The 57,671-nt window shown below is 44.8% G+C and carries 49 protein-coding genes and 2 pseudogenes (1 of these 51 running past the window's edge); 40 read left to right on the forward strand and 11 right to left on the reverse strand.

The genetic code is table 11. The features are described from left to right. Positions 1-256: 256 nt before the first annotated feature. From ACTNBR_RS09190 to ACTNBR_RS09230, 9 genes and pseudogenes are all read left to right on the forward strand, one after another. Positions 257-1,057 (forward strand): annotated as a pseudogene (locus tag ACTNBR_RS09190) (IS110 family transposase); the annotation flags it as partial. Positions 1,058-1,421: 364 nt separating this feature from the next. Continuing rightward, positions 1,422-2,027 (forward strand): annotated as a pseudogene (locus ACTNBR_RS09195) (sugar O-acetyltransferase). 59 nt (positions 2,028-2,086) lie between these two features. After that, positions 2,087-3,151 carry an MATE family efflux transporter gene (locus ACTNBR_RS09200; RefSeq protein WP_441017831.1) on the forward strand — a complete coding sequence of 355 codons (1,065 nt, stop codon included), beginning with the start codon at positions 2,087-2,089 and terminating at the stop codon, positions 3,149-3,151. Between the two features lie 261 nt (positions 3,152-3,412). Next, positions 3,413-3,838 carry a MarR family winged helix-turn-helix transcriptional regulator gene (locus ACTNBR_RS09205; RefSeq protein ID WP_427806752.1) on the forward strand — a complete coding sequence of 142 codons (426 nt, stop codon included), beginning with the start codon at positions 3,413-3,415 and terminating at the stop codon, positions 3,836-3,838. A gap of 85 nt (positions 3,839-3,923) precedes the next feature. Continuing rightward, positions 3,924-4,295: an MATE family efflux transporter gene (locus tag ACTNBR_RS09210; RefSeq protein WP_427818980.1), complete on the forward strand. Its 372-nt coding sequence runs from the start codon at positions 3,924-3,926 to the stop codon at positions 4,293-4,295. Positions 4,296-4,897: 602 nt separating this feature from the next. Next, positions 4,898-6,316: a magnesium transporter gene (mgtE, locus tag ACTNBR_RS09215; protein ID WP_441017833.1), complete on the forward strand. Its 1,419-nt coding sequence runs from the start codon at positions 4,898-4,900 to the stop codon at positions 6,314-6,316. Positions 6,317-6,443: 127 nt separating this feature from the next. Then, positions 6,444-7,055 (forward strand): nicotinate-nucleotide adenylyltransferase, encoded by a 612-nt coding sequence (locus ACTNBR_RS09220; RefSeq protein ID WP_441017835.1) that lies wholly within the window; start codon positions 6,444-6,446, stop codon positions 7,053-7,055. Positions 7,056-7,072: 17 nt separating this feature from the next. Further along, positions 7,073-8,422: a 5-bromo-4-chloroindolyl phosphate hydrolysis family protein gene (locus ACTNBR_RS09225; RefSeq protein WP_441017837.1), complete on the forward strand. Its 1,350-nt coding sequence runs from the start codon at positions 7,073-7,075 to the stop codon at positions 8,420-8,422. Between the two features lie 45 nt (positions 8,423-8,467). After that, positions 8,468-9,601 carry a toxic anion resistance protein gene (locus tag ACTNBR_RS09230; protein WP_427818984.1) on the forward strand — a complete coding sequence of 378 codons (1,134 nt, stop codon included), beginning with the start codon at positions 8,468-8,470 and terminating at the stop codon, positions 9,599-9,601. A gap of 97 nt (positions 9,602-9,698) precedes the next feature. On the opposite strand, the gene arcC is transcribed toward ACTNBR_RS09230, so the two are convergent. Beyond that, positions 9,699-10,628: a carbamate kinase gene (arcC, locus tag ACTNBR_RS09235; protein ID WP_441017838.1), complete on the reverse strand. Its 930-nt coding sequence runs from the start codon at positions 10,626-10,628 to the stop codon at positions 9,699-9,701. Positions 10,629-10,698: 70 nt separating this feature from the next. Beyond that, positions 10,699-11,250, reverse strand: a complete 552-nt coding sequence (locus ACTNBR_RS09240; protein ID WP_427818986.1) for a prolyl-tRNA synthetase associated domain-containing protein — start codon at positions 11,248-11,250, stop codon at positions 10,699-10,701. Between the two features lie 218 nt (positions 11,251-11,468). On the opposite strand from ACTNBR_RS09240, the gene ACTNBR_RS09245 reads away from it, so the two are divergent. From ACTNBR_RS09245 to xth, 7 genes are all read left to right on the forward strand, one after another. Further along, the gene (locus ACTNBR_RS09245; protein WP_427806819.1) at positions 11,469-11,726 is read left to right on the forward strand and encodes a PRC-barrel domain-containing protein; all 258 of its coding nucleotides are present in this window, start codon (positions 11,469-11,471) and stop codon (positions 11,724-11,726) included. Between the two features lie 30 nt (positions 11,727-11,756). Beyond that, positions 11,757-12,473: an NUDIX domain-containing protein gene (locus ACTNBR_RS09250; protein WP_441017839.1), complete on the forward strand. Its 717-nt coding sequence runs from the start codon at positions 11,757-11,759 to the stop codon at positions 12,471-12,473. A gap of 132 nt (positions 12,474-12,605) precedes the next feature. After that, on the forward strand, positions 12,606-13,055 hold the full coding sequence (gene nrdR / locus ACTNBR_RS09255; protein ID WP_427806761.1) for a transcriptional regulator NrdR: 450 nt from the start codon (positions 12,606-12,608) through the stop codon (positions 13,053-13,055). A 48-nt stretch (positions 13,056-13,103) separates the two neighbouring features. Continuing rightward, positions 13,104-14,303, forward strand: coding sequence for a bifunctional phosphopantothenoylcysteine decarboxylase/phosphopantothenate--cysteine ligase CoaBC (gene coaBC, locus ACTNBR_RS09260; protein WP_441017841.1), 1,200 nt, complete (start codon positions 13,104-13,106; stop codon positions 14,301-14,303). Positions 14,304-14,506: 203 nt separating this feature from the next. Beyond that, complete coding sequence (locus ACTNBR_RS09265; protein ID WP_441017843.1) at positions 14,507-15,151, forward strand: ECF transporter S component; 645 nt, start codon at positions 14,507-14,509, stop codon at positions 15,149-15,151. 18 nt (positions 15,152-15,169) lie between these two features. Beyond that, positions 15,170-15,982, forward strand: coding sequence for a type III pantothenate kinase (locus tag ACTNBR_RS09270; RefSeq protein ID WP_427820286.1), 813 nt, complete (start codon positions 15,170-15,172; stop codon positions 15,980-15,982). Then, positions 15,982-16,734 carry an exodeoxyribonuclease III gene (gene xth, locus ACTNBR_RS09275; RefSeq protein ID WP_427806764.1) on the forward strand — a complete coding sequence of 251 codons (753 nt, stop codon included), beginning with the start codon at positions 15,982-15,984 and terminating at the stop codon, positions 16,732-16,734. Before ACTNBR_RS09270 ends, xth begins: the two co-directional genes overlap by 1 nt. Before the next feature lie 68 nt (positions 16,735-16,802). Here the strand turns inward: xth and ymfI are convergent, their stop codons facing one another. Next, the gene (ymfI, locus tag ACTNBR_RS09280; RefSeq protein ID WP_441017845.1) at positions 16,803-17,537 is read right to left on the reverse strand and encodes an elongation factor P 5-aminopentanone reductase; all 735 of its coding nucleotides are present in this window, start codon (positions 17,535-17,537) and stop codon (positions 16,803-16,805) included. Positions 17,538-17,667: 130 nt separating this feature from the next. Here ymfI and ACTNBR_RS09285 point away from each other — a divergent pair, with 130 nt between their 5' ends. Further along, positions 17,668-18,207, forward strand: a complete 540-nt coding sequence (locus ACTNBR_RS09285; RefSeq protein WP_441017847.1) for an HD domain-containing protein — start codon at positions 17,668-17,670, stop codon at positions 18,205-18,207. Between the two features lie 60 nt (positions 18,208-18,267). Here the strand turns inward: ACTNBR_RS09285 and ACTNBR_RS09290 are convergent, their stop codons facing one another. After that, complete coding sequence (locus tag ACTNBR_RS09290; RefSeq protein WP_427806768.1) at positions 18,268-18,981, reverse strand: GTP pyrophosphokinase; 714 nt, start codon at positions 18,979-18,981, stop codon at positions 18,268-18,270. Between the two features lie 80 nt (positions 18,982-19,061). After that, positions 19,062-19,904 carry a YitT family protein gene (locus tag ACTNBR_RS09295; RefSeq protein WP_441017849.1) on the reverse strand — a complete coding sequence of 281 codons (843 nt, stop codon included), beginning with the start codon at positions 19,902-19,904 and terminating at the stop codon, positions 19,062-19,064. 235 nt (positions 19,905-20,139) lie between these two features. Between ACTNBR_RS09295 and eno the strand changes: the two genes are divergently transcribed. Then, positions 20,140-21,447, forward strand: coding sequence for a phosphopyruvate hydratase (gene eno, locus ACTNBR_RS09300; RefSeq protein ID WP_441017851.1), 1,308 nt, complete (start codon positions 20,140-20,142; stop codon positions 21,445-21,447). Between the two features lie 106 nt (positions 21,448-21,553). Here eno and hydF read toward each other — a convergent pair whose 3' ends face one another. The 4 genes from hydF to ACTNBR_RS09320 are packed head-to-tail and all read right to left on the reverse strand — an operon-like array spanning position 21,554 to position 25,609. Continuing rightward, positions 21,554-22,795: a [FeFe] hydrogenase H-cluster maturation GTPase HydF gene (gene hydF / locus ACTNBR_RS09305; protein WP_441017853.1), complete on the reverse strand. Its 1,242-nt coding sequence runs from the start codon at positions 22,793-22,795 to the stop codon at positions 21,554-21,556. Between the two features lie 27 nt (positions 22,796-22,822). After that, positions 22,823-24,244, reverse strand: a complete 1,422-nt coding sequence (hydG, locus tag ACTNBR_RS09310) for a [FeFe] hydrogenase H-cluster radical SAM maturase HydG (protein WP_427806772.1) — start codon at positions 24,242-24,244, stop codon at positions 22,823-22,825. Continuing rightward, positions 24,237-25,337: a [FeFe] hydrogenase H-cluster radical SAM maturase HydE gene (gene hydE / locus ACTNBR_RS09315; RefSeq protein WP_427806773.1), complete on the reverse strand. Its 1,101-nt coding sequence runs from the start codon at positions 25,335-25,337 to the stop codon at positions 24,237-24,239. Before hydE ends, hydG begins: the two co-directional genes overlap by 8 nt. A 14-nt stretch (positions 25,338-25,351) precedes the next feature. Continuing rightward, positions 25,352-25,609 carry a TM1266 family iron-only hydrogenase system putative regulator gene (locus ACTNBR_RS09320; protein WP_427806774.1) on the reverse strand — a complete coding sequence of 86 codons (258 nt, stop codon included), beginning with the start codon at positions 25,607-25,609 and terminating at the stop codon, positions 25,352-25,354. Between the two features lie 252 nt (positions 25,610-25,861). On the opposite strand from ACTNBR_RS09320, the gene ACTNBR_RS09325 reads away from it, so the two are divergent. The 14 genes from ACTNBR_RS09325 (at position 25,862) to htpG (ending at position 46,546) form a co-directional block, all read left to right on the forward strand. Continuing rightward, positions 25,862-27,136 carry a glycosyl hydrolase family 18 protein gene (locus tag ACTNBR_RS09325; RefSeq protein ID WP_427806775.1) on the forward strand — a complete coding sequence of 425 codons (1,275 nt, stop codon included), beginning with the start codon at positions 25,862-25,864 and terminating at the stop codon, positions 27,134-27,136. A gap of 115 nt (positions 27,137-27,251) precedes the next feature. After that, positions 27,252-28,520 (forward strand): chloride channel protein, encoded by a 1,269-nt coding sequence (locus ACTNBR_RS09330; protein ID WP_427806776.1) that lies wholly within the window; start codon positions 27,252-27,254, stop codon positions 28,518-28,520. A 451-nt stretch (positions 28,521-28,971) separates the two neighbouring features. Further along, entirely contained in the window at positions 28,972-30,303 is a 1,332-nt protein-coding gene (gene aspS, locus ACTNBR_RS09335) for an aspartate--tRNA(Asn) ligase (protein ID WP_427806777.1), read from the forward strand. A gap of 78 nt (positions 30,304-30,381) precedes the next feature. Then, entirely contained in the window at positions 30,382-30,675 is a 294-nt protein-coding gene (gene gatC / locus ACTNBR_RS09340; protein ID WP_427806778.1) for an Asp-tRNA(Asn)/Glu-tRNA(Gln) amidotransferase subunit GatC, read from the forward strand. A gap of 13 nt (positions 30,676-30,688) precedes the next feature. Next, positions 30,689-32,179 carry an Asp-tRNA(Asn)/Glu-tRNA(Gln) amidotransferase subunit GatA gene (gatA, locus tag ACTNBR_RS09345; protein ID WP_441017855.1) on the forward strand — a complete coding sequence of 497 codons (1,491 nt, stop codon included), beginning with the start codon at positions 30,689-30,691 and terminating at the stop codon, positions 32,177-32,179. Continuing rightward, complete coding sequence (gene gatB / locus ACTNBR_RS09350) at positions 32,180-33,613, forward strand: Asp-tRNA(Asn)/Glu-tRNA(Gln) amidotransferase subunit GatB (protein WP_441017857.1); 1,434 nt, start codon at positions 32,180-32,182, stop codon at positions 33,611-33,613. A 223-nt stretch (positions 33,614-33,836) separates the two neighbouring features. Beyond that, the gene (locus ACTNBR_RS09355) at positions 33,837-36,047 is read left to right on the forward strand and encodes a DUF7604 domain-containing protein (protein ID WP_441017859.1); all 2,211 of its coding nucleotides are present in this window, start codon (positions 33,837-33,839) and stop codon (positions 36,045-36,047) included. After that, positions 36,047-36,559: a signal peptidase I gene (lepB, locus tag ACTNBR_RS09360; RefSeq protein WP_427820295.1), complete on the forward strand. Its 513-nt coding sequence runs from the start codon at positions 36,047-36,049 to the stop codon at positions 36,557-36,559. The genes ACTNBR_RS09355 and lepB overlap by 1 nt, the downstream gene beginning before the upstream one ends. Positions 36,560-36,767: 208 nt before the next feature. After that, on the forward strand, positions 36,768-37,841 hold the full coding sequence (locus ACTNBR_RS09365) for a DUF7601 domain-containing protein (protein ID WP_427820296.1): 1,074 nt from the start codon (positions 36,768-36,770) through the stop codon (positions 37,839-37,841). 22 nt (positions 37,842-37,863) lie between these two features. After that, complete coding sequence (gene srtB / locus ACTNBR_RS09370) at positions 37,864-38,691, forward strand: class B sortase (RefSeq protein ID WP_441017863.1); 828 nt, start codon at positions 37,864-37,866, stop codon at positions 38,689-38,691. Beyond that, a complete protein-coding gene (locus ACTNBR_RS09375) occupies positions 38,675-39,337 on the forward strand; it encodes a Spy0128 family protein (protein ID WP_441017865.1) in 663 nt (220 codons plus the stop codon). The genes srtB and ACTNBR_RS09375 overlap by 17 nt, the downstream gene beginning before the upstream one ends. 651 nt (positions 39,338-39,988) lie before the next feature. Then, the gene (locus ACTNBR_RS09380; protein ID WP_441017867.1) at positions 39,989-40,693 is read left to right on the forward strand and encodes an ABC transporter ATP-binding protein; all 705 of its coding nucleotides are present in this window, start codon (positions 39,989-39,991) and stop codon (positions 40,691-40,693) included. Between the two features lie 6 nt (positions 40,694-40,699). Continuing rightward, positions 40,700-44,332 (forward strand): FtsX-like permease family protein, encoded by a 3,633-nt coding sequence (locus tag ACTNBR_RS09385; RefSeq protein ID WP_441017869.1) that lies wholly within the window; start codon positions 40,700-40,702, stop codon positions 44,330-44,332. Positions 44,333-44,482: 150 nt separating this feature from the next. Next, the gene (gene htpG, locus ACTNBR_RS09390) at positions 44,483-46,546 is read left to right on the forward strand and encodes a molecular chaperone HtpG (RefSeq protein WP_427806793.1); all 2,064 of its coding nucleotides are present in this window, start codon (positions 44,483-44,485) and stop codon (positions 46,544-46,546) included. A gap of 69 nt (positions 46,547-46,615) precedes the next feature. Here the strand turns inward: htpG and ACTNBR_RS09395 are convergent, their stop codons facing one another. Beyond that, complete coding sequence (locus tag ACTNBR_RS09395) at positions 46,616-47,119, reverse strand: DUF5721 family protein (RefSeq protein ID WP_441017871.1); 504 nt, start codon at positions 47,117-47,119, stop codon at positions 46,616-46,618. Positions 47,120-47,310: 191 nt separating this feature from the next. Between ACTNBR_RS09395 and rluF the strand changes: the two genes are divergently transcribed. The 7 genes from rluF to ACTNBR_RS09430 all read left to right on the forward strand — a co-directional run bounded on the left by rluF (position 47,311) and on the right by ACTNBR_RS09430 (position 55,744). Then, entirely contained in the window at positions 47,311-48,096 is a 786-nt protein-coding gene (gene rluF / locus ACTNBR_RS09400; protein WP_441017873.1) for a 23S rRNA pseudouridine(2604) synthase RluF, read from the forward strand. Continuing rightward, positions 48,089-50,041, forward strand: a complete 1,953-nt coding sequence (ligA, locus tag ACTNBR_RS09405; RefSeq protein WP_427820302.1) for an NAD-dependent DNA ligase LigA — start codon at positions 48,089-48,091, stop codon at positions 50,039-50,041. Before rluF ends, ligA begins: the two co-directional genes overlap by 8 nt. A 31-nt stretch (positions 50,042-50,072) precedes the next feature. Beyond that, complete coding sequence (clpX, locus tag ACTNBR_RS09410; RefSeq protein WP_427806799.1) at positions 50,073-51,497, forward strand: ATP-dependent Clp protease ATP-binding subunit ClpX; 1,425 nt, start codon at positions 50,073-50,075, stop codon at positions 51,495-51,497. A gap of 88 nt (positions 51,498-51,585) precedes the next feature. Then, positions 51,586-53,277 (forward strand): S8 family peptidase, encoded by a 1,692-nt coding sequence (locus ACTNBR_RS09415; RefSeq protein ID WP_441017875.1) that lies wholly within the window; start codon positions 51,586-51,588, stop codon positions 53,275-53,277. Between the two features lie 32 nt (positions 53,278-53,309). After that, positions 53,310-53,597 (forward strand): hypothetical protein, encoded by a 288-nt coding sequence (locus ACTNBR_RS09420; protein ID WP_427820303.1) that lies wholly within the window; start codon positions 53,310-53,312, stop codon positions 53,595-53,597. A gap of 3 nt (positions 53,598-53,600) precedes the next feature. Further along, entirely contained in the window at positions 53,601-54,077 is a 477-nt protein-coding gene (locus ACTNBR_RS09425; protein ID WP_441017877.1) for a signal peptidase II, read from the forward strand. A gap of 116 nt (positions 54,078-54,193) precedes the next feature. Beyond that, positions 54,194-55,744: an L-glutamate gamma-semialdehyde dehydrogenase gene (locus ACTNBR_RS09430; RefSeq protein WP_427806803.1), complete on the forward strand. Its 1,551-nt coding sequence runs from the start codon at positions 54,194-54,196 to the stop codon at positions 55,742-55,744. A gap of 654 nt (positions 55,745-56,398) precedes the next feature. On the opposite strand, the gene ACTNBR_RS09435 is transcribed toward ACTNBR_RS09430, so the two are convergent. Then, a complete protein-coding gene (locus ACTNBR_RS09435; protein WP_427806804.1) occupies positions 56,399-57,256 on the reverse strand; it encodes a YitT family protein in 858 nt (285 codons plus the stop codon). Between the two features lie 245 nt (positions 57,257-57,501). Between ACTNBR_RS09435 and ACTNBR_RS09440 the strand changes: the two genes are divergently transcribed. Further along, a protein-coding gene (locus ACTNBR_RS09440; RefSeq protein ID WP_427806805.1) for a D-2-hydroxyacid dehydrogenase crosses the window boundary here: on the forward strand, positions 57,502-57,671 show its 5' end (the start). 778 nt of this gene lie beyond the right edge of the window; 170 of the gene's 948 nt are visible here — the first part of the coding sequence; it begins with the start codon at positions 57,502-57,504; the stop codon falls past the right edge of the window.

A 57,671-nucleotide genomic window follows, 5' to 3' on the forward strand; every position in this document is an offset into this window, starting at 1 on the left:
GCAATTTCACTTCCTGACATGGAAAGCGCATAACGTTTGATAATGATGTTTTTGTAGTCCAGCATACATCATCCTCCTAAGAAATATATTTTCATCTGATAGATGAATGAAGATATTATCCTAGAGATTTCTGTATCAATCAAAGCCTAACGGCTGTTCAGCTTCGCATTTCGGCCGTTTTGCTCCGCAAAACCGGCCGTTGGGACGCGCCATATGCATTTAGTGAAAAATCTTATTGAACAGAGAGGTATCTGAAATGAAATATAATACACAGAACGCAAAAATTGCATTTATTACGGAAAAAACTTTAATCGTTGGAATCGATATTGGAAGTGAAACTCATTATGCAAGGTCCTTTGACTGGCGGAATTATGAGTACTCAAAAAAGCCTTTTGCTTTCAGCAACGATGAAGCCGGGTTTGCTTCATTTAAGGCATGGATGGACGACATTGCAGACAAACATGGGAAAGAGACAGTGATTCCAGGTATGGAACCTACCGGTCATTACTGGCTGAACCTTGGAGCGTACCTGCAGGAACAGGGCATGAAGCCGGTGCATGTGAATCCGCATCATGTAAAGAAGTCCAAAGAACTGGATGATAATAACCCGAATAAGAATGACCGTAAGGATCCAAAAACGATTGCGGGACTGGTGAATGAAGGAAGATTTTTGTATCCATATATTCCAACAGGGATATACGCAGAACTCCGGAATCTGTCAAACCTTCGTATTCAGACACAGGAAGAAATCACAAGGATTAAAAACTGGATTGCGTGATGGTCCAGCATTTATTGTACGAAAATGAAAGACGTTTATAAAAATCCGGATGCTGCAAGCGGGATGATGGTGATCAAAAAGGCACCGTTGCCATGTGACATAAAAGAACTTGGCGTAGATGGTGTAAATCAGGTATGGAGGGATGCAAAGCTGAAAGGCGCTGGTTTAAAGAGGGCAAGGACCCTGGTATCAGGTGCGGAGTACAGCATCGGAAGTACAGAAGCACCTGGAAGTGCCAGAATAGAGATCCAGAATCTGCTGAACGATTACGAAGTATATAAATAGATAATATCGGTTGCAATTTATGGAAGTTAATGGAAGAGTTGAAGAAATATGGGAAAAATGCGGTTTTAAGCCATTTTCGTGGTAAAAAAGCCTCATATTTTTCGCTATGTGTGCAAAAATCCGTCCAGTGGACGAATTTTTGTTGTAGCAATGACTTGACATCATCAGGGGCATTGTGTTTGTTTCCCAGAATAAAGGAGAGAAGCATTTACGGAAATGCTGAGATAGTATCCATTTGGATGCATTTCTTAACGACAAGATAGAAATTTATCTAGGGAGATAATTGACAAAATAAATTTTCAGGAATATAATAGCAAGCTAACGATAATGAAAAATATGAATTTGAGGAGTGTCGAAAATGGATCAAAAAGAAAGAATGCTTGCAGAACTTCTCTACATTGCATCTGATGAAGTATTGAGCAGGGAACGCCTGGAATGTAAAAGAAGGATTTATGAACTGAACCAAGTCCATCCGGATTAGTATAACAGGATCCCGGGGTTGCTAAAGGAATTGTTTGGAAAAACCGGCGAAGCTGTTTTTGTAGAGCCTCCATTTCATTGCGATTATGGTTATAACATAGAGGTCGGAGATGATTTCTTTGCAAACTATAACTGTACAGTTTTGGATGTTGCAAAGGTGACAATAGGGAAAAATGTCATGCTGGGACCAAATGTGTCTTTTTATACTGCCGGACATCCGTTACATCAAGAATCCAGAAACTCCGGCTATGAATACGGTATTTCAATTACTGTCGGAGATAATGTGTGGATAGGCGGGAGCGTCGTGATTATCGCGGGAGTGTCGATTGGGAATAATGTTGTGATTGGCGGCGGTAGTGTTGTGACCAGAGACATTCCGGACGGGGTGGTTGCTGCGGGTAATCCCTGCAGGGTGATCCGCGAGATCACGGAAGAAGACCGGAAATACTATTTTAAGAAGAGAGTTTTTGATGTGGAAATCTAACAGGTATTTGGGAAGCGGTTGTAAAAATAGAACCGGCTTGTCATATTATCGGGCTGGAAATGGGTGGAAATGCAGTCATCCTTACCATCGGGGTGGCAGTTGTGCTGACTGCGGCGGGGGAACTTGTGGCGTCGCCGATGCTGGCGCTTTTGAAAACACCGGAAAATATTGTTGTAGGTTCTCTGACATATCTGCGGGTTATGATAGGCGGGCTTACGGTCATCATGTTTTATAATCTTGAAGCCTCTCTTTTAAGGGCATTAGGGGATGGACGGTCTCCTTTGACAGCCATGGTGATTGCTTTCTGCACGAATATAGGTTTGGATCTGCTGTTTGTGATGGGATTCCGTTTGGGTATTGCCGGTGCTGCTGTGGCAACGCTGATGGCACAGGGGATTTCATGTATCTATTGTTTTGTTGTCCTGCGCAGAGTTCCTTTTTTGAAGTTGAAGCATCAGGATTTTGCGATAGATATCAGTCTGGCAAAAAGGCTATTAAGGCTGGGGATGCCTGTCATGTTCCAGGATGCAATCATCAGCATTGGAGGGATGGTGCTTCAGTCAGTCATCAATGGGTTTGGCGTATTGTTTGTAGCGGGGTTTACGGCAACAAATAAATTGTATGGTATTTTAGAGACGGCGGCTATTTCATACGGATATGCAATTTCTACTTTTGTTGCTCAGAATAAAGGGGCGGGAAAAGATAAGCGTATTAAAGCAGGCATGAGGAAAGGGATTGCTATGGCGTTTGCCACCTCAGTGCTGATCTCTCTCATTATGTTCTTATGGGGAAAAGATATTCTTTCTTTGTTCATTTCAGCAGAAGAAGTACAGGCGCAACAGGTATTGCAGGTTGCCCATCATTACTTGATGATTATGAGCACTTTCCTGATTATATTATATGCTCTGCATACTTATCGCAGCGCCCTGCAGGGGATGGGAGATACTGTCATACCCATGGTATCCAGAATGGTGGAGTTTGGCATGAGGGTATCTGCTGCCATATTTCTGCCGCGGTTTATAGGGCAGGAAGGAATTTTTTATGCAGAGATTCTGGCATGGTCGGGGGCCTGTGTGCTGCTGGTAACTGTGTATTACAAAAGGATTGCATTTTTCAAAACATAAAATGTGGTAACAGTTCAGCTATGCACAGATATTTAAAAGCAGAATGCGCAAGTTTACTTGCAGCAGACTGCTTTTAAATATCTGTATATGGCGCTCTGCCATGAGCGAGAGCCTTAGCTGCATATGCAGCGGGAAAGACTGCGAAGCAGTCAGCTCGAGCTTTATGGCTGAACTGTTACAAAATGTGCATAAAATCAAACGCATGCTATTGACATAGGGATAGTAGTGTGCTATATTTATCGGCAGAAAGGGGGCATAGATATGGCAGACCATGTGTCCTGCGGGATACTGATGAAGCAGATTGGCGACGAGATGCAGAAAAGGGCAGACAATAAGATGCGTTCATGGGATATGACAATGGCACAGGCAGGAGCCCTGCTGGCACTGAACGATGCCCCGGAAAAACAGCTTTCCATGAAGCAGTTGGAGAAGGTTCTATGTATTGCGCAGTCCACGACTGCCGGTATCATTTCCCGGCTGGAGCAGAAAGGGTTGGTGGAAGGATATGCTGATGCAGAGGATAAACGGATTAAGCTGGTGCGCATCACGCAGGCGGGAATAGACAGGGTTCTGGAAACGAAGCGGGACATGATCCACTCGGAAGAGATGCTTCTATCGGGGCTGACCGAGACAGAGCGTGATATCCTTTATTCACTCCTTAAGAAAATTAAGGATAGTTTAAAATAAGTGCTCACAAAAAGTGAGTATTTATTTTGGGTAATTCAATAGCTAGAGATTGAAAGCATACGATTGTTTAAGAAAGGTGATTTCAATGGAAAAGAAAAAGGAAAACAAAAATCTGGAAGTGTTCAGCAATGCGCCTGTTCCTCAGGCAGTGCTAAAAAATGTGTTGCCTGCAATGGCTGCGATGATTATGGTGCTAATCTATAATCTGGCGGATACCTTCTTTATCGGTCAGACCCATGACGATATTCTGATTGCCGCCGTGTCTCTGGCTATGCCGGTATTCCTCCTCTTTACGGCGGTAGGAACGATTTTCGGTGTGGGTGGTGTCTCGGTGATTTCCCGGGCTTTGGGAGAGGGGCGGGCAAGGCCATGCAGCATCAGGTTATCGAACGGATCGACAAGGGAGAAACATATGAATCAGAGAGAAAGAAGAGACAATAAACTGCCTTATAGCTAAAAAATTAATACTGGCTAAACTCTTTAAGGTGTGGTATAATACTTCCGTTAATGGGGGAATATTTCCATCTGTTAAAATATTCCTTATAAAATATCATATCTGAGAATAAATGAACAAGTGAGGTGAGAATATGGACGGTAGTAGTGCACGAAGTAGGGACAGGGCAGTCATAACCTGTCAGAATTGTTGCGGTTTTATGCCGTCTGTATTCTGACCTGGTTTTTGAATCTATAAGGCGAAGAGGGAGACCACTTTGCCGTTTCTTTATGAGCATATGAATTTTGCTCCGTTTCAGAGAATGGCTGCCGTTGTCCGTTTCAAAGAACACACTACATCAATGTAAGGCGGGTGTAGAAAAAGTGTTTTGCAGGTGACAATGGTATTTTTTTGCCCATTTATCCTGAAGCGTTTTTCTATGTCCATCTTTACCATGCATGCCTGAATGGCTTGAATTTTATCTTGAAAGAAGATAAGACTCTCACTTTTATAGGTGCGAGTTGCGACAAGTTAGTCTTGGTGGAGATCCAATCTCATTCCAAGATAAAGCCACCGGCGGATAACAGAGGTGTACTTGATTTTGATGCGTAAAGGAGGAACAGACAATGAGTGCAAAGAAGAATTTCCCAAATGAAAATGCGGCTGTTGTACAGCACCCGGACTACAGCAATGAAATAGCGGCAATTGCACGCAGCAATCTGACACCAAGGCTGATGCGGGAGAAGATTGGAGATTATCATGAGAATGATATTGCAGATGCCTTGGAGCTGCTCAAAAAGGATGAGCGTATGAGGCTTTACAGTATACTTGATACCGATATGCTTTCTGATATTCTGGAGTATTCGGACAGGAGAGACGAGTGGCTGAGTGAGCTTGGGATCCGAAAAAGGGTTGAGGTGCTGAACCGGTTCGAAGTGACTACGGCTGTGGAGTATCTCCGCCAGCTTGATAAGAAGCAGAGAAGTGTATTGATTGATCTGATGGAAGACGGTGTGAAAAAGGAGATTGCATTTTCCAGTGCTTTCGATGAGGATGAAATCGGAAGTAAGATGACGACGAATTATATTGCAATCGGTGCGGGACTGAATGTGCGTCAGGCGATGAAGGAATTGGTGGATCAGGCGGCGGATAATGACAATATTTCCACGATTTATGTGCTGGATGAAGGCAAGGTGCTGGTCGGGGCAATCGATCTGAAGGACCTGATCGTTGCCAGAGAGAATACGGAATTGGATAGTATTATCATGACATCCTATCCGTACGTGTATGCGGAAGAGCAGATTGAAGATTGCATTGAGCGTCTTCAGGATTATTCCGAAGATTCGATTCCCGTTCTGGATGAAAATAATAAGCTCAAAGGCATATTGACAGCGCAGGATGTAGGTCAGATGATCCATGATGTATTGGGAGATGACTATGCAAAGCTGGCAGGTCTTTCTGCGGAAGAGGATCTGGAAGAGCCGCTTCGCAAAAGTATCGGGAAACGGCTTCCATGGCTGTTGGTACTTCTGGGACTAGGACTGGTCGTTTCCTCTGTGGTGGGAATTTTTGAAAAAGTAGTCGCACATCTGGCGCTGATCGTATGTTTCCAGTCTCTCGTACTCGATATGGCGGGAAATGTCGGTACACAGTCACTTGCTGTTACCATTCGTGTTCTGATGGACGAGCAGGTCAGCAAAAAACAGAAATTATACCTGATTTCCAAGGAGGCGAGAGTCGGGCTGTGCAACGGTTTGATTCTTGGAGTATTGTCTTTTCTGTTTATCGGACTATACCTGTATCTTCTGAAAGGGCAGGTGCTGATTATGGCTTTTTCGATTTCGGCTTGTACCGGAATCGCGCTTCTGGTCGCAATGCTTCTTTCCAGTATTGTAGGTACTACCGTGCCAATGCTGTTCAAACAGTTAGGTGTGGACCCGGCGGTCGCTTCCGGGCCGCTGATTACTACGATCAACGACCTGGTTGCTGTAGTTACTTACTATGGACTGGCCTGGGTGTTGATCATCAATGTGCTGCAAATGTAGACCCAGGCGAGTAATGTCGAATAAAAGAAAGTATTTTGGTAAGAGGAATAACCGTCCCACTGACGGTTATTTTTCTGTTCAAAGGTATTTTCAATTATTTGAGAATGAAGTATAATGAGTTATATGTATGAATAATCTGGAAGATGCAGATACAAAAGAAAGAACTGCATGGAGGGAGAGCAGAACAATGATCGATATTGGGGTAGTTTACGGTAGATTTCAGATTTTACATCTGAAGCATCTGGAATATATATTGGCGGCTAAAATGCGATGCAGAAAGCTTTATGTGGGAATATCGTTTCCTGACGAGTCTTATATTCAGGAAGACTCTGAGATGGATGAAGAAAGAAAGAAGTCGTCCAACCCTTTGACATATTTTGAAAGATTTGAAATGATACGGGATTGCCTTCTTGATTTCAAAGTGCCGAGAGAAGCATTTGACATCATTCCTTTTCCGATTGAACGTCCGGAGTATCTTAGGCAGTATGTACCGACAGATGCGGTGTGTTTTCTGAGTATCTGCGATGAAAAGACGGAGAGAAACTCAGAACTTCTGAGAAATATGGGCTATACGACAGAAGTGCTTTGGCGCAGGGATGAGAGTGAGAAAGGAATAACCGGTACTCAGGTGAGACAGAGAATTCTGGCGGATGAGAAATGGAATGATCTGGTGCCGAAAAGTGTATATGAATACATTATTTCACATGGAATTGACAACCGTATAAAATATACGAAATAGAATGGCAGGAGAAGAAGATGAACAATCAGGATTGGGAACGCTTTGGAGAGGATATCCGCAGAACGGTGCAGGACGCAGTAGATTCCAGGGATTATCGCAGACTGAATCAGACGATCACGAATACGATTAATCAGGCGCTGAATGAGGCAGCCCGGAGCATGCGGAATATGGGAAATGGACGAAACTGGAACCGAGAGCCTTACGGACCGGGATGGCAGAATCCGGATGGAATGAATGGGGATTTTGGAAATAACTGGCATGGAGGCGGCCCTTACGGCAATGACTGGCAGGGCCAGCCGTTTGAGACTCAGAACAGCAATGCAATGAAATATGATAGCCGTTTCAAAAATCAGCCGGCTCTTTATGCATCGATGACCGGTGCGCAGGCAGGCGGAATTCTTCTATGTGCATTTGGATATCCGGTTGCGGTTATTTCCGGGATTCTGCTCCTTCTGGCAATTGCGGGATTGTTTCTTATAAAACCGGGTGAGGCGCTTGCGGTGCTTATCGTTTCACTTGTTTTTACAGGGGTATTTGGCGGGATGGCAGGTGCCGGAACTTCGATTTTGAAACGAATCGGAAGATTTAAGAAATATATGAGTTTCCTTCAGGACAGGGAATACTGTGACATCAAAGAACTTGCAGAAAAGACAGGGAAAACGGCAAAGTATGTGACAAAGGATCTCCGGAAGATGATCGAAAGCGGATGGTTCCGTCAGGGACATCTGGATGGCCAGAAGACATGTCTGATGGTGACCGATCAGGCATATGACCAGTATCTGCAGTTGGAAGAACAGATGCGGGAGAAGGAGCGGGATGAGATTTATCGTGAACAGCAGAAAGAGAAAGAAGCCCGGATGCAAAAGGAAAAGAAGGAGCAGGTAGAGCGCGAGACAGAAAAGGCAAGAGAAGGCCTGGCTCCGGAGGTACGGGAGATCATTGAGCAGGGTGACGCATATATCCGGAAGATCCATGCATGCAATGACGCAATCCCTGGTGAGGAGATTTCAGCTAAAATTTCCAGAATGGAAATGATCGTGGATCGGATTTTCGATCGTGTAGAACAAAATCCTGAGACGGTAGGAGATATCCGGAAGCTGATGGAATATTATCTTCCAACGACTGTTAAGCTGCTGGAGGCATATGAAGAGATGGACCGTCAGCCGGTAGGAGGAGAGAACATACAGACAGCAAAAGCGGAGATCGAAGCGACCCTTGATACGTTGAATCTTGCATTTGAGAAGCTGTTGGACAGCCTGTTTCAGGATACGGCATGGGATGTGTCTTCGGACATTTCTGTTTTGCATACCATGCTTGCGCAGGAAGGGCTGACAGAAGAAGAATGGAAACGGAAATCCGGGAAATAGCAAATAGACAAGGCAGAATGCAGAGGAAAATGGAGGTTTAGGAACATGAATGATGAATTCAAAACATTTGCACCGGCACCGGAATTAACGCTGGAGCCGTTTAAAGAAGAAATGCAGACACCGGTACCGGCACCTGAAAAACAAGAAATTATGGATGAATCAATTTTAACGGACGACGAGAGACGTACAGTCGATCAATTCGCAAGCCAGATTGATCTGACGAATTCTACGATGATTCTTCAGTATGGCGCCGGAACCCAGAAAAAGATGGCGGATTTTTCTGAGACTGCAATGGAGAATGTGAAGACGAAAGATCTGGGAGAGGTGGGGGACCTTCTTTCCGGTGTAGTAAAGGAACTTCGAAACTTTGACGAGGAGGAAGAAAAGGGATTTCTCGGAATTTTCAAGAAAACGTCCAATAAGATACAGTCCATGAAAGCGAAATACGCGAAAGCAGAGACGAATATCAATGAGATCTGTAAAGTTTTGGAGAATCATCAGGTCTTACTTCTAAAGGACATTGCGATTCTGGATAAAATGTATGAACTGAATCTTACGTATTTTAAAGAGCTTACCATGTACATCCTTGCGGGAAAGAAAAAGCTGCAGGAGGTTCGCACGACGAAACTGCAGGAGCTTGTTCAGAAAGCACAGATGTCAGGACTTGCGGAAGATGCGCAGGAGGCAAGAGATCTTGAGGCTATGTGCGGACGGTTTGAGAAGAAGATCCATGATCTGGAACTCACACGGACGATTTCCCTTCAGACTGCTCCGCAGATCCGCCTTGTGCAGGGCAATGACACGTTAATGGTAGAGAAGATTCAGTCAACGATCGTGAATACGATTCCGCTTTGGAAGAGTCAGATGGTGCTTGCGCTTGGTGTAGAACATTCCGCCCAGGCGGCAGCGGCGCAGCGGGAAGTGACGGATATGACAAATGAGCTTCTCAGAAAGAACGCTGAGAAATTGAAGATGGCGACGATTGATACGGCAAAAGAATCCGAACGTGGAATTGTTGATATGGAAACCCTGAAAGCGACAAATGAATCTCTGATTTCAACGCTGGATGAAGTGATGAAGATTCAGCAGGAGGGACGCCAGAAACGTCATGAAGCGGAGCAGGAGATGCAGAGGCTTGAAAATGAGCTGAAAGGGAAGCTGCTTCAGCTGCAGGGATAGGTTGAAAAGATAACGATGAAAAGAGCAGGAGCGCGAAAACGGAAATGAATAATCCGTTTTCGCGCTCCTGTTATAATGTCATGCATACGTGAGTGTTTTATTTGATCACAGTACCGGTACGTTCTTTTAATGCGTCGTTTAATGCTTCCATAGAAGTGATGATCGCACGTCGTCCCTCTCTTTTTTCGATGAAAGAAACAGAGGCCTGGAATTTCGGAAGCATATTGTAGACACCGAAATGTCCCTCGTCCATGTATTTCTTTGCGTCATCCAGAGAAATCACGCCAAGTTCCGTTTCCTTATCGGTACCACGATTGATGCATACTTTCTCTACGCTTGTCAGAATGATCAGCTCATCTGCGTCGATCTGTTCTGCAAGAAGTCCGGCAGTCAGGTCTTTTTCAATGACAGCACTGGCACCTTTTAAATGGTGTCCCTGTTTCAGTACCGGAATGCCACCGCCGCCGCCGGCAACTACGATCTGGCCTGCATCCAGGAGCGCATTTACGGCATCTGCTTCAACTACTTCTACCGGATTTGGAGAAGCAACGACACGCCGAAAGCCTTGTCCCGGAACCTCAACAACATAATTTCCTTTCTTTCGCTCGATTGCAGCATCTTCTGCATCCATGATACGTCCGAGTACCTTGGTTGGAGTGTAGAAAGCTTCATCATAAGGATCAACAATGACCTGAGTCAGAACTGTACTGACGGTGCGGTAAATGCCCCGGTTCATCAGTTCTTCGCGGATGCCGTTCTGCAGGTCATATCCGATATATCCCTGAGACATAGCGGAGCAGACTGACATCGGAGAAGGGGTAAAATCTTCGTGGGATTTGCCGAATTCATTCATGGCGGTATGAATCATACCTACCTGTGGTGCATTGCTGTGTGTGATTGCAACATCGTATCCTGTTTCAACAAGAGCAGCAATCGATGCGGCAGCTTTTTTTACTGCAGCCTTCTGTTCCGGAAGTGTATTTCCGAGAGCACGATGACCCAGTGCAACGACAACTTTTTTCTTCATATAATATACCTCGTTTTTCTGAATTAGAGTATGTGAAAATTATAGTATCTTTTTTATTAAATTGCAATCCTTATAATGCGACTATATGATAAGAATGTCCCGTAGCTTTCACGAATTTCTGAAGAATATCGGAGGTTCGGAGCTTCAGACTGGAAGTGTTGATGCAGGGATGGCATCCGAGATATTCTTCTTTCAGTAAATCTTCATCAATCAGAAGATCGACCTGCTCTTCGACATCGTTCATCAGTCCGAGAACGCTGACGCTGCCCGGAGTAATGTCCAGAAATTCTTCCATGTATCGTGATTCCGCGAAGGAAAGGCGGGATACACCGAGCTGATGTGAGAGTACTTTTGTCTCAAAATGCTTGTCACCCGGCATCATCAAAAGAAAGAAAGTTGTTTTCTGGCGGTTGCATAGAAATAAATTCTTGCATACCCCGATCTGCAGTTCCTTCTCGATTTCCCGGCAGTCTTCAATGGTGTTGGCAATATCATGATCGACACCTTCATAGGGAATCTGCAGTTTGTCAAGAAAATCATAGACCCTTTCTTCTTTCGCCAGGCGTTTGGAACAATCCGGTTTGGAGGTGAAATGTATCTTACTGACATGAATGGTTTCCATAGTAAAGTCCTCCTGATGTAAAAATGATGAAATAATTGTATATGTGTAGTAAAATACTAGTGTACTGATAATTAATACTTATATCATAGCATGAAATCTGCAGTTTTCAAGAAAAAGCATGGAAGAATCAGGTCCGGAAGCCGGGAAACATCATATACTGGCAATAAGAAGAGTTCGGAGTGTGTGCCGTGAAAGAAAAATGTGACAAAGAAAACCGGATCCGTTTTTGCGAACTGAGAGAGAAGGAAGTAATCAACACCTGTAATGGGAGACGGCTGGGGTGTGTGACGGATATTATACTGGATAAGTGCTCCGGGACAGTGGAGGCTATCATAGTGCCGGGACCGGGGAAGGTGTGCGGGCTGTTTGGATATGATGCGGAATATATTATTCCGTTTGAATGTATCTGCAGAATCGGGCCCGATATCATTCTGGTAGAAATCTGCGAAGAGAAATTTTTAAAAACGTGTAAATAAGAAATAAAAAAAGAAGGAGAGGAATTGAAAATGGCAGCATTTTTGGAGAACATTGCCCCATTCACGGGAAACGGAAAGAAGAATGATAAGGGGCAGGATCTGGAAGAATTTCTGGAAGAATATGATCCATATAAATATAAGAACCCCTGTGTGACAACGGATGCGGTTGTATTTTCCTGGTCGGATAAGGGAGAGGAATCGAAAGGGCCGAACCTGGATTCTGTATGGAAGGTTCTGATGATCAGGAGAGGGAATCATCCGTGCATCGGATGGTGGGCTCTCCCGGGAGGGTTTATTAATCTGAGGGAGAATCTGAGAGATACGGCGAAGCGGGAATTGATGGAAGAGACCGGTGTGGACGACCTGCCCATGGAACAGATCGCGGTGTATGGAAATGCGAACCGGGATCCGAGAGCGCGTGTGATCACCTCTGCATATATGTCTGTTGTGGAGGAAACCAAAGTGACGGTGCATGCAGGAGATGACGCGGATGCGGCTCTGTGGTGCGAGATTTTCTGTGAAAGCGGCGCCTGGGAAACTGCAGAAGACGGAGGCAGGAAAAGAAGCCATTTTCTTAGATTGGAGAATAAGGCATATGAACTGGAACTTACGGCTGTGGTGGAAGAGGATTTGAAAGGGGACATTGTGCAGGAAAGAGATTTCCGTGTCAGGGAGACGAATCAGATTGCTTGTGACCATGCTGCAATCATTGTACAGGCATGGCTGATCCTGAAAAGCAGACTGTAAGTATTTCGGGGAATTTTGTTTGACAAGAAAATAGTCTACATTTATACTATTAATATTGAGGAAAAGGTCGCCACGCGGAACCATGGCGTTTTCCACGGCGTGTGGGGAGAAAAAGAGACAGGAGGCAAGAAGATGAAGTGTCCATATTGTGGTAACATTGATACCAGAGTCATTGATTCAAGACCGGCTGATGACGGAACATCGATCAGGAGAAGACGTTCCTGCGATGCCTGCAGCAAGCGTTTTACAACGTATGAGAAAGTGGAGACGATTCCACTGATCATTATTAAGAAAGACAATACCAGGGAACAATATGACCGTGCTAAGATTGAAGGCGGTGTTCTCAGGGCATGCTATAAGAGACCGGTGCCTACTTCTGAAATTCAGAAGACGATCGATACGATCGAGACCGATATTTTCAGCCGGGAAGAAAAGGAAATTCCGAGCAGTGTGATCGGAGAAATCGTGATGGGACACTTGAAAGAGCTGGATGCGGTTGCTTACGTTAGATTTGCATCGGTTTACAGAGAGTTTAAAGATGTAAATACATTTATGGCGGAACTGAAGAAAATTCTGGAATAATGTGTTCTGGAAGCGGACAAGTAAACAGACGAAGGAGTGTACACTTTGATGGAGCAAAAGAAGACAGTTGTACTTGGAGTGACGGGCGGAATCGCCGCGTATAAGACAGCGTCGCTGGCAAGTATGCTGGTTAAGAACGGGTATGATGTGCAGGTACTCATGACGAGGAATGCAACGAATTTCATCAATCCGATTGTATTTGAGACTTTGACGAAGCATAAGTGTCTGATCGATACATTTGACCGGAACTTCGAGTACAGCGTGGAGCATGTCGCACTCGCCAGTGTGGCAGATTTGGTAATGATTGCCCCGGCGACTGCGAATGTGATCGGGAAACTGGCTCACGGAATTGCAGATGATATGTTGACCACGACTGTGATGGCTTGCCGACGATGCCCGAAATTCATTGCGCCTGCGATGAATTCGGAGATGTATCTGAATCCGGTAGTGCAGGATAATCTCGCGATCCTGAAAAAATACGGATATGAAGTGATCGAGCCTGCCGAGGGACATCTTGCATGCGGAACGAGTGGAATCGGGAAAATGCCAGAACCGGAAGAACTTTATGAATATATTTATCATGAGCTGGCATGGGAAAAGGATATGATTGGGAAGAAGGTTCTTGTTACGGCAGGGCCGACGCAGGAGGCCATTGACCCGGTACGGTATATCACCAACCATTCTTCAGGAAAGATGGGATATGCGGTGGCGAAAGTCTGTGCCGCAAGAGGAGCTGATGTCACACTGGTGAGCGGACCGACTTCTATTCCAAAGCCGATGTTTGTGAACGTGCTTCCGGTCACGACGGCAAAAGAGATGTTTGAAGCAGTCAGGAGAGAATCTGAAGATGCCGATATTGTCTGCAAGGCGGCCGCGGTTGCGGATTATCGCCCGAAGTATGTGAATGATCAAAAAATGAAGAAATCCGGTGAGCAGATGGTTCTGGAACTGGAGAAAACGGATGATATTCTGAAATACCTTGGAGAACATAAAAAACCGGGACAGTTTCTGTGTGGATTTTCTATGGAAACAGAGAACATGGTTGAGAATTCCAGAGCAAAACTGGAAAAGAAAAATCTGGATATGATAGCGGCAAACAATCTCAGGGATGCCGGAGCCGGTTTTCAAGGTGACACGAACAGGATGACTCTGATTACCAGAGAAAACGAGACTGTACTGCCTCTTTTGAGTAAGGAAGAGACGGCGGCGCGGATTCTGGATATGATTCTGGATCAGATGAATTCATAAATAAAAATCATGGTAACTGTTCAGAGCCAACCTCGAAAACACTTCGTGTTTCCTCAGTGTGGCGTATCCGCCAAATAGATTTGTACAAAAAAGTGCTCACGAATGCAAGCATTCATTGCCCTTTTTTGACAAATCTGCTTGGCTCTGAACAGTTACAAATCATGTATTGTATCTCGAAATGAGAATAATAACAGGAGAAAAATATGAAGAAGAACAAAGAAAAAAAGGGTACTCGTTGGATGGTGAGCGTTGCACTGATGGCTGCAATCATAATTGTGTTGGCAAATACGCCGCTTGGCATGATTCAGCTTCCTATTATAAAGGCAACAACCGTACATATACCGGTGATTATCGGGGCGATTCTTTTCGGACCGCTTGCAGGAGCGATTCTGGGAGGTGTTTTCGGAATTTGTTCGCTGATCAGCAACACAATGGCACCGACACTGCTGTCGTTTGCGTTTTCACCGTTTCTTGCCTCGAATCTGGCAGGAGTGCTTAAAGCACTCTGGATTTCTGTCGGATGCCGTATTTTGATCGGTGTTGCGGCAGGATGGATTTGGATTCTTTTCAGAAAAATCAAATTAAACACATATGTGGCTCTTGCCATTGCGGGATTTGCTGGATCTATGGTAAATACGATCATGGTGATGGGGAGTATCTACTTCCTGTTGGCGCAGCAGTATGCTGAAGCGAAAGAAGTAGCGGTTACGGCGGTATTTGGGCTGATTATGGGAACGGTGACTGCATCGGGAATTCCGGAGGCACTTGCTGCTGCTGTCCTTGTCGCTGTCATCGGAAAGGTATTGATGCGCTTGACGGCATCTTCTCAGACACAGAGTGGAAGATAGTAAAGGGGATACACAAAAATGATTCTTGCAATAGATATTGGAAATACAAATATTGTTCTGGGATGTATTGACAACAATAAGACATATTTTATTGAGAGACTTTCTACAATCAAGACGAAGATGGAGCTGGAATATGCGATTGATATCAAGATGGTTCTGGATCTTCATGGAATTGATGCAGGGAAGCTGGAAGGCGCTATTGTCAGTTCCGTTGTGCCCCAGATAACAAATGTAGTTAAAGAAGCAACAGAAAAGATTCTCAAGAAAAAAACATTGGTCGTTGGTCCTGGAGTAAAAACAGGACTCAATATTATGATGGACAATCCGGCTCAGCTTGGAAGTGACCTCGTCGCGGATGCCGTTGCCGGAATAGACGGGTATGAGCCGCCGCTGATTATTTTCGATCTTGGAACGGCGAACACGGTCTGTGTTGTGGATTCGAATAAGAATTATATCGGGGGTATGATCTACCCCGGAATTTATACATCATTAAATGCGTTGACTGCAAATGCGTCACAGCTCAGTGGAATCAGTCTGGAAGCTCCGAAACGGATCATTGGAAAAAATACAGTGGAGTGTATGAAAAGTGGTGTGATCTATTCCAATGCCGCATGTATGGACGGTATCATTGAACGACTGGAAGAGGAACTCGGGCAGCCTGCAACGGTCATTGCAACGGGAGGACTTGCAAAGAAGATCGTTCCGCATTGCAGAAAAAAGATTATACTGGATGATGAGCTCCTTCTGAAAGGATTACTCGTTATTTATAATAAAAATTCTCAGGGAGAATTTGCGTGGAAAACTGAGGAAAAAGGGAAGAGGAGACAGTAATGAAATTTATCTCTTGGAATGTGAATGGAATCCGTGCATGCGTACAGAAGGGGTTCATGGATTTTTTTAAGGAGGCAGATGCGGATATCTTCTGCCTTCAGGAAACGAAGATGCAGGAAGGACAGCTGGAGTTGGAACTGCCAGGATATCATCAGTATTGGAATTATGCTATGCGCAAAGGGTATTCGGGGACAGCTGTTTTTACGAAAAAAGAGCCGATCAGCGTCTCTTACGGAATCGGAATTGAGAAACACGATCAGGAAGGACGTGTTATTACACTGGAATTTGAGGATTTTTATTTTATAACTGTGTACACGCCGAATTCTCAGAATGAGCTGGCGAGACTCCCCTATCGAATGGAGTGGGAGGACGCTTTTCTAACATATCTGAAGAAACTGGAAGAGAAGAAGCCGGTTGTGTTTTGCGGAGACTTGAACGTGGCGCATCAGGAGATTGATTTGAAAAATCCGAAGACAAACCGGAAAAATGCCGGCTTTACGGATGAGGAAAGAGCAAAATTTTCAGCACTTCTTGAGAATGGTTTTGTAGATACATTCCGTTATTTTTATCCGGAGGTGGAGGGAATTTATTCCTGGTGGTCCTACCGGTTTAAAGCAAGAGAGAAGAATGCAGGATGGCGTATTGATTATTTTTGTGTATCGGATTGCCTGAAAGAGCGGCTTAGGGATGCAAAGATATTGACTGATGTTTTTGGATCAGATCATTGTCCGATTGAACTGGATATGGAATAAATGATGATAAGATAAAACGGGTTGTGAACACGATTGGTGTTTCAACCCGTTTTACATATGCAGATCTTTTAGATATATCCGCCGTCCAGACCGATGATCTGGCCGGTCATGTATTCCGGTGCGTGGGCAATATCCCATGCGAGCTGAGCCACTTCTTCCGGAGAGCCAAAACGTCCGGCGGGAATTTCCTCAGCAAATGCAAGCTTTTCTTCTTCGCTTAAAAGATCATTCATGGAAGTGTCAATTGCACCGCAGGCAATGGCATTGACCTGAATGTTGCTCGGTGCGAGTTCCTTTGCAAGTGCTCGGGTCAGACCGTTTACACCTGATTTCGCGGCAGAATAGGCGGCTTCGCATGATGCACCAACGGTTCCCCACATGGAGGAAATATTGATGATACGTCCATGCTTCACTGAGATCATATGCGGAAGTGCGCCACGGCAGCAATAGAATACAGAAGAAAGGTCTGTCTGAATCATGTGATTCCATTCTTCGTTTGTCATATCAGAAAGCAATCCCATGTAAGCAATTCCGGCATTGTTGATCAGAACATCAAGACCGTCGCAGGACAGGGAGACGGCATCAAAGATTCCCTTTACATCATCGGGATTTCCGACATCTCCGGTCACGATTTCGCAGGAACCATAAGGCATCTCTTCGATTTGGGCACGTACCTGATGAAGAGCTTTCCATGATTTTCGGCAATTTAAGAAAACATGATATCCACCGGCGGCAAATCGGAGTGCACATGCTCTGCCGATTCCACGTGAAGCACCGGTTACAAGAACAGTTTTTTTGGTCATAAATTAGCGCTCCTTTGTAACATTTATAAAAAAGGTTATTATAATTATACACGTTATTTCTTGTTATTTAAAGTGCAAGATGATATGATAAAGAAAAGATCGTAATATTGTGATATGCGAGGAGGAGAATATGGTAGACAGAGCCATTGAATTCGCAACGAAAGTACATGACGGGCAGTTTCGAAAGGGGACGAAACGCCCGTATATCGTGCATCCGATCGAAGTGGGGGATATCGTTTCGTCTATGACGCACGATGAAGAGGTTATCAGTGCAGCAATTTTGCATGATACGGTTGAAGACTGCAAGGATGTAACGGTGGAGAAGATTGCGGAGATGTTTTCGGCCCGAGTTGCATTTTTTGTAGCACAGGAGAGTGAGGACAAATCCCGTTCCTGGGAAGAAAGAAAGGGAGCAACGATTGAGCGTATCCGAACAGCTCCGAGAGAAGTTCAGATGATCGGACTTGCGGACAAGCTCTCCAATATGCGTGATATTGACAGGGATTATCCGCTCTGTGGTGAGGAACTATGGAACAGGTTTCGTATGAAAGACAAGCAGATGATCGGATGGTATTATAAGGGGATTCGAGATGCGCTGAAAGAACAGTTTGAGGGGGAACCGGTTTATATGGAGTATTGTAGGTTGATCGATAAGAATTTTGGATCATAATAGTAATCTGAGAAAAAGGCATTCCGTAGAGGAGTGCCTTTTTCCATGGAAAATGTGTGCTTAAATGTCTTTGACATCGCCAATTAAATCCTTGATCTCTTCCATATGCCGGTCTGTCAGATTGACAGTCTCTGCACATCTGCGCAGTTCGTCCTCAATGGAGGCGATATCTACCAAAGAACTGATATCCTTTTTGTAGTGAAGCTGGTGATCGAGACTTGCCCAGAAATCCATTCCAATGGTACGGATCTGAATCTCAGCACGCATTGCAGCCTTTCCTTCTGAGAAGAACACCGGGATCTCCACGATCATGTGGTAGCTTCGGTAACCGTTATCCTTTGGCTTTTGTATGTAGTCCTTGATCTTAAGAACTGTGATATCATCCTGTGATGAAATCAGATTGGCCATCGTATAAATATCGCCGATGAATGGACAAATCACTCGAATACCGGCAACATCGTCCAGATTTTTCACGATGCTTTCTTCCGTAAACGGAAGGTTTTTCCGACGCAGCTTTTCATAGATACTTGCCGGAGTTTTGATGCGGGATTTAATAGAAGAAATCGGATTTCTCTGATTTGCAACGGAAAATTCATCATTCAGGACTTCAAGTTTTGTCTGAATTTCCCGGATCGCACAACGATATTTCATCATCAAAGAATTGAAATTCTTATTGTTGCGGATAAAATCTTCCGGACTTACTGCATTCAGCCATTGCTTCTCCAGTGTTGTCGGATGGGAAGACACTGGAATTGTTTCTGTCGCTTTTTCCATAAAACAACCCTCTTTATAAATTTCTAGTGGGAACCCCCGTCAGGTCTTTTGACCTTTCCCATCTATATTCTAACATATTTTTAAATGGCATGAAAGCCTTTTCCTATGATTTCACTGGTATTGGAAATCAGGATAAATGCAGATGGATCTTCTTTCTTGATAAAATTCCTCAGTTTAATTGCCTGCTGGCGATTCAGTGCAGTAAGAATAATGTGTTTTTCTGAACCAGAAAATGCACCCCGCGCATCACAGATCGTTGCGCCGCGGTGAAGTTGATTGACAATAAAATCGCAGATCGGATCCGGCTTAGCGCAGACAACGTTAAAATATTTTGAAAGATTCAGACTTTCGATAAAGTTGTCCACCAGGAATGACCGGATCGAAAGACCGAAAAGGGAGTAAAGTCCGGTTTTCATACCAAAGACAAAGAAACCGAGTACTGTTATGGCAATATCGGAAACGATCAGAGCTTTGCCGATATTGATGCTGGAATACTTCTTAACGATCATTGCAATGATATCTGTGCCTCCGCTTGAAGCACCGATATTAAAGAGAATAGCTGAGCCGAATGCCGGCAGTGCGATCGCGAACATAACTTCGAGCATCGGTTCATCCGTAAAGGGGTGTGACATAGGATAGACCCTTTCTAACAGTGACAACGTAACAGAAAGAAGAATACTGCAATAGGCAGTTTTCGCAACAAATTGTTTTCCGAGGATCACTGCACCCAGAACCAGAAGCAGCATATTAGTTATAAAAGAAAAATCGGCAGCTGAAATTAGTCCGGTTTTCGCGACCAGTACAGCGAGACCGGTGATTCCGCCAAAAGTGAAATTGTTGGTAAATTTAAAGAAATAGGTCCCCACTGCCATGATTAGTGTAGCGCCTGTCATCATGGCAAAATTTTTAAAACTCTTATCCATTTGCTCATTCCTCAAGATTATAATATTTGAAAGACCGCGTAAAATCAGAATTACGGCTCATTCCAAACGAATTGTAACGCGGCAAATTTTGAAAGTCAACTGTTTTGAATCAAGTTTATGAAGTATACAATTATACATAAAACCAAAGAAAAATCAGGTATTTTCTGGGAATAAAATGCGGGCATGAGATGAATCCACAGCGGATATACTATCTTTCAAAAGGAGGAAAAAAATCATGGATCAGTATTTACCTATTACGGATGTATACGCCAGAGAAATTCTGGATTCGCGTGGGAATCCGACTGTTGAGGTGGAAGTACTTGCAGGGGAACAGTTTCACGGCAGGGCATCGGTACCTTCCGGTGCATCAACGGGAAAATATGAGGCAATCGAGCTGCGGGACGGACAGAGAAGATATCAGGGACTTGGAGTTAAGAAAGCTGTGGAGCATGTCAATGACAGAATCGCCCGTGAAGTAGAAGGAATGAATGTGTTTGAACAGGCGAGAATCGATCAGGTCCTTTTGAAACTGGATGGGACAGATAACAAGATTAATCTGGGCGCAAATGCAATGCTGGGGGTATCACTTGCGGTGGCAAGGGCTGCTTCAAAGGCCTTAAGGATTCCGCTGTTTCGTTATCTTGGAGGAGTGGGTGCTAAACAGATGCCGGTGCCTATGATGAATATTCTGAACGGGGGACGCCACGCAGATAATACGATCGACATCCAGGAATTTATGATCATGCCGGTGGGAGCATATAGTTTTGAACAAGGACTTCAGATGTGTTCGGAAATATATCAGGCGCTTAGATCCTTGCTAAATAAGCAGGGATATCAGACATCGGTCGGGGATGAAGGTGGATTTGCGCCCAATCTTCCGAATGCCGGTGATGCACTGCAATTTATTATAGAGGCGATTGACAAAGCCGGATATAAACCAAAAGAAGAGATTGTGATTGCTTTGGACGCAGCGGCCAGTGAGTTATATGACAAAAAGAGAAAACGTTATGTTTTTGAAGGAGAAGGAAAAATGCACGGACATCGTGTGGAACGTTCTTCTGAGGAAATGATTGAGTATTTTGAAGAACTGGCTGATCGGTTCCCGATCCTTTCAATCGAAGATGCACTGGACGAGGAAGATTGGGAAGGCTGGGAACTTTTGACTACAAGGCTGGGGCTGGAGATGCAGCTTGTAGGAGATGATCTTTTTGTTACAAACGTAAAAAGACTGAATGCGGGAATCCTCAAAGAGATTGCCAATGCGATTCTTATTAAAGTGAATCAGATTGGTACTTTGACAGAGGCAGTTGATGCGATTGAGATGGCAAAAAGGTCGGGATATCAGGCAATTATTTCACACAGATCCGGGGAAACTGAAGATCCCTTCATTGCGGATCTTGCTGTTGCCTTTAACACAGGGCAGATTAAGACTGGCGCACCGTGCCGATCTGAGCGTGTGGCAAAATATAATCAGCTTCTCAGAATCGAAGAAAGGCTGGGAGAAATCGCAAAATATGAAAATCCCTTTGTGAGATTCTCGTAGAAGGAATATTGTGAATAAAAAAGTTTCGGAAGAATGTATATAACAACATGTCATCCGAAACTTTTATACGTTAGACAGGTGAATCCAAGGTTAGGGTATGCCTTTTTTACACGATATCCGGGAATGGCTCGAGGCTCCTGTCCAGGATTCCATTCATATAGGCGATGGCGATGCCGTAGTTTGTCATTGGAATTTGCTGATCCTCTGCACATTTCAGACGATACTTCATTTCCCTCTCGCTGAGTGTACAGCCACCGCAATGGACGATCAAAGCATAAGGGGACAGATCGGCCGGAAATTCGGTTCCGCTTGTGAAAACGAATTCCAGTTCCTTGCCGGTATAATTCCGGATCCAGCGCGGTAGTTTCACCGTACCGATATCTTCGCACTGCCGATGGTGCGTACAGCCCTCAGAAACCAGTATTTTATCACCATCTTTCAGACGCTCCAGCATGCGGGCACCTTGGACATTGGATTCCAGATTGCCCTTGTATCTTGCAAACAGGATGGAAAATGAAGTAAGATGTATATTTTCCGGGGTGTCCGCCGATACCTGTTTAAATGCCTGACTGTCCGTAATGACCATGCGAGGTTTCTTCCCTAGAGAAGCAAGTGTTTCTTTCAACTCCGTTTCCCTGGTGACAACGGAGACGGCACCGGCTTCCAGAATGTCACGGATTGTCTGCTGCTGAGGAAGAATCAACCTTCCTTTGGGGGCTGCAGAATCAATCGGAACCACTAGAACAACAACATCATTTGGTTTTAACAGATCGCCGACAATTTTCAATGTCATATTCTCGGCAGGCACCTGTTTTGCAATCATTTCCTTCAGCTCATAAATGTTCTTGCCGGTAGCTGCACTGACAGAGATACAGTTCTGTTCGGTCAGCCACCCGTCAGGAATCGGAGTGTCAGCAATCGCTTTGATGAATTCTGATGAACTTAAAGTTTCTATCGTGTCTATTTTGTTTCTTACAACCACGTATGGAATTCCTTTTTCCCGTATCCGCCCCAGAATTGCAATATCTTCGGCAGTCATTGGAAAGGACGCATCTGTAACCAGAACAGCAATATCTGTTTTGTTCAGAATTTGATAAGATTTCTGAATACGAAGCTGGCCCAGTTCACCTTCGTCATCAAGACCGGGAGTATCGATCATAACAACCGGGCCCAAAGGCAGTAGTTCCATGGCTTTCAGCACCGGATCAGTGGTAGTCCCGGCGATATCAGAGACAATCGCCAGACTCTGACCGGTTATTGCGTTGATCAGGCTGGATTTCCCTGCATTTCGTTTTCCGAAGATCCCGATATGGATCCGCTCAGCTGAAGGAGTTGTATTTAATCCCATAATAGCCTCCTTATTTTTCGATTTCAATTAGAATCTAAAGTCATTTCCTGTTCCGTTTTCAATTGCTTCCAGATGTTCGATCACTTTGGCGCGAACTTTGTCGTTTGGAATATTTGCCAGCTCTTTTTGAAGGATTGCATCACCGACTGCTTTGGTTTCAGGTGAAGCGTAGTCTACCAGATATTCTTTTAAGGTCATCAGAGCATTCGGATGGCAGCAGTTCTGAATCTGCTGGCTTTTGCAGAGTGACATGAAGCGGTCGCCGGTACGGCCTTCTCGATAGCAGGCGGTGCAGAAGCTCGGAATATAATCCATGTCCATCAGCCACTTCACGACCTGGTCGAGTGTACGTGTATCGCTGACATCAAACTGCGCGGAAGACTCTTCGTCCGGCTCCGGTTCGGCATAGCCGCCGACGCTGGTCTTGGAACCGCCGCTGATCTGGGAAATGCCAAGATGCAGTACGCGCTCACGACATTTCTGGCTCTCGCGGGTGGATACGATCATGCCGGTGTATGGAACTGCGATGCGGATGCAGGCTACGATCTTGGCGAAGGTATCATCATCGATTCCGTTAGTGAATGCAGAAGCATCAATGTCATCTGCGTTTCTCAGACGAGGAACACTGATGGTATGCGGGCCGACTCCGAAGACCGCTTCCAGATGTTCTGCATGCATCAGAAGACCCGCAAATTCGTAACGATATTTATCGAGACCGAACAGCACGCCGAGCCCTACATCATCAATGCCTCCTTCCATGGCGCGATCCATAGCTTCTGTGTGATAATCGTAATCATGTTTCGGCCCTGTCGGATGAAGCTCCAGATAGCTTTCTTTATGATAGGTTTCCTGGAACAGGATGTAGGTTCCGATTCCTGCTTCCTTAAGTTTGCGGTAGTTTTCAACTGTCGTGGCGGCAATATTTACATTGACGCGGCGGATCGCTCCGTTTTTGTGCTTAATACTGTAAATCGTCTTGATACTTTCCAGAATATATTCGATTGGATTGTTCTTCGGATCTTCACCGGCCTCCAGCGCCAGCCGTTTGTGTCCCATATCCTGAAGCGCGATAACTTCCTTACGGATTTCGTCCTGTGTCAGTTTTTTACGTGGAATATGTTTGTTTTTCATGTGATAAGGGCAATAGGTACATCCGTTAATACAGTAGTTGGAAAGATAGAGCGGAGCAAACATAACAATTCGATTGCCATAAAAATCTTTCTTTATTTGCTCGGCGAGATGGTAGATTTCCTGGTTCTTCTCATCATTCTCGCAGGCGAGAAGAACGGATGCTTCCCGGTGGGAAAGCCCCTTGCGAAGCTTCGCCTTCTCTATGATCCGGTCGATTAATTCAAGATTGTTTTTATTTTCATCAGCGTACTGGAGTGTCTCCATAATTTCCTCATGGCTGATAAATTCATCTGCTTTTTTTGATGCTGGATTATACATTTTCGTTTCCTCCTGTGAAATCTTTTAAATTTAATTCCTGATTATGATCCTGGATCGTGACCAGGGAATCGCCTCTTGTGGTCACGATATGATAGCCGATTTCTTCCATTTCCTGTGTCAAAATGGCAAGGCCTTCTGCTGCTTCATCCCCCATGCAGCGTTTGTTATCATATAGACTGTAATTCTTTCGGTTCTCCTGCGGTGACAGATTCGGCATCACAACATTGGCACCCGCGAGAATCCCCATTTTTCTGCCCTCCGGATGGATGGTTGCGAGTGCTGTTGTAGACGGCAGAAGTGTCTTTGGCAGCATCAGCCGGAGCAGTCCGAGCATAAATAAAGTGAGCTCAAGAGTGCCGGCTTTCTCCATGGCGAATGGTGTGGCATGATGGGGAATAAACGGTCCGATCCCAACCATATGAGGATTCAGTTGCTTTAGAAACAACATATCCTCGGCCAGGTATTCGGCAGTCTGCCCCGGTGAGCCGACCATGAAACCACTCCCTACCTGATAACCTGTTTCCTGCAGTGCGAAAAGACACTTTTGTCTGCGAATGGCGGACAATGAGGCGGGATGGAGCATCCGGTAATGATTGGCATTGTAGGTTTCATGACGGAGCAGATAGCGGTCTGCACCCATGTCATGGAACAGCTTGTAGCTCTCTCGGGATTTTTCACCAATGGAGAGTGTGAGCGCACAGTCCGGAAAACGAGTTTTGATTGCCCGGATGAGTACGGCCATCCGCTTGTCCGTGAACCATGCATCTTCGCCTCCCTGCAGGACAAAGGTACGAAAACCAAGACGGTAACCGGTCTGACAGCAATCCAGTATTTCGTCTTCGGTAAGACGATACCGGGCAACAGAAGCATTGCTGCAGCGAATTCCGCAGTAATAACAGTCATTTCTGCAGTAATTGGTAAATTCAATCAGTCCCCGGATATATACATCATGACCATAATACTGATGGCGTACAGCCCGTGCCCGCTCAAATAGAAACTCTGCAAGCTTTGGGGTACGGCCATTGATCAAAGCAATCCATTCGGTTTGGTTCAGATTCCCGGTTTCTTCTAATTTTGTAATGAGTTCTCTCATGAATGGTTCTCCGGTTATTTTGTTTTTGCATAAATTGTCTTTGTACTGATGCCGGGCAGCATTCCGATCTTTCCGGAAAGTGCGCTGATGATATCATTCGGTGCATCCATGGCGATGCTGATAATGGAAATATTTTTTTCCCGATAGGGAATGCCCATTCTTCCGACAATGTAGGAACCGTATTCACTTAAAAGTGCGTTCAGTTGTTCTACGGATTCGTGGCTGGAAACAATAATTCCGATCAGAGCGATTCGTGAGTCTGCTTCAGACATATGAGTAAAACCTCCTTTCTCGAGACAAATGTGTGACGATGCTACAAATTGTACACGTTTGGCGATAAAGACAGAAAGAATTTCCTCAAAAATGTTGTCAGAATAAAGAAATGAAAATGTATGAAATAATTCGGATAAATGCGCCTTTTTGCTCAGGTTCAACCCTTTGCAATCAGAACGTGTAACTGGGTATAGTATATCATGTTTCCTGCATAAAATCAAAGGAAACAGAGAGCATTCAGGAAAAAGAGTATGGAAATTTATGTAGTAAAGCCACAGGATACGATTTACAGAATCGCACAAAGATATGGGGTGTCTCCGGCGAGACTTGCGTATGATAACCAGACAGCCGGTCAGGAATATCTGGTGCCGGGGCAGGCACTTCTGATTCTTTATCCGGAGATCATACATACCGTAAGGGCGGGAGAGACGACCGGAACGATTGCCTCCATGTATCAGATCAGTGAAAAGCAGCTGTATAGAAATAATCCGTACCTGTTGGATCGAACCTATCTGATCACAGGTCAGCAGTTGATTATCTCATATGAGGACCAGAACAGTCCGGAAAAAAAGGTCAGCGGATATGTGTACCCGTATGTGGCAGGATATATCCTGAGAGAAACATTATTATATATAGATGAAATTATGATATTTTCATATGGATTTACAGAAGATGGAGAGCTGGTGCCGCCGCAAGTGAAAGAAGACTGGATCCTAAGAGAGACAAAAAAATTCGGGGTTCAGCCGTTTCTGGTGCTGACTCCCTTTTCGGAAGCGGGAGTTTTCAACAATCAGCTGATCAAGATTGTGACTGAAAATGCAGAAATGCAGAACACATTGATTGCAAACATTCTGGTTGTCGTGCAGGAAAAAGGATATGCAGGAGTGGATGTTGACTTTGAATATATTCTGCCGGAAGATAAAGAAGGATATGTTAAGTTCGTGGAACATCTGCAAAATGTAATGGCGGAAAACGGATATTCCGTTTCTGTTGCGCTTGCCCCTAAAACATCTGCTGACCAGAAAGGACTGCTCTATGAAGGTATGGATTACAGACGTCTTGGGGCGGCAGCGGATACGGTTTTTCTCATGACGTATGAATGGGGATACATGTATGGTCCGCCAATGGCGGTTGCACCTTTAAACAAAGTGCGGGAAGTTGTGGAGTATGCAGTCACAGAGATTCCGCGTGAGAAGATCATGATGGGGATTCCGAACTATGGGTACGACTGGGAACTCCCTTATAAGCGTGGTGAAACACGGGCGGAACTGATTGGAAATGTGGAAGCGGTACGTATTGCTTCGGAAAATGGGGCTGAGATTCAATATGACGAAAAGGTCCAAAGTCCGTATTTCACATACTGGTCCGGAGGAAAACAGCATGAGGTATGGTTCGAAGATGTGCGCAGTATTCGTGCTAAAATGGAGCTTGTCAGAGAAAAGGGGATAAGAGGGTTCGGATACTGGAATCTGATGCGAAGCTTCAGGGCCAATTGGCTGCTGGTGAATCAGGGGGAGAAAGAATAGAAAAGGGTAAAACAGGATAAAACAGGATAAAACAGGTTTGCAGTAGCCCAATAAAAAGAGTATACTTAATAATTATAGTGAATGGACTGTTACAAAGGAAGAGGGAGAGATAAACATGGGAGAAAAAATGAATGAAATGCTGGAAATCTGGAAAAACCAGCTGACAGTTCTTGTAAAATGGATACTGATGTCGCTCGTGACCGGAGGAGTGGTGGGAACGATCGCCAGTATCTTTTCCTACGCAGTTTCATGGGCGACCGCATTTCGGATGGCGCATTTCTGGGTGATCTTCGGCCTGCCACTTGGAGGACTTTTGATCGTGTGGCTGTATAAAAAGGCCGGAGAAGAGAAAAACACCGGAACAAATCTGGTACTTTCCGTTATCCGTTCGCAGGATGAAGATGTACCGATCCGTGTTGCGCCGTTGATTTTGATTTCAACGGTAATCACACATTTTTTCGGAGGGTCTTCCGGACGAGAAGGAGCGGCTCTTCAGTTCGGCGCCAGTGTGGGCGGCTGGATCGGAAGGCGTCTTCACTTGAATGAAAGTGATGAAAAGATCATCATCCTTTCGGGCATGAGTGCGGCTTTTGCGGCATTATTCGGTACGCCGATGGCAGCCGCAATCTTCCCGATGGAAGTTGTGAGTGTGGGGATTATGTATTACTCAGCACTGGTTCCCTGTATGTTTGCATCATTTACGGCTCAGTATGTTGCACTCCTCTTCAAAGTAAGGACGCTGGCACATCCATATCCTGTCGAAGATGTGCCTGATTTTTATAGTTTTCAGACCCTCAAATTTCTCATTCTTGCGATTGCGTTTGCCTTGGCCGGAGTTCTGTTTTGTGTCATGCTCCATACCTGCGAACACAAATTTAAAGAATGGTTTGCGAATCCTTATCTGAGAATCGTGGCAGGTGCGGCAGCGGTCATTGCACTTCGGTTCCTTTTGGGAACAGAGGACTATCTTGGACTTGGTGGAGGCGTGATCCAGGCAAGCTTTAAGGGGGCCGTATCACCGGAGAAATTCCTTCTGAAAATGATCTTTACCTGTCTGACTCTATGTGTGGGATTTAAGGGCGGTGAGATCGTTCCGTCGTTATTCATCGGTGCGACTCTGGGATCGGCCATGTCGGCACTTCTTGCACTTCCTCCGGATATCTGTGCGGCGTGTGGAATGGTCGGCGTATTCTGCGCTGTTACAAATAGCCCGATCAGTTCTATGCTGATTGCTTTTGAAATGTTTGGATTTACTGGAATGCCATTTTACTGCAGCGTAGTGGCTGTGAGCTATCTGGTGTCAGGATATTATAGTCTGTACAAGGAACAGCGGATTGTGTATTCCAAGACAGAAAATAAATATGTGGACAGACATACAAAATAAGAGTGAAAAATAGAGAAAACTCGGTTTTTTTGAAAAATACCCTTGAAAAATGAAAATGATTGTGATATTATTTGAAAAAATTTATTTTGCAATGCGATGAAAGAGACTCTTGCTTCTGGAACTTGACAGGAATACGGCGTCACCGACTGAGAGCGCTGTTTGAGGAATGAGGCGAAGGGAACACTCCGGAGCAGACTGGCTGAATGCGGAATGATCAGTGAATGGAGAAAAGGCTTCATATAAAAAGAATTTCAGTAAGTCAGTACGTAAGTGCACGTTACGCACATGAAGTTGGGCTTCCAAGGAGGGAAGTTAATGCGGGTGGTACCGCGGATATGGATATCCGTCCCGGAATACATTGTATTCCGGGACTTTTTATATGCAAAATCAGGAAAAAGGATCCGGAATATCGCCAGGACGGCAAGAAAAGTGATTGAGGAGGATTTAAACCATGGAATTTATGACAGGTGTAAAAGAAAAAGAAACACTGGAGCTCGGACAGCTTCTGGAAGAAGATATGCTGGGGAAAAAGGTTCGTGTAAATGGCGCAGTTCATACGGTACGTGATATGGGAACCGTTGCATTCGTTGTATTGAGAAAAAGAGACGGGCTTCTTCAATGTGTCTATGAGGAGGGAAGTTCTGATTTTGATTTAAAAGAAATCCGTGAAGCAGCTACAGTGGAAGTGACCGGAACGCTTCAGGCATCCGAGAAGGCACCGAATGGTGTAGAACTTAAGATGGAAGAGATTCGTATTCTGAGTACACCCAAAGAGCCGTTACCACTTCAGGTTTCCAAATGGAAACTGAATACATCTCTGGAGGCAAAGCTGAATTATCGTTCTATTTCACTGAGAAATGTAAGAGAGCGGGCAAAATTTAAAATACAGGAAGGAATCGTAAGAGGTTTCCGCGAATTTTTGTATAAACAAGGGTTTACCGAAATTCATACTCCGAAGATCGGAGCAAAAGGAGCAGAGGGAGGTTCGAACTTGTTCCGGTTGGATTATTTCCACAGACCGGCAGTTCTGGAGCAGAGCCCACAGCTCTATAAACAGATGATGGTCGGTGTATTTGACCGGGTATTTGAAACCGGACCGGTATTCCGCGCGGAGAAGCACAATACGAAGCGGCATTTGAATGAATACACCAGTTTGGACTTTGAGATGGGGTATATTGACAGCTTTGAGGATATCATGGCAATGGAAACAGGTTTCCTTCAGTATACGATGAAGCTTCTGGAAAAAGAATATGCAAAGGAACTGAAGATTCTGGGAGTGGAACTTCCGAATGTAGATCAGATTCCGGCTGTACGTTTCGATGAGGTCAAGCAGCTTGTCTCTGAAAAATATAACCGCCGTATCCGCAATCCGTTCGATCTGGAGCCGGAGGAAGAGCATTTGATCGGACAGTATGCAAAAGAAGAATGGGGAAGTGATTTTGTTTTTGTTACCTATTATCCGTCCAAGAAGCGCCCGTTTTATGCGATGGACGATCCGGAAGATGAGAGATTTACGCTCAGCTTCGATCTCCTGTTCCGTGGTCTTGAGATTACGACAGGAGGACAGAGAATCCATGATTATGATATGCTTCTTGCAAAACTGGAAAAACGTGGAATGACCGAGGAGGGGCTGGAGACATATCTGGATACTTTTAAACACGGCATGCCACCGCATGGAGGACTTGGAATTGGAATGGAACGTTTGACTATGCAGCTTCTGGGAGAGGATAATGTCAGGGAAACCACACTCTTCCCGAGAGATTTGAGCAGACTTACGCCTTAACGGAAGAACGTGTGGCTACAAGATACGCTTCTAAAATGATATAAAATCAGAATTTAATAAGTGAAGGAGAATCAGAAAATGGCAAACAAAATTTCCGACGAGACAATCGAATATGTTGGAATTCTGGCGAAGCTGGAGCTTTCCGAAGAAGAAAAAGAGCAGGCTAAATCCGACATGGAAACAATGCTGGATTATATAGATACTTTAAATGAACTGGATACCGAGGGGATCGAGCCGATGTCCCATGTATTCCCGATCCATAATGTGTTCCGTGAAGATACGGTGGAAAACGGAGACGACCATGAGGCCATGCTGTCAAATGCACCGCAGCAGAAAGAGCAGAGCTACAAAGTACCAAAAACATTTGCATAGGAGGAGAACGTAAATGGATATCTTGAGTATGACAGCACTTGAGCTTGGAAGAAAAATAAAAGCGAAAGAGATCACTGTGAAAGAAGCGGTAGAAGCGTGTCTGAAACAGATTGATAAAGTTGAAGATAAAGTAAATAGTTTTGTGACAATAGATAGAGAAAAAGCATTTAATCGAGCGGAAGAGGTTCAGAGAGGAATCGAGGACGGGACTTACACCGGACCGCTTGCAGGAGTCCCGGTGGCAATCAAGGACAATATGTGTACGAAAGGAATGCTTACCACATGCAGTTCCAGAATCCTGGAGAATTTCAATCCTACCTATACGGCAGAGGCGGTTCTGAATCTGGAGAAGGCGGGGGCAGTCATCATCGGAAAGACCAACATGGATGAATTTGCCATGGGAAGTACAACGGAAACTTCTTATTATGGTGAGACGAAGAATCCGTGGAATCTGGAACACGTCCCGGGAGGATCTTCCGGCGGTTCCTGTGCGGCCGTTGCGGCTTTGGAAGTTCCTTATGCACTTGGTTCTGATACCGGCGGTTCGATCCGTCAGCCAAGTTCTTATTGCGGAGTTGTGGGAATTAAGCCGACATACGGAACGGTTTCCCGTTATGGACTCATTGCATACGGATCCTCTCTGGATCAGATCGGACCGATCGCAAGAGATGTAAGTGACTGTGCAGCTATTCTGGAGACGATCGCATCGCATGATGTGAAGGACAGTACTTCTATGGAAAGAGGAGACACCGATTTCACCGGTGCACTTGTAAATGATGTGAAAGGGATGAAAATCGGCATTCCGCAGGATTATTTTAGTGAAGGTCTGGATCCGGAAGTGGCAGGGCCGATTCTGGAAGCTGCGAAGGTACTGGAGGAAGCCGGTGCCAGCGTGGAACGATTTGATCTGGGACTTGTAAAATATGCAATTCCGGCTTATTATGTCATCGCTTCTGCGGAAGCAAGCTCCAATCTTGCGCGATTTGACGGTGTAAAATACGGATACAGAACGGCAGACTATGAGGAGCTTCATGGAATGTATAAAAAAACCCGGTCTGAAGGGTTTGGACCGGAGGTAAAGCGCCGTATCATGCTGGGGTCTTTCGTATTAAGCTCCGGATATTATGACGCCTACTATTTGAAAGCACTAAAAACAAAAGCACTGATTAAAAAGGCCTTTGATCAGGCATTTACCAAATATGATATGATCCTTGCACCGGCAGCTCCGACTACGGCTCCGAAACTGGGATCGTCTCTTAGCGATCCACTTAAGATGTATCTGGGAGATATTTACACAATTTCGGTCAACCTGGCAGGACTTCCGGGGATCAGTATTCCTGTGGGACGTGATTCCAAAGGACTTCCGGTAGGGATGCAGCTGGTCGGGGACTGTTTCCAGGAGAAAAAACTATTCCGTGCGGCGTATACGTATGAATGTCTGACTCAAAAGAAATGGATTTCTGATTATGATAAAACACAGACCGCAGGAAAGGAGGAAGCGTAAATGTCAAAACAATATGAGACAGTGATCGGACTTGAGGTCCATGTAGAATTAGCGACAAAAACAAAAATCTTCTGCTCCTGCAGTACGGAATTTGGAGGAGCACCGAACACACATACCTGTCCTGTTTGTACCGGTATGCCGGGATCACTCCCGGTGCTGAACCGACAGGTTGTGGAATATGCAATGGCGGTAGGACTTGCGGCAAACTGCAAGATCACACAGGTCTGCAAATTTGACCGGAAGAATTATTTCTACCCGGATAATCCGCAGAACTATCAGATCTCCCAGCTTTATCTCCCGATCGCAAGGGACGGATACGTGGAGATTGAAGTGGGCGGTACGAAGAAAAAAGTCCGTATTCATGAAATGCATATGGAGGAAGATGCCGGGAAACTGATTCATGACGAATGGGAAGACTGTTCTCTTGTGGATTATAACCGAAGCGGTGTGCCGCTGATCGAGATCGTATCGGAGCCGGATATGCGTTCTGCGGAAGAAGTTATTGCCTATCTGGAGAAGCTGAGAATGATCTGCCAGTATCTTGGGGCATCAGACTGCAAGCTTCAGGAAGGCTCTATGAGAGCCGATGTAAACTTATCGGTTCGTGAAGTCGGATCACAAGAATTCGGAACCAGAACCGAGATGAAGAACCTGAACTCTTTCAAAGCCATCAGCCGTGCGATCGAAGGGGAAAGGGCAAGACAGATCGAACTTCTGGAAGAAGGCATGAAAGTGATTCAGGAGACCAGAAGATGGGATGACAATAAAGAGTATTCTTATGCAATGCGATCCAAAGAAGATGCGCAGGATTACCGCTATTTCCCGGAACCGGATCTGGTGCCGATCGTGATCAGTGATGAGTGGATCGAAAATGTGAAAGCTCGTCAGCCGGAACTGCGTACAGAAAAACTGGAGCGTTATAAGAGAGAATATGATATTCCGCAGTATGATGCCGAGATCATTACCGGAAGTAAAAAAATGGCGGATATCTTCGAGGCAACAACCGCGATCTGCGGAAAACCGAAGAAAGTATCCAACTGGCTTATGGTTGAGACCATGCGTCTTCTGAATGAAAACGGACAGGAACCGGCAGATATCCGTTTTTCACCGGAGAATCTGGCGAAACTCATCAACCTTGCAGATGCCGGAACGATTAATAGTTCTGTGGCAAAAGAAGTATTTGAAAAAGTATTTGCCGAAGATGTCGATCCGGAAAAATATGTAGAAGAGAACGGATTAAAAACGGTGAACGATGAAGGTGCACTTCGGGAAATTGCAGCGCAGGTAATTGCAGCGAACCCAAAAGCAGTAGAGGATTACAAGGGTGGAAAAGAAAAGGCACTGGGGGCACTTGTCGGTCAGATCATGAAAGCCATGAAGGGAAAAGCGAATCCGGGAATGGTGAATCAGATGCTTCGGGATATGCTGAAATAAGGGACATAAATTCATATTTTAGAACAAGAAAGAGCAGGAAAGTTACTTTTTGGAGTTACTTTCCTGTTTTTTATTTCTTTTCGTATGCCGATAAATTAAAATTTGTTGTCATATTTTTTGTATTGAAAGAATATATTTCAGATATGGATAATCACTGCAGGAAAATCTTCTGCGGTGGAGAAACAAAAGGTTTCAATGTAAGTGGCAAAAGGAGGATCAGAAAATGGGTAATGGAAGAACCCGTACACATTCCGTACTGGCGAGAGCAGCAGCCGTGCTGTTGGCGTTTCTTATGGGAAGTGGGATCCCGTCGGCATCGGTACATGCTGACGGACAGGAAGCTGCGAAAGAAAAAGAGGTGACATCAGGACAACAATTATCTGGAGAAACGCAGGATTCATCCCCGGAACATCATAAGTTTATCCGATATAACGGTGATGACAGCTACACTCTGACACTTAATGTAAAGGGAATGTATGATTCTGAGAAAGTGACACCGAAACTGGATGTACTTCTGATTGTGGACCGATCCGGAAGTATGGATGAAAAATACGGAAGTGGAAACAGCGCACCTACAAGGATGGAAAAATTGCAGGAGGTTGTGACAGGTACGAAGGGTCTGTCTCAGGCAATTCTTGGGAATGATGAGATCGATGCACGGATGGCGGTTGTTGCCTATAGTGGAAATAAGGGCAGCAAATATGAAAAAGATGCTGCATATAATGATGCAGTATCCATTATACCGAATGATTGGACAACGGATCAAAATGTGGTAAATGTAAATGTCAACGCGATCGAAGCAGATGGAGGAACGAACTGTCAGGCAGGACTTCTCACCGGAGAGGAAGTATTGGAATATGCAAGAGAGGATGCGCAGAAAATCGTGATTTTCCTATCCGATGGCCTGCCCACATTCCGTTACAATGAAAGCGGCTTAACGGTAGGAGAAGGGAATGCTGACTCAAATGGGGAGAATGCGGAAGCGGCTTATCAACAAGCAGCCCAATTGTCCGGACTGTCCGGATTTTACTCGATCGGTATCTCAACAGACAGTTCGTCCAGTTTCCTGAATACACTGAAAGATAAACCGGGAGCAGAAAAGAAAGCGTATTATTCTGCGGCAAATGCCGATGGCCTGGTGAGCGCGTTTCAATCAATCATTTCAGATATTACGGAATATACCTGCCGTAATGTTACGATTGAAGATACGCTGAGTGTGTATGTAGAAGCGGAGGATCCATTTCAGCCGGTAATCAAAGTGACCGATAAAAATGGCAGTGAAGTAACGGAAGTGGAGTTCAAAGGAGAGCAAATTTCTGTGAGCGATTTAATCCGTGTTTCTTACCAACCGGAAATGAAAAAAGTAACAGCCGTTTTTCGGGAAGGATATGTACTCGACCAGGATTATACCTATTCGGTCAGTTTCAATGTGAAGCCGACACAGCTTGCATATGATACCTATGCAGACATGGGATATAATGCGGTCGGAAGCGCGAGAAGTGACGCACCGGGAAATGATACAAGCTCCGGAAAAGATGGATTCTATTCGAATGCGGAAGGAGAAAACGGGCCGACTCTGATTTATACATTTGGAAAGAGTGATGATGCAGCTGTTTCCTGTGCCTCGTATGTGGAAAAGCCGGTCATTCAGGTAAGTGCGCTTACCATTCCGGTTGAAAAGAAATGGGAAAATGTTTCCGAAGAAGATGTACTGCCTCAGGAAGTGACCGTGAATCTCTATCAGGATGACGGAACAGATGCGTATCGGACGGTAACATTAACCGGGCAGGAAGAATGGAAAGGATCCTTCTGTAATGTGGCAAAGGGCCATACATACACGGTCAAAGAAACCGATGTGACCGGATTTGAGAGCAGGGTCAAAGGAGATGAAAAGAATGGGTTCATTGTCACAAATACCAGACTTCCGGATCTTGTTATAAATAAAGAAGTAACCGGGAAAATGGGAGATAAGACGAAAGCGTTTACCATGGTTATACAGATCAAAGATAAAAACGGAAAAGAGGTAAATGGAACGTTCTCTTATATCGGAGGACAGAAAACGGATGTCAAGGATGCCAATACGGCAGTACAGGATGGCTTGCTCACTTTTACAAACGGAACAGCGGCAATCGAATTAAAACACGGTCAGCAGATCACCTTGAAGCAGCTTCCTCTGGGAGGAACATTTACGGTAGAAGAATCAGATGAGGGAGCAGCGGGATATAGTGTTTCTTATAATGGCGACTGGACAGAAGAGGCATCGGGCACTCTGGATAAAGACGCACTTGTAGAAGTGGTCAATCAAAAAGATGCGGTCCCGGTGACCGGTATCGTGGAAACTCAGGGTGGTTCGATTTTGGTCTCCGGAATAGCAGGACTTGCGTTTGTTGAAGGAATCTGTGCGTTGACCCTTCGCAGAAGGAGAAGAAGCTGATGGAGTCGGAGAGCAGGAAACCTTCGCTTTGGGAGGATGTACGGTATCTGTTTGTGAAAATAGGGCTGTTGGCCCTGGTAGTGGTGGTGATGGTTACCTGCTTTTTCGGAATCTTTCGTTCGGGTGATAACTCCATGAAGCCGGCAGTTAAGGACGGAGACCTTGTCATAACATGGCGGATTCAGAAAGACTATCAGGCGGGAGATGTCATTGTTCTGGAGAACGATGATAAAAAAGAAATACGCCGAGTAATCGCAGTTGAAGGAGATACAGTGGATTTTACGGAAGATGGAATGGCAATCAACGGATATCTGCAGGTGGAAAGTGACATTTACACAGAGACCCTTCCATATGCAGAAGGGTTCGCATTCCCGTTAACAGTGCAGGAAGGTGAGGTGTTTGTACTTGCCGATCACCGGGAAAATGCGACGGACAGCCGAATCTATGGACCGGTATCCATTGAGCGGACCTATGGAAAAGTCATGACGGTCATTCGGCAGAGAGGGATATAAACGCAGCCCCTTCATGGCTGTGGTTATATAAAAATTAAAGTAACTGTTCAGAGCCAACCTCGAAAACACTTCGTGTTTCCTCAGTGTGGTGTATCCGCCAAATAGATTTGTGCAAAAAAGTGTACACGAATGCAAGCATTCAACGCCCTTTTTTGACAAATCTGCTTGCCTCTGAACAGTTACAAATAAAAAAGAGGAGGAAAAAGACATGATCAAAATGAAACGATTAAGAGCATTGCTTCTTACAGGTGTGATGACAGTAACGATGGCCTGCGGAGGAACCGTAATGGCTGATGAAGGAAAATCACAGGATACGGTGCCGGAAGTGGAGGCAGAAATCACAAAAGTGTTGGAATTTGCAGAAGGTGTCAGTGTGCCGAATGCAAGATTTCAATTTGAAATTACAAAAGTGACCGAAGATGCACCGGATGCAACAATAGAGGATATTACATATTCATCAGATGATGAGACGGGTGATGTGGCAGGCGGAAAATACAGTATCGCAAAGGATAGTAATATTGTATTTGGAACATTTCCGCATGCAGGAGAGTATGTGTATACTGTGACAGAAAAAGCAGATACTTATAAAGAAGCAGAAAATGAAGATATGATCTACTCAGATGCTTCCTATGAATTACATGTATACGTAATCAATGATGATGACGGACTTACTGTTGACAAAATCACTGCAGAAAAGAACGGTAAGAAAATAGATTGTATTGAGTTCATCAATACATTTATCAAAAATAATCAGAAGCTTACGATCAGCAAGGAAACGGTCGGCGCATATGCGGATAAGACAAAAGACTTTACATTTAAAATAAAATTCATTAAATCTGCCACAGCTGGAGAAGAGACTTCGTACACCGGAAAAATCGGTAATGAAGAAGTGGTTTGTGTTGTTGATGAGGAAAAAGAGTTTGAGCTTCATGACGGTGAGAGCCTGGTGTTTGAAAATCTGCCGGCCGGAACCAGATATGTGGTAACAGAGGTTGGAGCGGAAGACGGCTATACACCGAGTGTGACCGTAGTAGAAAACGGAGTAAAAACGGTTGATGGCAAAACAGCCAAGGAAACGGATTCCCTGACATCCGTTGCTGGTAATCAGACATCCAATCTGGTAGGTGAGAATACCAATACTGCATCATTTACCAACACATATAAAGATGTTGCAATTACAGGAATTGTGGTAAATTCACTTCCGTTTGCAGTTATGATCGCAGCATTTGCAGCTGTGTTGGGAGTGCTGGCAGTTATGAAGAGTCGCAGGAGCTGCCGTTAAACAGGAGTGATCGTTTCAGAACATGGGGAAGTGTAACAGAAGTGGGACGAACGCGGTGAAAGAAAAAAGTCTTCTATATAATATCGGGAAACGAATTGTCCGGTGGATGGACGGCATGGTGAATCTGACCGTGTTCGTCCTCTTCCTCATGCTGGCAGCATATGGATGTTATGCTATCTGGGATTCGAATCAGATTTATTCAGAGGCCGATAAGAAACAATATGAAACATACAAACCGGAAGGGGACAATTCAGAGTCTTTTGCAGAACTGCAGAAACTGAACCCGGAGGTCATTGCGTGGCTCACGATTTATGGAACAAACATTGACTATCCGGTGGCGCAGACAGATGACAACCAGAAATATGTCAATGTGAATGCCAAAGGAGAATTCTCACTTGCCGGCAGCTTGTTTCTGGATTATCGAAACACATCGGATTTTTCGGATTTCTGCAATATCATTTACGGACATCATATGGAAAAAAAGGCGATGTTCGGAGAACTGGAGAATTTTACGGAGGAAACTTTTTTTAAAGAGCATCGATATGGAAGTCTGTATGTAAACGGAAGGGAGAAAGAGCTTGAGTTTGCTGCAATCTTAAAGGACGATGCATATAATAATGTGATATACAATCCTACGATTGGACAAGAAGAAAAAAAGCAGGAATTTCTTACATATATTAAGTTGCATGCTATGCATTCAAACGATATGGAGCTTTCGGAAAATGATCAGATCCTTTTACTTTCGACATGCACGCCGGAAGGGACAAACGGAAGATTCATCCTGGTGGCAAAGATTGACAACGAAATGAATGCTGGCAAAGGAGAGAAAGAAGATGGAAAAAAGAAATAGAAAGCGGAGAATAAAATTTTGGGTGACATTGTGCTGTGTTCTGGTATTTCAGAACATAACAGTAAGGGCTGCCGAGCAGTCCGCTGAGGTGACGGTTCCGGTGGAACAGGTATTTACGACGGAACAGATAGTTCCCGCAGATTTGAATCGCAGCTTTTCTTATCAAATGCAAGCAGTGGAGCCGTTAGACCCAATGCCGGAAGGAAGTGAAAACGGAAGGCTGGAGTTCAGGCTGAAAGACAATCAGCAGGTTCAGCTCGGACCGATCCGATATCAGCATGGCGGAGTATATGAATATGAAATCCGTCAGATTATTGCAACGAAAGAACAGAACTATTCATATGATGAACAGATCTATCATGTCAGTGTGTATGTGAAGAACACCACTGACGAGAAGATGGTCTGTCAGATCATTGTCGAGAATGAGAAAGGAGAAAAAACAGACGGGGTTAATTTCAGAAACAGTTATCAGGGAAAAACACCCGGAAAACCTTCAAATGTAAAAACAGGAGATGAAAAACAGCCGTTTTGGTGGATGCTTATTGCAGGAATGTCATGGATAAGCGCGTTTGCTGCTGTGGGCTTTGCCAGAAAGAGAAGAATGAATGTACCGGCAGGAATTCGGAGGGAAAAAAGTGAATTATAAATTGTTAAGGAACTTCCGGAAACGGAACGGATTTACACAACTTGTGGGACGGAAGTAGAGAAAAGGTGTAAAGCTTTTGATTATTCAATAAAGGCTTTACACCTTAGATGTTGTCCGTCATTCATAAATGGTTAAGAAAGTCAAAAATTAGTTGTAATGACGAAAAAACAGCCTGCAGTACATAATCGGGGGAAATACTGCAAACTGTTTTTTCTTAATAATTTCATTAAAGGAGAAATGAAAATAAAAAGTATCAAAATACTGAAAACGTCATATTAAATTATCTGCGTCCCTTTTATGGGTGGGGCAATTGTGACTGACTTAGGATGCCGCCCCGCTCAAGGAACTTTCTAAACTAGTAAGTTATCTTCAAGTTGCTATTATAATACCATGAGGTATTAGAGAAGTAAATTCGCAAAAAAGACAAATGCACTAAAAAAGAGAGAATGAAATTGTGCAAAATCACGTCGAAAAGGCAAAATCCACAAAAGAAAAAGAAGGCGAGAAAAAAATGAAGGAAAAAATGCTGAAGAAGGTATTGGTGAACAATTCTATCTTTATAAAACGTCTCTTTGATTTTTGATATACATGTGGTATCATTAAAGATATTTAAAGCTACATTATAAGCGGATGAAGCAAGAGGAGATTTTTATGAGTGCATTTGTTGAACTGAAGGAAGTGCGGAAGATTTATAAGATGGGGGAAATTGAAATTGCTGCTGCGGACGGGATTGATTTTACGATCAATAAAGGAGAATTTGCAGTTGTTGTAGGACCAAGCGGGGCCGGTAAGACGACGGTTCTTAATATCCTTGGCGGAATGGATACGGCGACAAGCGGTGAAGTGTGGATTGACGGCGCGGATGTGGCATCTTATAATGCGCGTCAGCTCACAGCGTACCGACGGGCTGATATCGGTTTTGTTTTTCAGTTTTATAATCTGATTCCAAACCTGACTGCACTTGAGAATGTAGAGCTGGCTTTACAGATCTGTAAGAATCCTCTTGATGCGGCAACGGTGCTTCAGGATGTGGGATTGGGAGACCGCTTAAACAATTTCCCGGCTCAGTTATCCGGAGGAGAACAACAGAGAGTTTCGATCGCGAGAGCACTTGCGAAGAGTCCGAAACTTCTGCTTTGTGATGAGCCGACAGGGGCTTTGGATTATAATACAGGAAAAGCAATTCTGAAGCTTCTGCAGGACACCTGCCGCGAACGGGGAATGACGGTGATCCTGATCACGCACAATTCGGCGATCACACCGATGGCAGATCGGGTTATTAAAATGAAAAACGGAAAGGTAGATTCGATGACCGAGAATCCAAACCCGGTATCGGTAGAAACGATAGAATGGTAGAGTAGAATGAAAAAGAATATATTACGCAAAGATTTTTTCATGGAAATCAGGAAATCGAGGGGGCGTTTTATTTCAATATTTTTCATTGTTGCACTTGGAGTTGCATTTTATTCCGGTATACGTTCATCGCAGCCCAGTATGCTGATTTCCGGAGATGCCTATTTTGATAGAGAAGAACTGATGGACATCAAGGTTATAGGTACGATGGGATTGACGGACGAGGATATTCAGGCGATTTCAGAAGTAAAAGGAATTGCGGAGGCGGAAGGAAGCTACAGTAAGGATGTCCTGTGCCCGACAGGAGAGAATGAGAAGGTCGTACATGTTATGGCGGTACAGGAGAATTTCAACACTGTTCAGGTTGTGGAAGGAAGAATGCCTGAAAAGGAAGGGGAATGTCTTCTGGATGAGGATTTTGTCGCGTATGGAGATTATCAGGTAGGCGATCGAATTACATTTCGCTCCGGAGATGATTCGGAACTTTCGGAATCCCTGACGTGTGATACATTTACGATTGTAGGGATTGGGAACAGTCCGCTTTACATATCATTCGGCAGGGGAAACAGTCTAATCGGAAACGGTGAGGTCAGCGGGTTTGTAGTAGTTGACAAGTCGTCGTTCAATCTGGATGTATATACAGAAGCTTATGTGCGGGTGAGCGATGCGGAGGATGCAGTGGCGTTTACGAAGGAATATGAAGATCTCACGGATGCCGCAAAAGCTGCAATCGAAGAAATTGAAGAAGAGCGCTGTAAGGCACGGCGTGAGGAAGTCCTGGAAGAAGCAAATTCAGAGATTGCAGATGCCGAGAAAGAGTTGGATGACAAATCGGAAGAACTGGATGCGGCAAAGCAGGAACTGGAGGATGCTCGCAGTACAGCCGCGAAGAAGCTGGCTGATGCAAAAAAGGAGCTGGAGGACGGCGAGGCACTTCTTACGCAGTCACGAAAGCAGATCGAAGACGGTAAGAAACAAATCGAAGATGCGAAATCCGAACTGAATCGTCAGCAGAGTACCTTAGATGAGGCAAAGAAGGAATATGAGAGCGGATATGCAGAATTTTCCGAAAAGGAGAAGGAATTAGACGAAGCGGAAGCGGAGTATCAGAAAAACTATGATCAGTATATGCCGCTGATCACTTCCGGGAAGGAAGAGATCGCCAATGGAAAAGAGCAGATTGAAGCCGGACGTGAGCAGATCGAAGAAGGAATCCTGCAGATTGATACCGGTATCGAACAGCTTCAGCAGGCAGCAGATGGTCTGGAGCAGATCGACTCGGCACTTGAAACATTGGATAAGCTGGTACAGATTGGGCAAAGCCTTTATGAAAAGATTTCTGCGGTTCCTGAGGAGGAACGTTCAGAACTGCAGAACAAACTCGTAGAGATTTACGAGGGAATGCTGGAGAAGAAAGAGGCACTGGAAGAACAGAAGAATGAAATTCTTGTTCAGCTGCAGGTGGCCGGAGTAGAAAATGAGGAGCAGATTCCTGCAAAAATAGAGGAGCTGCAGCAGCAGAGAGAGGAACTGATCCAGAAACGAAGTGAGCTGGATGCGACCGAGAAGGAACTCCTGGAAAAAGAAGAAGAACTTCTGAAGCAGGAGCAGCAGCTTATTGAAGCTGGGCAGGCTCTGGAATCGGGGAAAAAGCAGCTCGAGGATGGAAGAAAAGAACTGTTAGATGCAAAGCAGCAGATCGAAGACGGGCAGAGACAGCTGGATGCCGCATGGACACTGATCCGTGAAAAAGAGGAAAGCCTTAATCAGGGAAAAAAAGAAATTGTTTCGGCTGAGAAAGAACTGTCCGAAGGAAAATCCGAGTACGCCAAAGCGGCAGCGGATGCCGTGCAGCAGATTGAAGACGGTGAAAATCAGATCCGTGAAGGCGAAGAAAAATTGATTGAGGCGAAGCAGCAGATTGCGGATGCAAAAGCTGAGATTGCGAAGGTGGAAGAGCCGAAATGGTACATTCAGAACCGGAGTGAAGCAATGGCTGAATATGACGGCTATGGAGAAAATGCGGATCGTATGCGCTCGATCGGAGAGGTTTTCCCATTCTTGTTCTTCCTGGTCGCTGCGTTGATTAGCTTGACAACGATGACCAGGATGGTGGAGGAACAGCGTATCCAGATCGGCACGATGAAAGCACTCGGATACGGGAAATTGGCCATAGCTAAAAAGTATATTTTCTATGCACTTTCCGCGACACTTGGCGGAAGTATCGTGGGCGTCCTGATCGGTGAGAAGGTGTTCCCACTGGTTATCATTTATGCATATAAGATCCTGTATAAACATTTGCCGGATATTCTGCTCCCCTATCATTTGAGCTACGCGGTTCAGGCGACAGGAATTGCTGTGATCTGTACGCTTGCGGCGACGATCGGTTCCTGCTATAAGGAACTCGCATCTCATCCGGCTGCGCTCATGAGACCGCCGGCACCGAAACAGGGCAAACGGATCCTTCTGGAAAGAATCGGATGGTTCTGGAGAAGACTTAGTTTTACATGGAAATCATCGATCAGAAATCTGATCCGCTATAAGAAACGGTTCTTTATGACCATTTTCGGTATCGGAGGATGTATGGCACTTCTTCTGGTCGGCTTTGGCCTTAAGGATTGCATTTACGAGATCGTAGACCTTCAATATGAAAAGATACAGTTTTATGATGCGACTGCATATATGAATGATACGATCGATAAAGAAGAAAAAAATCAGATCCTTGACGAATTGGAAGCAGATTCGGCGCTGGATGATTTTACACAGGTGAGGATGCAGAAACTGAAAGTGAAATCGGAAAGCGATGAATCAAGCGTGTATCTTGTGGTACCGGAAAGTGAAGAAGAACTGAAAAGCTTTCTCAGCTTCCACAGCAGAACCAGTGATGAAACATATACACTTGCCGAAGATAAAGTGATTCTTACCGAAAAGATGTCTCAGATCCTTGCGGTGAATGTGGGAGATACCATCACGATCAAAGATGACGACAAAGGAGAACGTGAAGTTGTGATCGGCGCTATATGTGAGAACTATATGGGACATTATCTCTATTTGAGCAATGATACCTATGAAGAGCTTTATGGGGCACCGCCGAAATATAATAGCATCCTTCTTCGTATGAAGGACGGACAGGAAGACTCGATCGAGGAAACGGGCAGGACGCTGCTGGAATTTGATGATGTGTTAAATGTGAGTTACAGCAAGAGCATCGAAAGCAGGCTGGATGATATGCTTCGAAGTCTGAATCTGGTCATCATCGTGTTGATCGTTTCTGCGGGAATGCTTGCGTTTGTGGTGCTGTATAATCTGAATAATATCAATATCACAGAGCGAAGGCGTGAACTGGCTACACTGAAAGTTTTGGGATTTTATGATATCGAAGTCGCATCTTATGTATACAGAGAGAATGTGATGCTGACCTTCTTGGGAGCATTGGTGGGAATGGGACTTGGAAATCTCATGCACAGATTTGTGATCGTAACCGTTGAAGTCAATGAAGCGATGTTCGGAAGAGAAATTCACCCAATCAGCTATCTGTACAGCTTCCTGTTTACCGTGGCATTCTCTATGTTCGTGAACTGGATCATGTTCTACAAACTGAAAAAGATTGATATGGTGGAATCTTTGAAGAGCGTAGAATAGAAAGTTTAGAAAAAGTTTATATTTTTCACAAAATTATTAGCACTCATTCAAAATGAGTGCTAATTTTCTATTGACATTTGGATTTTAGGGTATTAAGATATCTGATAGATGTGAAAAAGAAAAAAATATTTAACATAAGGAGTGGTACAAATGGCAGCAAAAAAAGGCAGTCTTTCAATTAGCAGCGAAAATATTTTCCCGATCATTAAGAAATGGGTGTATTCCGATCATGATATTTTCGCACGTGAACTTGTTTCCAACGGATGTGATGCGATTACTAAACTGAAAAAACTGGATATGATGGGCGAATATGAAATGCCGGAAGATTATAAAGCAAAGATCCAGGTTATCGTAAATCCGGAAGAGAAAACATTGAAATTCATCGATAACGGACTTGGTATGACCGCGGATGAGGTGGAAGAGTATATCACACAGATCGCTTTCTCCGGCGCAACGCAGTTCCTTGAAAAGTATAAGGACAAGACGACAGAGGATGACATGATCGGTCACTTTGGCCTTGGATTCTATTCCGCATTCATGGTTGCGGACGAAGTACAAATCGATACACTTTCTTATAAAGAAGGCGCAGTACCGGTACACTGGGTAAGTGATGGCGGAACAGAGTATGAGATGGAAGACGGCAATAAAGAGGGAGTTGGAACGGAGATTACCTTATTGCTTAATGAAGACAGCCTTCAGTTTGCCAATGAATACCGTATGCGTGAAGTGCTGGAGAAATATTGCTCCTTCATGCCGGTAGAGATCTATCTTTCAAAAGAAAATGCAGAGACAGAATATGAGACGATTCCGGAAGAAGAACTTCTGGATACCGATGAGGTCGTTGAACATATCCATGAAGATGCAAAGATGGAAGAAAAAGAAAATGAGAACGGCGAAAAAGAAATGGTAGAAGTTTCACCGGCAAAGGATAAAGTTAAGATTGTGAAGCGTCCGGTTCCGATAAATGATACACAGCCGCTCTGGACCAAACATCCGAATGAATGCACGAAAGATGATTATATCGAATTCTACCGCAAAGTATTTATGGATTACAAGGAGCCTCTGTTCTGGATCCATCTGAACATGGACTATCCGTTTAATCTGAAAGGTATTCTGTACTTCCCGAAGATCAATACAGAATATGATTCCATCGAAGGAACCATCAAACTGTATAACAACCAGGTATTTATCGCAGACAATATCAAGGAAGTGATTCCGGAATTCCTGATGGTATTAAAGGGCGTGATCGATTGCCCGGATCTTCCGCTGAACGTATCAAGAAGTGCACTGCAGAATGATGGATTTGTACAGAAGATCGCAGAATACATTTCCAAGAAAGTGGCAGACAAATTGTCCGGAATGTGCAAGACTGATAAGGAAACTTATGAAAAATACTGGGATGATATCAGTCCGTTCATCAAATTCGGCTGCCTGAAGGATGAGAAATTCTGTGATAAGATGAAAGATTACATCCTCTTCAAGAATCTGGATCACAACTATCTGACACTCAAAGAATGTATTGAGAAGAACGGCGGCACGATTGTAGAGCCGAATGAGAATAAAGAAGATGAGAACGAGGATGCAAACACCGTTACAGAGGATATGAAGACAACCATCTACTATGTAACGGATGAACAGCAGCAGAGCCAGTATATCAACATGTTCAAGAAAGAAGGACTGGATGCAGTGATTCTGTCCCACAACATTGATTCTCCGTTCATCACACAGCTGGAGCAGAGAAATGAGCATGTGCGGTTCCAGAGAATCGATGCAGAACTGACCGATCATTTCAAAGAAGAAGTGGCAGAAGACGAAAAGGATGCATTTAAGGAAAAAACGGACAGCCTGATGGAAATCTTCCGGAAAGCGCTTGGAAAAGATAAACTGAATGTGAAAGTGGAAAAGATGAAAGATGAAAATGTCGCTTCCATGATCACCCTTTCTGAGCAGTCACGCCGTATGCAGGAAATGATGAAGATGTATGGCATGGCAGGAATGGATCCGTCCATGTTCGGAGATGATTCTACATTGATCCTGAATGCAAATCATCCGCTGGTTCAGTATGTGGTGGATCATAAAGACGGTGAAAATACAGAACTGTTCTGCAAACAGCTTTACGATCTGGCGATGATTGCGCATAAACCACTGAATCCGGAGGAAATGACGGAATTTGTAAAACGAAGCAATGAGATAATGTTAATGCTTACAAAATAGAATACTGCAGATCATAAAAACGGGGGTCTCCTGATGTGCGATGTCATTTAGGGACCCCTTTCTTATGTGTTAAGACAAGATTTCAAAGGGGATATCCTGTTTTGTAAAGATACGCTGGACCATTTTGTCCCAGGCCTGCTCCAACGATTTGTCCATCGTGAACAGCTTCATGGAGGTGCCTGTCGTACAGGTAAGGGATGTGCCGTTGTATTTGAAATTGAGATAAAGTCCCTGTACATCAGCCGGGGAAAAAGGAAGCTCTTCCCGCTCAAGAAGATGGGCGATATTCGGTGAAGAAAGCGATAATACAAGCTTGAAGCCAAGCGGAGTTCGCTTCCCTTTGATCAAGGAAAAACAAAATTCCCTTACTTCTTTCCAGAGCGCAAAATTCCGTTCGATCTGAACAGGTTCGTCGGTTATGTCCTGATGGAAAAAATCTTTTTTCAGATGTCCGTCAAACTGAAATGTACAGAATGTGACGATCTCACCCTCAATGAAGAGAAACGAATCGAAACCGGAATGCAGAAGCAGTCCATTCATGCATTTTTTAGTGTCAAGTGAAAAGATCAGCATGAAATACCTCCTGAAATGTGTAATGATATCATTATGTATAGCTAAGTATAGCATACCGGAATGGGAAATGCATCAATTGACTTTTCTTAATAAAGACAGTACAATGAGAATGCTAAGGTTTCGGGAGCACGAAAGGTGCACCGATCCGTAAGTATTTGTATGACCTCCTGGGTCAGAAAATGGGGTTAAAAGTGACAAATAAGATTGAACAGCAATTTAAGAACAGGGAAAATGCAGGTGCTGTGCGCCTGAATAAATACTTGAGTGAATCCGGCGTATGTTCCAGAAGAGAAGCGGACAAGCTGATAGAACAGGGGCGTGTGACCGTAGACGGGAAAAGAGCGGTTCCGGGTACGAAGGTGATGCAGGGACAGGAAGTGAGAATCGGGAAGAAGGTCATCTCCCGTCAGGAAGAAATGGTCGTTCTGGCCGTCAATAAGCCGCGAGGCATCGTATGCACGGAGGAGCGAAGAGAGAGAGACAGTATCGTTCGTTTTTTGAACTATCCCATCCGAATCACCTACGTCGGAAGATTGGATAAGGATTCGGAGGGTCTGCTCCTGATGACCAATAACGGCGATATCATCAATAAGATGATGCGTGCGGGAAATCATCATGAAAAGGAATATAAGGTTACGGTGAATAAGCCGGTGACGGAGGAGTTTTTGAGAAAGATGGCCTCTGGAGTCCCGATCCTGGATACGGTGACAAGACCTTGCGTGGTGGACAAGATTGGAAAGTATAAATTCCGGATTATCCTGACCCAGGGCCTGAACCGGCAGATCCGGAGGATGTGCGAAGCGCTGGGATACGAAGTGAAAGAACTGATCCGAACCCGTGTCATGAATATTGAGCTGGGAGACTTAAAACCCGGTCAGTATCGTAAGGTGACGGATCAGGAGCTGAATGAACTCTATGAACAGATCAGAAACTCATCCAATGTGACGGTGCACCAGGAGGATAGAATAGATGGATAAAAAGAAAAGAATGCAGGAATTGGTAGAACTGCTGAATCGGGCAGGGAAAGCGTATTATCAGGAATCCCGCGAAATCATGAGCAATTTTGAATATGATGCACTGTATGATGAGCTGAAAGGCCTGGAAGAAGAACTGGGCATCGTGCTTGCTTCCAGTCCGACGATCCATGTGGGATATGAGGTGCTCAGTGAGCTCCCGAAAGAACGCCACGAGTCACCGATGCTTTCACTGGACAAGACAAAAGAGGTCTCCAGACTGAAGGAATTTGTGGGAAACCAGAAAGCGGTGATCTCCTGGAAGATGGACGGGTTGACGATTGTTCTGACCTATCGCGGCGGAACACTTTATAAAGCAGTTACCCGGGGAAATGGAGAGATCGGAGAGGTTATTACCAACAATGCCCGTGTCTTTAAAAATATCCCGCTTCATATTTCCTATAAGGGGGAATTGATCCTGAGAGGGGAGGCTGTAATCGGCTACCGGGATTTTGAAAGGATCAATGAGACAATTGAAGATGTGGATGCGAAATATAAGAATCCGAGGAATCTCTGCAGTGGTTCAGTGAGACAGCTTAATAATGAGATTACAGCTAAGAGAAATGTGAAGTTTTACGCATTTACGCTGGTGAAAGCCGAGGGAGTGGATTTCCATAATTCCAGAGCATACCAGCTTGACTGGCTGGCGGATCAGGGATTTGAAGTGGTAGAACACTATCCGGTGACTGCGGACGAACTGGAAGAAAGAGTGGCTTATTTTGCAGAGAAAATCAAAGAAAATGATTTTCCATCGGATGGTCTGGTTCTGGTATATGATGACATTGCATATGGACAGTCTCTGGGAAGAACAGCGAAGTTCCCGAGGGATTCCTTTGCATTCAAATGGGCGGATGAGATCAAAGAGACCCATCTGCTTGAAATCGAGTGGAGCCCGTCGAGAACAGGGCTGATCAACCCGGTTGCGATCTTTGAACCGGTGGAACTGGAAGGAACCACGGTAAGCCGGGCCAGTGTCCATAATTTGAGCATTATGGAGGAACTGGAGCTGGGAATCGGAGATACGATCGAAGTGTACAAGGCCAATATGATCATTCCGCAGATTGCACGGAACCTGACGAGGAGCGGCAGGATCGAAATCCCACGGACTTGTCCGGTCTGTGGAGGAGAGACGAGGGTACGGCAGATGAATGATGCCAAGTCACTTTATTGCACGAATCCGGAATGTCAGGCAAAACGGATCAAAGCGTTTGCACTTCTTACAAGCAGGGACGCACTGAATGTAGAAGGACTTTCCGAGGCGACACTGGAGAAATTCATCGCCAGAGGGTTCATTCATAAATATACGGATATTTTCCATCTGGACCGGTATCAGGAAGAGATTCAGTCGATGGAGGGATTTGGAGAAAAATCCTACGCGAATCTGATACAGAGTATCGAAAAAGCAAGGGAAACAACGCTTCCTAAGGTGATCTACTCATTGGGGATCGCGGGAGTAGGACTTGCGAATGCGAAACTGATCTGCCGGGAATCGGACTACGATGTCACAAAACTGATGAATGCGACAGAAGAGGAACTTTCTGAGATTGCGGGTGTGGGGCCTGTGATCGCGAAGGCGTTTACGGAGTATTTTTCATCGGAAGAGAAGAAACAGGCGTTTCTGGAACTTATGCAGGAGTTGAAGATCCAGGAAGAACCAAGAAATGAAGAACAGCAGTTTGCCGGAATGAATTTTGTAATCACCGGAAGTGTGAATCACTTTGCAAATAGAAATGAAGTGAAGGAACTGATTGAACAGAGGGGCGGGAAGGTTACCGGTTCGGTAACAGGAAAGACAAATTATCTGATCAACAATGATGTGAATTCGACATCTTCCAAGAATAAAAAAGCGAGGGAGCTGAAAGTTCCGATCATTTCGGAAGAAGAATTCATGAAGCTTGCAGGACTGTAAGACGACGTCAGAAGCAAAGGAGGACAAGAAAATGTCAGAACATGATGATTTGAATAAGAACAGCCTGGAACAGGCTTCTGGTTCGAATGATAATAAAAAGAAGAACGACGGATACGAAAGGTATTGTTTTATCTGCCGCCGTCCTGAGAGTGTTGCCGGGAAAATGATCGATCTGCCGACGAATATCTGTGTCTGTGCAGACTGTATGCAGAAGAGCTTTGATGCGATGAACAACAGTGGCTTCGATTATACGCAGTTTATGAATATGCCGGGAGGACCGATGATGGGATTCGGCGATTTGGAAAATCAGATGCCGAAGCAGCAGAAAGTGAAAAAGAAAAAGCCGGAGGAGAAGCGGGAACCGATCCTGAACATCCGGGATATTCCGGCTCCCCATAAGATCAAAGCAAAACTGGATGAATATGTGGTCGGACAAGAGCATGCAAAGAAAGCAATCTCGGTTGCAGTTTACAATCACTACAAACGGGTTGCGACGGATACCATGGACGAGATTGAGATTGAAAAATCCAACATGCTGATGATCGGACCGACCGGTTCCGGGAAAACCTATCTGGTCAAAACACTGGCAAAGCTGCTGGATGTGCCGCTTGCGATCACCGATGCGACTTCGCTGACTGAAGCGGGATATATCGGAGATGATATTGAGAGCGTGGTATCCAAGCTTCTCGCGGCAGCGGACAATGATGTGGATAAGGCGGAACAGGGAATTATTTTCATTGATGAGATTGATAAAATCGCGAAAAAGAAGAATACCAGCCAGAGGGATGTCAGCGGAGAATCTGTACAGCAGGGAATGCTGAAACTCCTGGAAGGCAGTGAGGTCGAAGTCCCGGTCGGGGCAAACAGTAAAAATGCCATGGTACCGCTGACTACGGTGAATACAAAGAATATTTTATTCATCTGCGGAGGGGCATTCCCGGATCTTGAGAAGATTATTAAAGAACGCTTGACGAAGAATTCTTCAATCGGATTCGGGGCGGACTTGAAAGACAAATATGACCAGGATAAGACTATTCTGGAAAAGGTGACGACGGATGATCTGCGGAATTTCGGCATGATCCCGGAATTTCTGGGACGTCTTCCGATTGTGTTCACGCTTCAGGGACTTAATGAAGAAATGCTGGTGAAAATTCTGAAAGAACCGAAAAATGCCATTCTGAAACAATATCAGAAGCTGCTCGCGCTGGATGAGGTGAAGCTGGATTTTGATGAAGATTCGCTTCATGCCATTGCAAGAAAAGCGATGAAGAAAGATACCGGAGCCAGAGCGCTTCGGGCCATCATTGAAGAATTTATGCTGGATATCATGTATGAGATCCCTAAGGATGACAGTATCGGACAGGTGACCATCACACAGGCATACATAGAAGGAACGGGCGGACCGATCATAAGACTGCGCGGCCAGGAAGTACCTCTTCTGGAATCACAGGCGTAGAGTAACGCAATAATCGGCAGAATATTCTGCGGCATATCTGAGAATCATACCTCATATATTTTGAAAAAAGTATATGAGGTATTGTTATATGCCGGATCGGGAAATCTGCAGAAGGCGGGTGATGTCGGAGGATTACAGAGACTTCATTCTCAGCGGGAGTAAGGGATTCCGGGAAGAATTCTCTGAGAGGGATATCTGCCGTATTCCGCTTGAATATACGTTCCAGATTGCATTTCTGGAAAATGAAGGAGAAAACGGAAGATCCCTTTACCGTTTCCCTTATTATTCTATCCCCAAGTGCTATACGCTTCTGGATATGGAAGTGCTGGAACAGGTGGGCGTGTCACGGGTGCAGAGCCTTCCGGGGCTGGAACTGTATGGTGAAGGGGTTCTGATCGGATTTATTGATACCGGGATCCGGTATGAAGATATGGTGTTCCGAAATCTGGACGGATCAACGAGGATCCTTGCAATCTGGGATCAGACGATACAAAGCGGAAGGATGCCGGAATATCTCCCATACGGCAGTGAATATACGAGGGATATGATCGATGAAGCACTTCGGTCAGAACATCCGCTGGAAATCGTTCCGACAATGGATACAAATGGACACGGCACCTTTGTGGCCAGTGTGGCGTGCGGCAGTGCCGATGCAGAAAATGTATTTATGGGGATGGCTCCGGAAGCGGATATTGCAGTGGTGAAATTAAAAGAGGCCAAGCAGTATTTGCGGGATTTTTACTTTATTCATTCCGATGCGCCGTGCTATCAGGAGAACGATATTATGGCGGCGGTCTATTATCTCAGAATGCTTGCCGCAGGCAGGCGGCAGCCACTGATCCTTTGCATTCCGCTCGGAACCAATCTGGGAGGACACAGTGGTGCCACACCACTTGCATCTTATCTGGAAGTGCTTTCAAGCGCTTCTTTGACGGCTATCGTGACGGGAGGTGGAAATGAGGCGGATAAACGGCATCATTTTCTGGGGACTCTGAGCGATGAACGGGCAGAAGATGTAGAAGTCAGTGTGGGAGAGGGAGTACGCGGATTCGTCATGGAGATATGGACGGAGATTCCCAATATTCTGGCGGTCACGATTCTTTCTCCAACCGGGGATCAGAGTGGGCGGATACCGGTCAGAAGCGGGATTGGAAGTTACAATTTTGTGTTTGAGAAGACGAGACTGAATGTAAGCTACCGTATTTTGGCGGAAAATACGAATTCTGAATTGATTTTCCTGCAATTTGAACAGCCTCTGACCGGAATTTGGAGGATTCGAATCGAGGCAGTTCAGGCAGGTGACGGACGTTTTCACATCTGGCTTCCGGTGGAGGAATTTTTGGAAGGCGAAGTGTTCTTTCTTCGCTCCAATCCGGATTATACGATCACATCACCGGGAGATGCGGTTTCTGTGGCGACTGTGGCATACTATAATGGAAATGAGAATGGTGTTGCGGTCAGTTCGGGAAGAGGATATACTAGACTTGAACGGGTAAAACCTGATTTTGCGGCACCGGGAATCCGTGTGCCGGGAGTGAATCTGAGAGGACAGATCTCACTGCGGTCCGGTTCCAGCGTGGCGGTCGGTATCACCGCCGGTGTGGAGGCACTTCTGATGGAATGGCTTGTGAGAATCGGAGAAATACCGGATTCCATGCAGATCAGGAACCTTTTGATCCTTGGAGCAGACCGCGAGGAAGGAAGAACGTATCCGAACAGAGAATGGGGATACGGAACATTGAATCTGTATCATACCTTTGAACAGATACGGAGATTTTAGATGAATTGAAAATCGGGAAAGGAGAACAAAAGATGGATGATTTTTTTAGTACTTTAGGAAAGCGTATTTCCGACACGGTTGATGAATTTGGAAAGAAAGCGGAGGATACTCTGGAGATCCAGAAGCTGAAAGGAGATATCTATTCGCTGAAACGTGAGAACAGCCGGGATTTTGCGGATATCGGGAAAAAGGTGTATGAGCATTTTAAAAATGCAGAAGAAGTTGGAGAAGAATATCTTTCTTTTTGTGAAGAAATCGAAAAACGGGAAGAAAAGATTCAGGAATTGAATCGAACTATTTCACGTATCAAAGGAGAGTAGAGCATGGCAGTCTTGTGTTTTCTTATTATCGTGACTGTTGCAGGGGTGGACCTGGGGGTGAAACAGTATATAGAAAAACATGTAAAGTCAAATGAAGAACGGAATATTCTGCAGAAAAGAGGGATACTCCGGAAGGTTCATAACAAAGGAATGATCATGAATCGTCTGGAGCGTTATCCGCTGTTCGTTCAGCTCGCATCTGTTTTTGCTCTGGGAATCATGATGCTCTGGCAGGCATTTCTGCTCAAGAAACCGGGATGCCGGATGGAAAAAGCGGGTGTTGCGCTTATGCTCGGAGGGGCAGTAAGCAACACATACGACCGCGTGAAAAGACGGTATGTGGTCGATTATCTGGCAATCAGGACACCACATAAAAAACTGACGGATATCACGTTCAATCTTGCAGATCTCGCAATTGTCGGCGGCGCGCTCGTAATGCTTATAGGATTTTTGACCTCTGAAAAGCAATCATCATTCTGAAAAAATTCATTTTTGAACATATTTCAGAATAATTTCATAATATATTTGATTGACGCGAGAAATATTTATTGCTACAATGTTTTGTATAATAGTATACAATCAGGAGGTACGAAAGAATGCTGAAAGGATTTAAGAATGCCGCAGAATTAGATTTCTCACTTGAAGAAAATAAAAAGAAAATGGAAGAGGCATTTCAGCAGATTGATGCTGAAAAGGGCAGTGTATATCCGCTGATCATCGGTGGAGAAAGAATTGAGACAGAGAAGAAGATTACTTCTTTATCTCCTGCAACGAAAGAAGTGCTTGGATACGCATGTTCCTGCAGCCAGGAGCTTGCAGAAAAAGCGATTCTCGCAGCGAACGAAGCGTTTAAGACATGGAGTGTGACTCCGGTAGAAGAGAGAATCCGCTGCCTGAGAAGACTTGCTGTATTATTGGATGAGAACCGTTTCATCATTGACGCATGGAATGTGGAAGAAAGTGGAAAGAACTGGGGCGAAGCTGACGGAGAGCTCTGTGAACAGCTTGATTTCATTAATTCTTATGTAATGCATATGGCAGAACTGGATAAAGGTCTGGAACTTGTACCGACCGATGAATATACAAAATGTATCTACATCCCGATCGGTGTCGGTGTGGCTGTTCCGCCGTGGAACTTCCCGTTATCACTTCTCGGGGGTATGGTTGCGGCGGCAGTTGTGACAGGTAATACGATCGTATGTAAGCCGTCTTCCGACACACCGATCGTTGCTTACAAGTTTATCGAGCTTTGCGAAAAAGCAGGAATTCCGGCAGGCGTTGTGAACTATATCCCCGGATCAGGATCTGAGATCGGAGATTACATTGTAGAACATCCGCTGACCAGATTTATCAATTTCACCGGATCTAAAGCAGTAGGATGCCGTATCAACGAACATGCGGCAAAGATTTCCGAAGGACAGAAATGGATCAAACGTGTCGTTGCCGAGATGGGCGGAAAGAACGCAATCATCGTTGATTCAACAGCAAATATCAAGAAAGCCGCAAAGGGAATCGCAAACGCAGCATTCTCTTTCCAGGGACAGAAATGTTCTGCATGCTCAAGAGCAATCGTCATGAGCGATGTATACGATGAACTCGTTGATGCAGTAGTAGAAGAAGCAAAAGCACTCAAAGAAGCTCAGGCTTCCGGAAGAAGCAATGCTCCGATGGGACCGGTTATCAACCAGGCTTCCTTCGACAGAATCAAAGGCTACATTGAAGTGGCACGCGGAGAAGGAAACATCGTATTCGGTGGTACATACAGTGACGCAGAAGGATACTACATCGATCCGACTGTTGTACGTGACATTAAGAGAGATGCAAGAATTGCAAACGAAGAAATCTTCGGACCTGTACTTGCAGTGATCAAAGTGGATTCTTTCGACGAAGCACTCGACATCGCAAACCAGACTGAATATGGTCTGACAGGTTCCGTATACAGCGAAACCCGCGAAAATATCATGAAAGCAAAAGTACAGTTCCAGGTAGGAAACCTGTACTTCAACAGAAAATCTACGGCAGCAGTCGTACTTCAGCATCCATTCGGAGGATTTAACATGTCCGGAACCGATGCTAAGACAGGAACAAGCGATTATTTGACAAACTTCCTGAATCTGAAGTCTATTACAGAGGATTTAATGTCGTAGGGGAGTGAGCGCCGTCGAAACGAAGTGGGAAAGTCCGCACCGTCGAAATGAGGTTCGGGGGGATGCTCCGAGGCTTCGGGGCCTTCGACTTCATGCACAAAAATCTAAGAGTCTGAGACAGTCGACCAATGGGTCTCCTGCCTCAGACTCTATTTTTTTGGCATGAATTCTGACGGACCCCTCCGCTTAACCTCCGCATCCCACCCCCGAACCTCGTTTCGACGGCGCTCACTCAAGACGGAAGTAGGTTGAGCGTTTGTACGTTACTCCCTCATAACGCTACTCTTATCTTAGGTGGGGGGAGGGTTCAAGATTATTTTTCGGTGTACTAGGTTGAATGATTCATTCAGACTATAGGAACTCATTCCCGTCCAGAACATGCGCTAAGCGCCCTTGCGGCGCGCAGCCGCATAAAATTGCGAATGTGTGAAACATTTGAGGGAGCGGCAAGGAGAGGGGCAATCGCGGAGGTTAAGTGGAAGCGACCGGAGAATACATGAGCCAAGATGTTAGAAAAACCGGCAGGAGGGGCGTTCCCCGACTGCCGGTTTTCCTTACAGATTGGCACATGGAGTCGCAGGCGCCGGAACGTCGCAGCGATTGCCCCCTCTCTTTGCCGCGGACCCCAGATCTTCCACCCCATTCAAATTTTACCTACTCTTCCTTAAATCCTTCCCCCACCACTTCATTTGATTCCATGATCACCAGAAATGCTTTTTTATCAATTTCTTTTACGAGCTTACGAATCCCGTACATTTGTTTATTATTGCATGCGCACATGACCACATCTTTTTGATGTTTGGAATAGCTTCCGATTCCCTTGAGGATCGTGGAGCCGCGGCCAAGGATTTCATCGATTTTCGCGCACACTTCCGGGCCGTGTTCGGTTACGATCAGAGTAACTTTTCCACGGTCGATACCATACATGGTCTTATCTACAACGATAGACATCAGGTAACTCACGATTACACCGTAGATCAGGCTGTCCATGTCTCTGGATACGAGAACGGTTCCCAGAAGTACGATGAATGCGTCCATGGCGAATGTAATGTTGCCGATCGTCAGGTGAGGATTCAGTACCCGGATGGACATCGTAATGAAGTCAGAGCCACCGGTGGAAGAGTCCCGCATGTAGATCATGGCGTAGCCCAGTCCGGAAAGGACACCACAGCAGATGGCTGCCAGAAGCCGGTCACCGGTGTAGATCGGAAACAGGGGCGCAATAGCATCGATAATAAATGAAGTAATAAAAATAGTACGAACCGAACGAAGGAAAAAACTTCGTCCCAGGATACGGAAGGTAAATAAGGCAACAGGGATGTTGAGCAGCAAAGCAGTTGTACCGATCGGCCAGCCGAAAAGATGATAGAAGATCAGTGCGATCCCGTTGAAACCTACCATGGGAAATTTGGCGGCAGCGGCGAAATTATAAACCCCGATTGCGATCAAAATACCTCCGACGATATCCACCAGAATATCAATGGCGAGATTCATGTTTTTCTTTTTATTCATGACAATTCCTCCTATGCAAACACCTGGAATGAAGGGAATTTTCCGAGGTATATTTAGATTATAACCAAAAAAAACATCTGCAAATTATATCATGACCCCAGAGGGAAAATATAATCCGCAAATGCTCTTATTGACTCAATTATACAATCAAAAATGTGAAAATGTCAACACTTCCGACAGGAAAATGTGTTACTATAATAAGTATAGTAACAGGATAAAGAAAGATTGCAGGAGGAAACTTGAATATGAAAATCGTATTTCTGGACGTAAAAACAATAGGAGATGACATTGATTTATCCAGTTATGATGCATTGGGTGAAGTTGTAAAATATGGTTTTACTAAATCGGAAGAGGTGCCTGACCGGGTTCGGGATGCGGATGTGATCATTCTGAACAAAGTGCAGATCAATGAGCA

This window comes from Bariatricus sp. HCP28S3_F11, assembly GCF_052065395.1.
In the GTDB taxonomy this organism is placed as follows: Bacteria; Bacillota; Clostridia; order Lachnospirales; family Lachnospiraceae; genus Allocoprococcus.

Excerpts from the sequence above, each read along its gene's own strand:
- ACTNBR_RS09200 (WP_441017831.1), top strand. The coding sequence starts at position 2,087 with ATGGGTGGAAATGCAGTCATCCTTACCATCGGGGTGGCAGTTGTGCTG.
- ACTNBR_RS09205 (WP_427806752.1), top strand. The coding sequence starts at position 3,413 with ATGGCAGACCATGTGTCCTGCGGGATACTGATGAAGCAGATTGGCGAC.
- ACTNBR_RS09210 (WP_427818980.1), top strand. The coding sequence starts at position 3,924 with ATGGAAAAGAAAAAGGAAAACAAAAATCTGGAAGTGTTCAGCAATGCG.
- mgtE (WP_441017833.1), top strand. The coding sequence starts at position 4,898 with ATGAGTGCAAAGAAGAATTTCCCAAATGAAAATGCGGCTGTTGTACAG.
- ACTNBR_RS09220 (WP_441017835.1), top strand. The coding sequence starts at position 6,444 with ATGAATAATCTGGAAGATGCAGATACAAAAGAAAGAACTGCATGGAGG.
- ACTNBR_RS09225 (WP_441017837.1), top strand. The coding sequence starts at position 7,073 with ATGAACAATCAGGATTGGGAACGCTTTGGAGAGGATATCCGCAGAACG.
- ACTNBR_RS09230 (WP_427818984.1), top strand. The coding sequence starts at position 8,468 with ATGAATGATGAATTCAAAACATTTGCACCGGCACCGGAATTAACGCTG.
- arcC (WP_441017838.1), bottom strand. The coding sequence starts at position 10,628 with ATGAAGAAAAAAGTTGTCGTTGCACTGGGTCATCGTGCTCTCGGAAAT.
- ACTNBR_RS09240 (WP_427818986.1), bottom strand. The coding sequence starts at position 11,250 with ATGGAAACCATTCATGTCAGTAAGATACATTTCACCTCCAAACCGGAT.
- ACTNBR_RS09250 (WP_441017839.1), top strand. The coding sequence starts at position 11,757 with ATGGCAGCATTTTTGGAGAACATTGCCCCATTCACGGGAAACGGAAAG.
- nrdR (WP_427806761.1), top strand. The coding sequence starts at position 12,606 with ATGAAGTGTCCATATTGTGGTAACATTGATACCAGAGTCATTGATTCA.
- coaBC (WP_441017841.1), top strand. The coding sequence starts at position 13,104 with ATGGAGCAAAAGAAGACAGTTGTACTTGGAGTGACGGGCGGAATCGCC.
- ACTNBR_RS09265 (WP_441017843.1), top strand. The coding sequence starts at position 14,507 with ATGAAGAAGAACAAAGAAAAAAAGGGTACTCGTTGGATGGTGAGCGTT.
- ACTNBR_RS09270 (WP_427820286.1), top strand. The coding sequence starts at position 15,170 with ATGATTCTTGCAATAGATATTGGAAATACAAATATTGTTCTGGGATGT.
- xth (WP_427806764.1), top strand. The coding sequence starts at position 15,982 with ATGAAATTTATCTCTTGGAATGTGAATGGAATCCGTGCATGCGTACAG.
- ymfI (WP_441017845.1), bottom strand. The coding sequence starts at position 17,537 with ATGACCAAAAAAACTGTTCTTGTAACCGGTGCTTCACGTGGAATCGGC.
- ACTNBR_RS09285 (WP_441017847.1), top strand. The coding sequence starts at position 17,668 with ATGGTAGACAGAGCCATTGAATTCGCAACGAAAGTACATGACGGGCAG.
- ACTNBR_RS09290 (WP_427806768.1), bottom strand. The coding sequence starts at position 18,981 with ATGGAAAAAGCGACAGAAACAATTCCAGTGTCTTCCCATCCGACAACA.
- ACTNBR_RS09295 (WP_441017849.1), bottom strand. The coding sequence starts at position 19,904 with ATGGATAAGAGTTTTAAAAATTTTGCCATGATGACAGGCGCTACACTA.
- eno (WP_441017851.1), top strand. The coding sequence starts at position 20,140 with ATGGATCAGTATTTACCTATTACGGATGTATACGCCAGAGAAATTCTG.
- hydF (WP_441017853.1), bottom strand. The coding sequence starts at position 22,795 with ATGGGATTAAATACAACTCCTTCAGCTGAGCGGATCCATATCGGGATC.
- hydG (WP_427806772.1), bottom strand. The coding sequence starts at position 24,244 with ATGTATAATCCAGCATCAAAAAAAGCAGATGAATTTATCAGCCATGAG.
- hydE (WP_427806773.1), bottom strand. The coding sequence starts at position 25,337 with ATGAGAGAACTCATTACAAAATTAGAAGAAACCGGGAATCTGAACCAA.
- ACTNBR_RS09320 (WP_427806774.1), bottom strand. The coding sequence starts at position 25,609 with ATGTCTGAAGCAGACTCACGAATCGCTCTGATCGGAATTATTGTTTCC.
- ACTNBR_RS09325 (WP_427806775.1), top strand. The coding sequence starts at position 25,862 with ATGGAAATTTATGTAGTAAAGCCACAGGATACGATTTACAGAATCGCA.
- ACTNBR_RS09330 (WP_427806776.1), top strand. The coding sequence starts at position 27,252 with ATGGGAGAAAAAATGAATGAAATGCTGGAAATCTGGAAAAACCAGCTG.
- aspS (WP_427806777.1), top strand. The coding sequence starts at position 28,972 with ATGGAATTTATGACAGGTGTAAAAGAAAAAGAAACACTGGAGCTCGGA.
- gatC (WP_427806778.1), top strand. The coding sequence starts at position 30,382 with ATGGCAAACAAAATTTCCGACGAGACAATCGAATATGTTGGAATTCTG.
- gatA (WP_441017855.1), top strand. The coding sequence starts at position 30,689 with ATGGATATCTTGAGTATGACAGCACTTGAGCTTGGAAGAAAAATAAAA.
- gatB (WP_441017857.1), top strand. The coding sequence starts at position 32,180 with ATGTCAAAACAATATGAGACAGTGATCGGACTTGAGGTCCATGTAGAA.
- ACTNBR_RS09355 (WP_441017859.1), top strand. The coding sequence starts at position 33,837 with ATGGGTAATGGAAGAACCCGTACACATTCCGTACTGGCGAGAGCAGCA.
- lepB (WP_427820295.1), top strand. The coding sequence starts at position 36,047 with ATGGAGTCGGAGAGCAGGAAACCTTCGCTTTGGGAGGATGTACGGTAT.
- ACTNBR_RS09365 (WP_427820296.1), top strand. The coding sequence starts at position 36,768 with ATGATCAAAATGAAACGATTAAGAGCATTGCTTCTTACAGGTGTGATG.
- srtB (WP_441017863.1), top strand. The coding sequence starts at position 37,864 with ATGGGGAAGTGTAACAGAAGTGGGACGAACGCGGTGAAAGAAAAAAGT.
- ACTNBR_RS09375 (WP_441017865.1), top strand. The coding sequence starts at position 38,675 with ATGGAAAAAAGAAATAGAAAGCGGAGAATAAAATTTTGGGTGACATTG.
- ACTNBR_RS09380 (WP_441017867.1), top strand. The coding sequence starts at position 39,989 with ATGAGTGCATTTGTTGAACTGAAGGAAGTGCGGAAGATTTATAAGATG.
- ACTNBR_RS09385 (WP_441017869.1), top strand. The coding sequence starts at position 40,700 with ATGAAAAAGAATATATTACGCAAAGATTTTTTCATGGAAATCAGGAAA.
- htpG (WP_427806793.1), top strand. The coding sequence starts at position 44,483 with ATGGCAGCAAAAAAAGGCAGTCTTTCAATTAGCAGCGAAAATATTTTC.
- ACTNBR_RS09395 (WP_441017871.1), bottom strand. The coding sequence starts at position 47,119 with ATGCTGATCTTTTCACTTGACACTAAAAAATGCATGAATGGACTGCTT.
- ligA (WP_427820302.1), top strand. The coding sequence starts at position 48,089 with ATGGATAAAAAGAAAAGAATGCAGGAATTGGTAGAACTGCTGAATCGG.
- clpX (WP_427806799.1), top strand. The coding sequence starts at position 50,073 with ATGTCAGAACATGATGATTTGAATAAGAACAGCCTGGAACAGGCTTCT.
- ACTNBR_RS09415 (WP_441017875.1), top strand. The coding sequence starts at position 51,586 with ATGCCGGATCGGGAAATCTGCAGAAGGCGGGTGATGTCGGAGGATTAC.
- ACTNBR_RS09420 (WP_427820303.1), top strand. The coding sequence starts at position 53,310 with ATGGATGATTTTTTTAGTACTTTAGGAAAGCGTATTTCCGACACGGTT.
- ACTNBR_RS09425 (WP_441017877.1), top strand. The coding sequence starts at position 53,601 with ATGGCAGTCTTGTGTTTTCTTATTATCGTGACTGTTGCAGGGGTGGAC.
- ACTNBR_RS09430 (WP_427806803.1), top strand. The coding sequence starts at position 54,194 with ATGCTGAAAGGATTTAAGAATGCCGCAGAATTAGATTTCTCACTTGAA.
- ACTNBR_RS09435 (WP_427806804.1), bottom strand. The coding sequence starts at position 57,256 with ATGAATAAAAAGAAAAACATGAATCTCGCCATTGATATTCTGGTGGAT.